A 54,173-nucleotide genomic window follows, 5' to 3' on the forward strand; every position below is an offset into this window, starting at 1 on the left:
CGCGAGAAGGACGACGAAATGCCGGGCGCTCGAGAAGAGCGCGATGGACCGCGCCGGAGCGCGCGGCGCAGCGGCGACGCCCCACGATCGTAGGAAGCGCGGTGAAAGCGGGCTCTAGGTCTGGTGCGCGACGCGGCTCTCGCGCTCGCCTTCGGCGAGGTAGGCGTTCACCTGCGCGGCGAGCCGTTCGACCTCGTCTTCGCAGCGGAACGTGGCCCGTTCACCGCTCCGGAATGCGAGCTCGAGCTTCTTCGTCGTGCCGCGGCGATGCCTCTCCACGAGCACGCCCGCCTGAACGAGCGACGCGAGCGCGCGGTGCGTAGAGAACCACGGCCGCCATAGGCCCCACCAGGTCGTCGCGAGCCCACTCTCACGATCGAGCACTACGCCAGAGCGAAACCCCACGCCGGCGAGGCCAGCGGACGGCACGGAGACCGCAAAGAGCACGAACCACACGCCCGCGACGCTCACTTCGCCGGTCGCGCGCCACGACAAGAGGAGCGTCAGCGCGAGGAGCACCGCGCCGAGCACGACAAAGGGCAGCGCGAGCAGCCAACCGAGCCAACCCGGTGAACGACGCAGCGCGATGGAAAGCGGCGCCGCCGGAGGAGCTGGCGGCGGCGACGGTGGCTGTTCGGGCGTGCGATACGGCCCCGCACCGTCATGGCTCGCTGGCCGCGCGCCGCGCCTCGTTCCGCGCGCGCGAGCGACGGAGCCGAGCCCCACCACGAACACGATGCCCGAGAAGGCCAAGCCTGAGAGACGCACGGGCGCTTGCCACACGACGGTCCGCGGCTCGAAGACCATCTCGCCGGGACTGCTTTGGTAGTACCAGCAGGGCAGCTTGGTTCCCGGCGCGACCTTGGGCCACCGCGTTGGCATGTTGCACGCTTCCCAGGGGAGCGTGTGCTCCTCCCCTCCTTCGGTGCGATGCGAGACGGTGCACAAGACACCGCCGACGAGCGGTGTGTCGAAGGCCTTCTGCACGGTGCACTCGGTTGCAGCGAGGCGGCTCGCACGCCACGCGAAGAAGAGCCAACCGCCAAAGACGAGGCTTCCGAGGAGACCGATCACCAAGATCCGCTTCGCGCGCTCGACGGCGACGGCCCGCGCGAGCAACTCCGTTGGTGCCATCGCGCGTCACGCTACGGACCTCGCGTCTGATTGTCGATGTTCGTCGACGCGCGCGCGGTTGAGCGCAGAAAGCCGGACAAGTGGCGCGCGACGCGCGCTCCGATGCGGGTCGGCGGATCCGGTGCTAGAGTCCGCGCCATGTCGCACACCTACCGCACCCGCGTCATCGCCGGTCGTCTGCTGCTCGACGAGCCCACCACCCTGCCCGACGGCGCGGAGGTCGAGCTCATCGCACGCGACATCCTGGAAGGCGCGACTGAGCGCGCAGCGGAGCGGGCCCGCCTCCAGGCGTTCTTGACCGAATCGATTCGCCTCCGAGACGCGCCGCCGCATCGCTCCGCAAACTGATGGCCCGCGGCGAGGTCGCGCTCGCGCGCTCCAGGTGCAGAGCGCCGCCTCGGCTTACCGCCGCGCGCTCTTTCGCTTGCGCCCTGCGTCCGACTCCTTCTTCGACGCGGTCTTTGTCACCGTCTTCGATGGAACCTTCTTCGTGGCCGCAGCCTTCTTGGCAACGCTACGCCCGAGCGCTCCTTTGGTGGGCGCACGCTTGACGGGCTTCGCCTTGGCCTTTGCCGCGCCCTTCTTCGCCGGTTGCACCGTCATGTTCCGCGCGAGCAGCGCCGCCTCGAGCATCGCGGTGAAGCTCTCGAAGGCGAGGTCGGCGCCCGACTCGCCGATGCACACGACGGGTGCGTCGTCGTCTTCCACGAGCGAGAGCTCGAGGCACAGGATTCCGCCGAGGGAGCGATCGATGCCAATGGGGTGGCCCGTGAACGTGGCGTCGATGCCGAGCATTCGAGCGCGCCACGCCTTCTGGTCGTCGAGGCTGAAGAGCGCCGCCGAGCCGAGACCTAGCCATCCGTCGTGCAGCGTCATGAACTGGCGAAACGCCTCCGGGAATTTCATCTTCGCACCACGCTCGAAGGCGGCGACGGCGCCCTTCGGCGGCGCGTCGGCGGGAAAGCCAAGGGCCTTGGGCTTCAAGAGGGCGAGAAGCGTGCGCCGAACCGAGGTGCTCATGGAGGTGAGGCTAGAGCGAATTTGATGACGAGACGACCTTGACGCTCTCGGCGCGCACTTTTGCGGGCGCGCCATCGCCGGGGCTCGACGCGGCACTGGCGCGCGCGAGACGCTCGAGCGCATCGGCAGCCGCCGCCGAACCGCCGGTCTTCTCGTAGCCCTCTCGCACGCGACGAGCGCCGTCGACGCACCGGCGAGCCCGCGCCACGGCCTCCGCCAAGCGCTCGGGCGTGAGGCGGCGCCGCGAGAGCGCCACGCCAGCGCCGGCCACCTCAACGCGGGCGGCGACCTCAAGCTGGTCGCGCGCCCAGGGCACCACGCACACCGGCACGCCGTGGAGCAGCGCCTTCTGCGTGATGCCCATCCCGCCGTGGCAAATGACGACGGCGGCGCGCTCGAGCAGCGGACCGTGCGGGAGGTAGCGCCGCACGATCGCACCTGGCCTCGCCGGCAGCTTCGCCGGGTCGACGCCGGCCGTCGTGACGACCAGGCGATCGGCCGGCGGGAGACCTTCGAGGGCCGCGGCGGCGATGGCTGCGTCGTCTTGATACTCCGAGGAGCACGTCACCAGCACGAGCGCGCGGTCCGGGACGTCGGACGGCAGGTCTCCGGCCGGCTCCCAATCTGCAGCGCCAACCATCACGACGCCCTTCGGCATGGGTCGCTCGTATTCGAAAGGCGTCGCCGTGAAGTAGACCGTGAGCGGTGCCCGATGGCGCGAGTTAGCGACGGTCGTCAGCGGAGGCAACCCCGCAGCGGCGCGCGACGCATTGATCATGGGCATGCGCGTCCTCGCCTCGAGGCGCGCCACCGCGTGGCGCAAGAGCCAATCGCGAGCCCGCGCGAGCGCCCCGCGCGCTGGCTTGAAGCCAAAGGGGAACACGGGCACCCCCGGCTGAGCGTCTTCCAGCAGAAACGGGCGCGACTCGGCCCATGGCAACCCGAGCGCCTCCGCCGCAGCCTTCGCCCCGAACGTCGTCGTGTCGACGAGCGCCACGTCGGGCGCGCACTCGCGAACGGCGCGACGGAAGTCCTCCACCTCGAGCTGGGCGCGCCGCCCCCACGCGTCGAACGTGCGCCGGAGCGCGTCTGGCGGCGAGGTGCCGCGGTAGTCTTCGAGGGCAATGGCCTCGATGCGCGGATCGATGGGGAGGCAGTGAACGCCGGCGGCGCGCACGCCCGCGACGGCAGGCTCGAGCGTTCGCACGTGGACCGTGGCGCCGCGCCGCGCGAGCTCTAAGAGTGGCCCCATCATGGGATTGAGGTGACCGCGTGCCGGTGACGTGTAGGCGAGAACGTTCATGACACCCCCTGGCGAACGCGCTCCACCAGCGCGCTCATGACGTGACGAGTCTTCTCCGAGCTCAAGCCGTAGCGACGCCGCAAGAGCGACCATAGGTAGACGTCCGTGACGGAAGCGAGCGCGGCGACGTGGAGCTCCCGGTCGGACCGATGGCGCCCCGCGAGGTCCGGCGCAAAGACCTCCTCGACCCAGCGGCGGTGCAGCGCCTTGCCGCCGTCGGTCACGCGGCGGGCCGCCGCGTGGCGCTCCTCCGCGGCGAGAAGCCGCATGACGCTGTCGCCAAGCTCCTCGTAGTGCGCAACGAGCCGGCGGAGCGCCCGCGGCACATCGCCCGGCGGAGCGGCCCGCTGCGCTGCGACGCGCGCCTGCCCGAAGGCGACGGCAGCGTCCGTGAGCCCGTCCTTCGAACCGAAGTGCCTGAGCAGCGTGCGCTTGCTCACGCCGGCCAGCTCGGCGACGCGCTCGAGGGAGGGAGCGAGCTCCCCTTCATCCCGAAAGAGTCGAACGGCGACCTCGAGGAGCGCCTCGCGGGTCTTCGCCGTTTCCTCCGCTCGGGCCACCTGCGCGTACGGGCGCCTCGATTTCATGTCACCTATGGTGCCACCAATATGGCGCGCGTCAAGGCTCGCGGCGCAGCGCGCTGAGCTCCCTTCCCCGCGCTGGCGAAGGCTGCGCTCGCATCAATATTCGCGGGCCCGGTCCACGGGAGTCGTCACCGCCTCGCCTCGCTCCAACCTCGCGACATTCTCAAGAACGACGCGAAAGGCGCGCTCGACGTAGTCCTGCATGGCGCCGGCGATGTGCGGCGTCACAAGGAGGTTGGGCGTGCTCCAAAGGGGGCTCTCTGACGGCAGCGGCTCCTCCGCAAAGACATCGAGGGCAGCGCCTCGCAGACGGTCTTCACGGAGGGCCTTCATCAGGGCTACCTCGTCGACGACGCCGCCCCGCGACACGTTGATGAGCACCGCATCGGGCCTGAGGCGCCGAAGGGCGCCTTCATCGAAGAGGCCGCGCGTCTCGCCGGTGAGTGGAATCGCGAGGACGAGGTAGTCAGCCCGTGGCAAGAGCGCACCGAGCGCCTCGATGCCGTAAACCTCGACCACACCGTCCGGGCGCGGAACGTCGTGGCGTGGCCTTCGCGCCACCCCAACGACCAACATGCCAAGGGCCGCAGCCGCGGCGGCGATGGGGCGCCCTACTTCACCGAGGCCGACGAGCACGAGGGTGCGCCCTCTCAGCGTGCCGGAAGGGAACGGCTCCCATCGCGCCGCCGCTTGCTGCGCGAGGAGCCGTGGCAGCTCACGTTCGAACGCCAAGAGCATGGCAAGCACGTGATCGCGCATGGCGTCCCTGTGAATGCCGCGCGCGTTGGCGATGACAACGTTGGAGGGGAGTCCGCGCGCCGGAAAGAAGCCGTCGATGCCCGCGCCGAGGAAGTGGACGAGGCGAAGACGCGTCGCGGCAGACCAATCGGGCCGCGGCGCGCGCCCGCAAACGAGGACATCAAGAGCCGGCAGACTCGAGGCTAGCAACGCTTCGTCACCGACGGCGCGGTCCTCGGCGCTGACGTTCGCCGCCACGAGGTCATCGAGGAAGACGAGCTCGCGCCCGGCGGCACCGGCGAGGCTACGCAGCGTTTCGCGCGCGGCTTGCGCGCTTTGGTGGGGTGGCACGAAGACGTGCAGTCGCTCCGCGCGCCATGCCATAGTTCGCGAATGTACCAGGCGCCGGCGGCGAGCGTCCTCGCGCGGAGAAGCTCCTTGGGCCTCGAGCTCCGACGCACCGGGGAGAGCGCGGTGGTCGTGCGGGTGACACGAGGCGGCACGGCGGCGGCGCTGGGCATCGCCGCGGGTGATCGCATCGTGGCCTTGGGCGGAGAGCCGGTACGGTCGTCGACCCATCTTGTGGCTCTCACGAGGGCTTGCGAGTTGGGTTCGCACCTGCACATCAGCGTCGTGCGCGGGGCGGAGCGCCTCGAGCTTGCCGGGCCGCTCCTGGCGGCGCCGGTGGAGCAGATCCTGGGGGCCGAGCTGCACCTCGGACACGTGACCGTCGGGGGTCATTGGCTCCGAACACTGCGGACCGCGCCCACCCTCGTGGCCAACACGCCCGTGGTGCTCATGCTGCCGGGGCTTGGCTCCGGGTCATGTGAGCTGTCCTCCGACGACAACGATCCCCAACGACACTTGCTCGCCGGGCTGACGCGGTTGGGTCTAGCGACCTTGCGCGTGGAGCGAAGCGGCACCGGCGACAGCGAAGGGCCACCGGCTCGGGAGCGCGGCTTCTTCGACGAGCTCGCCGGCTGGCGAGCCGCGCTCGATGGGCTGCGCGAAGAGGGCGTGCCCGTTTATCTCTTCGGACAGAGCGTCGGGGGGATGATGGCTCCGCTCTTGGCCGGCGAGAGCGACGGCGTGACGGGGGTCGTCGTGTGGGGCACCTCGGCGCAACGTTGGTGCGACTGCATCACGCAGGCGATGGTGCGGCAGCGCCGACTACGCGGAACGCCCGACGAAAGCGAAGTCGCTGCGTGGACTGAGCTCTACCGACGTGTCTTTCGTGAGGGGGCGACCCCTGCCGACGTCTTCGCCAGCGCGCCAGCGCTCGGCGGCCTCGAGGGACCGTCGTGCCACGGGGCGACGATGTTCGGACGCCACGTGTCGTTCTTTCAGGAGCTCGAGCGCCTCGACTTGCAGAGGCTGTGGTCGACCATCACGGCACCGCTGTTGGTGTTGCACGGAGCCCTTGATTGGGTGTGCACGCCCGACGAGGGGCGCGCGGTAGCACTCGCGGCGGGCAAGCATGGGAGGTTCGTTGAGCTGCCGCAGCTCGGCCACGATCTCTTGCGCCACGAGAACCTGCACCAGAGCTTCCATGAGCCCGCGAACGGCGTGTGGGACGGCGCAGTTGTGGCCGCGCTCAAGGCGTGGCGCGCGACACTCCCGTCACGGTGACTACTCGAGCTTCTCGAGCGCGAGGCTCCACTTGGCGCGGTCGAAGGGGAGCCCAGGGGCTTCGCCGTCGCGCGTCACGCGCTCATGCTGCCCAACGCGCGCGAGTTCGAGCACACGATGGTGGCAATAGGGATTGTTGCCTGGGCGTCCGAAGAGCGCGGCGGCCATCCAAGTGCAACCACCCTGGCAGGTGTCGCCGTAATAGCAAGTGGCGCAATAGCCCCAGCGCTCACTGGCCGTTCGATCGCGCATGTGGCGAAGGGCGCGTGCGCGCTCCCAGATGTCACGAAGCGAATGCTCTCGGACGTTTCCTCCAACCCACGAGTCCGTGGGGAGCGATGGGCAGCCCTTGATGTCGCCGTTCGACTCGATCCCTACCGTGAGGACTCCGGCGGCGCAGGAGCCCTGGTGTGCGTCCGGCTGAAAGTGCCGTAGCTCCCCCTCGTAGGGACCGAAATAGCCGATGTTGTTGCCGGGCATGAGCTTGATGCGCGCCGCGTCGCATCGCACCTTGAGCTCCGCGAGCAGCGGAAACAGCGTCAGCAGATCACGCGGTTGCAGGATCACCTCAGGCTCATCGGCGGCGCGGCCGACGGGAACCGTGAGCTGCACCTGCCACCCATGCGCGCCCACGTCGGTGAGCAGCGCGAGGATCTGCGGCAGCTCGTTCATGTTGAGGCGATTGATCTGCGTGTTGCCGGCAACCTGCATTCCGGCCGCGCGGCAGCGGCGAAGGGCCTCGGCGGCGGCAGCAAACGAGCCCCGGTGCGCGCGCAATCGGTCGTGAGTCGTGGGGGCGCCGTCAATGGAGACAGCGACGCTTTGGACGCCGGCGGCCGCCGCTCTGGCCGCGCGCTCCTCGGTCATTCCGCGACCGCCGGTCACGACGGTGCACTGCATCCCGAGGCGCCGAATCTCTCGCACCACGTCGACGAAGCCATCGTGGAGATAGACCTCGCCGCCGATGAGCGCGACCTCTTGAACGCCCAGGGCGGCGAGCTCTGTCGCGAGCTCGATGGCCTCGCGCGTGGTGAGCTCGTCGGGCCGCGCGAGCCCGGCGCGCGAGCCGCAGTGCCGGCACTGCAAGTCGCACTTCAGCGTTAGCTCCCAGACCGCGTAGATCGGCTTGCATGAAGCATCGACCGCGCGGGCTTCGCGGGCGAGCGGTTCGTGGGCGCCTTGGGCGCCCGACGCCGTCGATGGAAAGCCTGCGAGTGGCAGCCGGCGGCGCGGCCGCGGGGCATCCATGAGCGCCTGGCGCGCGTCGTCGCCAAGCGCGCGAGTCATGCGCGGAGGACGTCGCAGGCTTCGTCGGGAAAGACGCAACCGTAGGGCGGACAGATGACCCTGTTGCCCTGCGTAACGCATTGCCCGCCTCGGCGCTGCCACCGCTCTCCTCCGGAGGAGGAGGGGCGGCGGCGGCCGACTGACCGTGGCCGTGCTCGAGGCGGTGGCCGTCGCGATTGGACTAACGCTGCGGCTCCGTTCGTCGTCATCAGGGCCGCCGAACGTCATGCTCGAGTTGCCGTGCGGCGGCGGAGCCGACGTCTCTTGGCGCGGCGCCACGGAGGCCGTCGCGATGGGAAGGGCCTCCTGATTTGGCGTCTCGGCCGGTTGCGACGGTGCGCACGCGGCCGTGGAGCCAAGCGCGCAGGCGCTCGCGACGAGTGCGGCGGCGTAGCGTTGGCGCCGGGAGCTTGGGTCGAAGCGCTCGGTCGCTGGGACAGCCGAGGCCGCGACCGCGACCGCGGGGGCTAGGTCCGAGGCGCAGAAGGGGCAGCGTGGTTCGTGGGGAAACACGTGGCGACGGCAGACGGCGCAGAGGACGAGAGCCATTGCGGCATAATAGGCGACGCGTCCAAGGCGCGGACACGAAACGCACCGCGCGGAAAGCCACCTAGCGCCTCGCGCGAGCCAGCTCACGGGCGCCGCGCGGCGCCGACGGGCTGATCATTAGAAGCCGTAGTTCTGCTGATCGAGGTAGCGCTGGGCATTGCGAAGGAACTCTTCAAGGGCTTCGCGAGCCTCACGGGCCGCGTTGGGGTCGGAGTTACCGCCGCTCACGCAGGCGAGGGCGTTCTCGTCGAGGGCCGTCAGTTCCGCTGTCTCGAGGGTGTTGGTGAGGTTCATGGCGAGCTCCTTTGGGTTGTGGCGTTTCGCGCCGGTCACGTCCTCTCTTGAGCAGGCGCCATGCCATCCGTAAGTGCTGGATTCTTGGTCGCCGATAGGCCGTCCGCGTCCGAGTTGTACCGGCAACGCCGACTCGGCGCCGCGCGTCAGGCGGGCGCACGGCTGCCTTCCGCTTTGAGCGTCACGCCACCTCTTGAGGGTCGGCTACGCTGGCGCGATGCGAAGCCCGGTTCTGGCTCTCTCCCTGGCCTTACTGGCCGCTTGTGGCGGCGCTTCGTCCGCGGGGCCGAGCCCCGAACGAATCGCGAAGATGCCGAGTCGCCAGGTCTCGCCGCGAATCGAGGATCACGCCCTCTCGGATCAGCGAAGAGACGGCGTCCGTCAGGCCCGTTTCGTCAGGTCTGCGCAAGGCTGCGACGGCTTCGCCTCCTCCTCGGTAGAGCGCCCGGAGCACCGCGACCTCCCGCTCCGACACGCGCTTCGTTCTGCGCCGACCTTCGCGGGTTCGCCAAATGGCAACGGCAACCCTTCGCGACCGCGGCGAGGCACGCGTCGGCTCGGTGGAGCAACGGACGTCGAGGACATCGTATGCGTAGACCCGGAGCGTAAGCGCGTCCGCAAGCGTGGCACCGCCAGCTCCGTCGCCGTCGATCGCCGACCCGGCTTCGTCGGGTGACATGAACACGACCCGCTCGGCGAGCTCCAGATCGGCCAGCTCGTGAAGCCACGGCGGCAGGCCGAGCCACGCCGCGCGCCCCTCTAGCACCGTCACCAGGGCGGATGTCCCAAAGCGAATCTGAGGTGGCGGGTGGTCCTTCGCCACCTCGAGGACCAGCTCTCGCCAGGCTGCCTCGCCGGCAACCTGCACGACGATGGACTTCGTGATGGGAAAGAGGCTCGCCATGTTCTCGCCGACGTTGTGCAGATAGGAGCGTCGATAGATGGCGAGGCGCATGGCGTCACGCGAGCGGAGGTCGAGGCCGAGGCGCGCCGCGCTCTCGGAAACGGAGAGATCGCCCACGAGCATCGCGCGCAATGTCTCGAGCGTCGGCAGCAGAGCTGTGGTCAAGCGGCCTCCGGCGCCGCGCGACGCGACTCCAAGGCGAGGGCTGACTCGGCGCGCGCCCGGTCGACCTCGTCCAGCACCACATCGAGGGACGGGATTTCGCTGTCCCACTCGATGAGCGTTGGAATGGCGCGCTGGGCCTGCTGCAGCGTGAAGCGGTAGAGGTCCCAAACGGGCTGCGGCACCGGCCCGATGTGCGTATCGATGGTGACGTCCACGGCAACGGTGTGCCCGGCCACGTGGATCTGCCGGACGGCGTTCAGCGGCAGCGACCGCACGAACTCTTCCGGGTCGAAGCCGTGGTTTCGGCTGTTGACGTAGACGTTGTTCACATCGAGCAAGAGTCCCACGCCGGTGGCGTGCACCAGCTCGCTTAGGAACCGAGCATCGGTCATGGTGCGGCCTGGCAGCTCGACGTAGTAGGTCGGGTTCTCGAAGACGAGGGGCACCTCGGTCATGGCCTGGGCGGCGCGAACGCGTCCGATGACGTACTCGAGGGCCTCGTCGGACGAGGGCACCGGCAGGAGGTCGTTGACGTGCGCGTTCCCGAAGACGGCGCAGCAGATGTGATCACTCCAGAAGGGGGCGTCGAGCTCCCGGCACAAGCGACTCACGCTCGTAAAGAGTGACTCGCTCAGCGGGTCGGCCCCCGCCACCGACATGGTGACGCCATGGGGAACGATGGCCCAACGCTCCCGGCAGGCCCCGAGCTGCCGACGCAGGCGGCCGCCGACGTCGGTCCAGTTTTCCGCGATGACCTCGAGCCAATCGACCGAACGTTCCGTCTTTGGAAGCTCGGCGAGGAACTCGCTGCGAAGACCGACGCCAAATCCGCTCACCATTGGATGACCTCGTGCATGTGTGTCGTCGTTCCGCGACACTCGCGGCCCACACCGGCGTGCGGGCACGCGAATGTCGAGCGCCATCAGGCGGTACAACCGCTCGTATCGCCGTCGCTGCAGCCGCCCGTCGGGCCCTCGGGCGACGGAGAGGGTGAAGGGGAGTCGGGCGAGCACGCGATGCCAAGGGATTCGCCGCAGATGCCTGCGACGGCCACCGAGCAGCTCGCCTCGGCTGCGGCGACCGAACAGCTCGCATCGGCGGCGGCGGCGCAGCCGCTACAACCGGCGCAGCCGCCACAGCCGCCGCATCCCCCCTCACCGCCACCGTCCCCGTCGCCCCCCACCACCACCACGAGCTCGTCTTCGCTCAGAGCGGCGAGGCCCTCGATGTCGGCCGGCACCCTCGCAAACGGATTCTTCGCCATTGCACTCTCCTGGTTTCGTCGCCACCTGGCGTCGCCGGGGAGTTCGCAACGTGCGTTCCAACGCTTGCGTCAGATATCGCCGAAGAAAATTTGGGAATGCTTGAGCGACGCGTAGGTAACGTGTTGCTGCGAGCGGCCGCGAGCATGCGCGGTGACGCGGCAGACCTACGCCAGGATGCTGGCGTCGATCGCCCTGGTCGTCGACGTCCCCCCCTCACGGTCGCCCACGCCGCGCTGGGTCGGTTACGCTGACGCCATGCGAAGCCCGGTTCTTGCGCTCACCCTGGCACTGCTCGCGGCCTGCGGAGCCGCCTCATCTTCCGGACCGAGCCCCGAACGACTCGCGAAGATGCGGCCACCGCTCCGCGCATTCCACGAGACCCTCGTGCCCGCGTGGGAGGCGAAGGCGGGCGCTCTCCGCGTGGCAAAGGCATGCGACGTCGCCGCTGAGCTCGCGGAGAGGTCAAAGGGCGTGGGCGACTCCTCGCTCGCGTCGTACGCGAAGGCGTTGGTCGCCGAGTGCGAGGACCCGCAACGAGACGAGGTCGAGTCGTGGCTCACGCGTGTGCACCAACGGTTTGAGGAGCTCGCGCGGGAATAGGGATCAGCGGCGGCGAAGCAGCGCCTCGAGCAGCGGCTCCAAGATTTCTTGCCCGCGAAGGGCTGCGCGCCACCGCTCCGGGATCGCGGATGCTCCGTCGCGGGCGCCGACGATGCCGCCCACGACGCACGCCGTCGTGTCGGTGTCGTGGCCGAGCGCCACCGCGCGCTTCAAGGTGACCTCCACGGAACCACCTTCGTCGATCACCATTCGCGCGGAGCGCAGCGTGTCCACCACGTAGCCGGAGCCCGAGCCACGGGCCGCTTCGTCGGGGCGAATGTGCTCTTCGAGGGCCTCTTCCTCTGCGCTCCCGCGGCCGAGCATCGAGCGCATGACGCGCGTGGCGTGACGCCACGGGTCCTGTCGCTCTTCGAGGATCGCGCGGGACCACAAGCAATAGAGAGCGCAGCAAACCTTCGAACGAGCGTGCCCATGAGTCACGATCGATTGGTCGTAGGCGTCGCGAACGAGCTCTCGGTCCGAGCCGCGATGCCAGAGCGCGAGCGGCATGACGCGCATGAGCGAGCCGTTGCCGTTGTGCTTCTCGAGAGCGGGGCCGGATTCGCGCGGCGATGCGCCGCCCATGAGCGCGCGGAGCGCCGTGCTCGTTTGCACGCCGACGTCGAAGACGCGGCCATCCACCGCAAAGGCGCCCCGCTCATACCAGGCGAGGAGCCGCGCCGCGAAGTCGTCGAGGTCGAGGTGCCCCTTGTCGAGGAGCGAGGCCAAGAGGCAAAGCGCCTGCGCGCCGTCGTCGGACCAGGTGCCCGCAGGCACCGAGCGGTGCGCGCGGCGAAAGTTCGGCGGAGGCGTCATCTCGAGGGACGCCATGGGCGGCAGCTCCTCGGGAGCCGTAAACTCGTAGGGCACGCCGAGCGCGTCGCCCACGAGCAGGCCCAAGAGAGCGCCGCGGAGGCGCTCTTCGCGCGAGATGGGAGAAGACGAATGCGGCATCGATCAGATGTAGCAAGAGAAAGAGTCCTTGCAACTCTTTTAGAGTCACCTAGACTCTTTCTCGTGCGTGCGTCCCCTCCGGTGACAGACTTCGAGGACCGCTTGGCGGGCGTGCTGCTTGGCACGGCCGTCGGCGACGCCTTGGGTCTGCCGTCGGAAGGCATGTCGGCGCGCGCCGTCGCGCGCCGTTTCCCCGACTTCCGGCGGTACCGCTTTCTTGGCTCCGCTGGCGTCGTCTCCGACGACACGGAGCAGACCGCGCTCGTCGCGGAGAGTCTGCTCGACGCGAACGGCGACCCGGCGCGCTTCGTCGCGCGCTTCCGGAAGGAACTGCTCCGCTGGTTCTTGCGCCTCCCGTGGGGCATCGGTCTTGGCACCCTGAAGGCCTGCCTTCGCATCGCCGTGGGCCTTCAGCAATCAGGAGCCAATTCGGCCGGCAACGGCGCCGCGATGCGAGCGGCGATCGTTGGCGTCTTCTTTCATGGAGACACCGAGCGACGGCGCGCTTGGTCCGACGCCGTGGCCCGCGTGACCCATCGGGACACCAGGGCGGTCGAAGGAGCACGGTACGTCGCCGAATTGGCGTCGCTAGCGGCGGGGCATGACGGCGCGGCTGATCGCGAGGCTCGCGCGCACCGCCATCTCCTGCGTCCAAGACGAGTCCTTGCGGAGAGCCATCGAAGCGGCCTTGGCACTCCCTCCGGAGACGACCGCCGACGCGGCCGGCGCGAGCCTCGGCAATTCGGGCTTCGTCCTTCACACGCTCGCGCTGTCCACGTTCGCGTTCGTGCGCTTCGGCGACGATCCTGGCGCTGCCATGGCCCAGGTGATCCGCGCCGGTGGCGACACGGACTCTACCGCCGCCCTCGTGGGTGCCTGGGTGGGCGCGCTGCACGGCGAGGTCGGGCTCCCACCGAACCTGATTGCGGCGCTCTACGATCGGAGCAACGGACGTCGCGTCAGCTTCGCCGGGCCAAGCCACCTTCGTGCCCTGGCGAAGGCGCTCGCCGCGGACCGCCCCTCGACGGTCTACTTCTCGGGCTTTCGCTCTTGCCTTCGCAACGTGTTGCTCATGCCCGTCGTCACGGCCCACGCCCTCCGCGCGGCCCTCTCTCGCCTCCTCCCATGACCCGCCCCCGCAAGCGCCCCTCCCCTGCCCCTCCCCGCCACTCCACCGCTCGCTCCGCTGGGCCCGACGAAGCGGCGTTCCTCGCCCGCTACCGACCCGGGGACTTCCGCGCGGCCTTCGGTCACCGTCGACATCGTGGCCTTCAGCATCCTCGACGGCGAGCTGCGCGTGCTCTTGGTGCGCCGCGGAGAGCACCCGTTCAAGGGCGCTGGGCGTTGCCCGGCGGCTTCGTGCGCGTGGGCGACGGCCACAAGGATCAGGGCGAAGACCTCGCCGCTGCCGGCGCTCGCGAGCTCCAAGAAGAGACGAGCCTCCACCCGAACGACGTCTTCCTCGAACAGGTCGGCGCCTTCGGTCGCGCCGGTCGCGATCCGCGCATGCGCGTCATCACGGTGGCCTACACGGCGCTGATTCGGCCCGACCTGGTGCCGCTCGTGCACGCCGGTGGCGACGCCGCCGTGGCCGAGTGGCACGCCGTCGATCGGCTCGGCCATGGGCAGCTTGAGCTCGCCTTCGACCACGCGGAGATCATCGAACGCGCCACGGCCCATGTTGCGGCGCGCATCGACGGCTCGAGCATCGCGAGGAGCCTCGTGCCGAAGACGTTCACCATCCAGGAGCTGCGGCAAGTGCACGCTCTGCTCCTAGGCACGCACCTCGATCCAGGGAACTTCCGCCGCAAGTTTGAGCGCCTCCTCGAAGACGGCGTCGTCGTGCGCGCCGCCGGCAAGCGCCTCACGGCTTCGAAGCCAGCCCTGGTCTACCGTTTCACCGACGCAGGCGCCCCCTCTCCGAACGCTGCAAAGGACACGTTATGACGACCGCGAAGGCCTCCCTCTTCGACATCGCACCGGAAGACCGCGCGCGTTCACGGCCGCTCTCGCCCCTCGGTCTCGCCCGCCTGTCGCTCGAAGGTCTCTCCATCGGCGACGCCTTCGGGGAGCGCTTCTTCGGCTCGCCCGCTACCGCCCTGTCGCTCATCGAGCAGCGAGCCATGCCGCGCGAGCCGTGGCACTGGACCGACGACACGGCCATGGCCCTCTCGATCTACGAGGTGCTCCTCGATCGCGGCCTCATCGATCGCGGCGCGCTCGCTCGGCGCTTCGGAGAACGCTACCGCGCCGATCCGCGGCGCGGCTACGGCGGCGCGGCCCACGACATCCTGGCGAAGCTCGCCGACGGCGCACCTTGGAACGAGGTGGCGCGCGAACCGTTCGACGGGCAGGGCTCGATGGGCAACGGCGGCGCCATGCGCTCGGCGCTCGTCGGCGGATTCTTCTCGAAAGACCTGGGCGCCGTGGTCGAAAACGCGCGGGCTTCCGCCGAGCCCACGCATGCGCACCCGGAAGGCCAAGCCGGCGCCATCGCCGTCGCCTTGGCGGCGGCGCTCGCGGCGCGACGCGGCGACGGCGAGGCCTTTGCGGCGGCGCAGTTTTTCGCGCAGATCGCAGAACGCACGCCGGCGGGCGCAACGCGAGACGGCATCGAGCAGGCGCGTGGCGTCTCTCTCTCCGAATCGCCGGAATCGGCGGCGGCGCTCCTCGGCAGCGGCAGTCGCGTCATCTCCTCCGACACAGTGCCGTTCTCGCTTTGGTGCGCAGCGCGTCACATGGACGACTTCGAAGCCGCCCTTTGGTCAACCGTGAGCGGCCTCGGCGATCGCGACACCACCTGCGCCATCGTGGGCGGCATCGTCGCGCTCTCGGTAGGGTACAAAGGCATCCCCGAGGCGTTCTCAAAGGCCCGCGAGCCGCTCGACTCCAAGGCGACACACATCGAGCGGCACGCTCAGCGCGGCTGAGACCACGCCGCCTCGCCGCCGGAGCCCTTGAAGTGCAGGAAAAGAAAGAAGAGCAGGATCGGCATGCGTCACGAAAGGCAACGACCGATCCACGCTTGATTTTCCCGGTCCGCGGGTGAACCCGGCGCTCAAGACTCTGACTTTCACGTCGCGGCGGAAAGAGTCGCCCTGTGTAGGCGCGCGAGCGCAGCGCGCCTCGCGAGCGTCATGTCATTCGTAGACGAGCATCAGCGGCCCCGGCAGGAGCCACGAGAGGCCCTCGCGCAAGCGGTCGCGCCAGTTCTCCCAGTTGTGGCCGTCGCGCGATTCCGTGAAGCGCACCTGCATGCCCGTCTTGGACAAGAGCGGCACCAGTGACCGGTTCTCGTAGATGAGCTTCTCGTAGACGCCGCAGCTCGCGAAGACGCGTTCGCTGAGGGCCGTCGGCTCGGCGCGGTAGCGGTTCATGAACTCAACGACGCGATCAAACGTCGGCCCATGTTTCGCGCTTCGGCCGATGTCCGTGAAGGCGAACGACCCCGACTGGAGCAAGAGCCGACCCCAATAGCCCGGGTACCGGTACGCCGTGGAGAAGGCCGCGATCGCGCCGAAGCTCGCGCCGAGGAGGCACCGCGCGTCGGGCCGGTCACGAAGCGGGAAGCGCGACGCCAGATGCGGCACGAGCTCTTCGGTGATGAAGCGCGCGTGATTTTCGTCGTTGGCGTATTCGCGAAGGCGATCCGGTGAATCGGTCAACGCGACGATGACGTCGGGGATCTCGAGGCGGTGGATCAGGTTGTCCAAGACCGTCTTCATCGACGCGAAGCGCAGGTAGTCGCTCCCGTCGTGCACCACCAAGAGCGGATAGACGCGGCTCTTTCGAAATCGCGGCGGCACGTAGATCTGCCCTGAGCGCGTGCCGCCGAGCGCCTCGCTCTCGATCTCGAAGGGCTCGAGGGTCCCGGCGCGAGCCATGGGATCGAAGGTGGTCCAAACGGGCAGCTCGTAGCCCTCGCTCTGGAGGACCGAGTTGGCGCCAAAGGGATCGCGCGCGCGGTTCGGATTGAGCGGATCCAGGAACCAGTCGCGGTGGCCGCCCTTGTGGATCTCGAGCTTGTATTCGACGCGCGAACGCTCGGGGATCTCGACGGTGAGGTAGTAGAGGTCTGCCTCGGGGACGTGCGTGAGCGCCGTCTGCGACTCGAGGCCGTAGATCCAGTGCACCAGCTTGACGGCGTCGGCTTTGCCGAGCCACACGAAGGTGACCTGCGACCCTTCGACGAGGGGAAACTTGCGGCCCTTCACGAAGGCCTTCGCCTTGGCGCGGTCGGGCGCTTCCGCGAGGAACGCGTCGATGGCGAGCGGCGTCGTCACGCGGTCGGTCCTCCCGCTGCGTCGGCCACGAGCGTCTCGTGCCCTCCGTCTTCGCGAAGCGCAACGACGCCCTCGGCATGCACCGGGTGGCCGTCGTGCCACGTCACGTGTGAACGCGCCGGCAAGGCGAGGCATCGCGCCGGCGAGAAGCGACGCACCATTGCCGTGACGCGATGCTGCCGGTCGAGACGAAGCCGTTGCTCGGGCGCCGGCAACGCCACCACGCCCGACGCGAGGCCGAGACCGACGTCGAGCACCTCGCTGGCGCCGGGCCCCTGCGGCGGGTCGTCGTGGAAGAGCACGATGCGGTCGGTGATGGCCATGGCGCCGCCGGACCACGCGAAGAGCGTCTTGTCGCCGGCGAGTTCGGCGATGCCGAAGAGCGTGAGGCGATTGACGAGCGTCGCGACGTGACCGCCGGCGATGGCGATGGCCTCGCAGCCAGCCAAGAGCTCCCCGAGCTGCTCGCGTTGTCGCCGCACCGACGGACGGTTCTTGAGATCCCACTCGGCCTCGAAGGCGCGGTGCATCTCGGCGCAGCGCGCCAGGTGCCAGTCGTCGAGGGCGCGAACGGCAGCGATCGACGCCGTGGTCTCCTCCTCGAGGACGTGCGGCGGCGCGCGACGCTGACGAATCACATAATCGGCATCGAGCGCGTGTTCGAGCCTGATGCGGTAGAAGTCCTGGCGCTGCGACAAGCGCTGTTGGCGCTCGCGGTAAGCCGCCGACAGCTCCGGATCGCCCGTGAAGACCTCCTCGGCCCGGGCGTGTAAGCGCAGGTTGACCGTTCGTCCCGCGAGGTGCGCCGAGAGCTCTTCGTCTTCTGGCTCGCGCTCCTGCCAGCCGGCCGTCACCAGCGCGAACTTCCCCGTGATGCCGCGCGCTGCGACGGTCGTGCCGAGCGAGGGGTCGGTGCGTTGCGCCCCTAGAAGGACGACGGTGCGGGGGCGCGTGGACATCGGGAAAAAGCCAGCGCGACCGTACCAAAGGACCGCGCGCAAAAGAAGGCTCGCTCGCGCGGGACCGCGGATTGCGGCGACGGAAGCGAGCGCGAGCTACCATCGCGCCGTGGATGCCGCGCGACGGGTTCGCCTCAGCAAGTGGCTGTCGCTCGTGCTCCGCCACAAGCCGGAGAGCGTCGGAGTCGCGCTCGGGGACGGCGGATGGATTGCCGTGAAGGACCTTTTGGGCGCGCTCTCGGCCCGCGGCGAACGCGTCTCACGCGATGATCTTGCGGAGCTTGTGCGCACGAGCGACAAGCAACGTTTCGCCTTCGACGATACCGGTGAACGCATCCGCGCGAATCAGGGCCACTCCGTCGCCATCGACCTCGCGCTTCCGGAGGCGACGCCGCCGCCGCGGCTCTTTCACGGGACCCCGCGGCGATTCGTCGACGCGATCCGCAAGGAGGGTCTCATCAAGGGCGAACGTCACCACGTGCATCTCTCGCTCGACGAGGCCACGGCGAAAAACGTGGGCCAACGCCGCGGCGTCGCGGTGGTGCTCCACGTTCATGCCGACGCCATGGCGAAGGAAGGGCACGTGTTTTATCGCAGCGCCAACGGCGTTTGGCTCACGGAGCACGTGCCGTCGCGGTTCATCGTTTTTCCGTAGCGGCGCCGAGTCACGCGCGAGGTTGCTGGCCATCCCCAAGGAGCGCGACCTCCACAGCGGCCCACGTTCGCAGGTGGTGGACACAGGGCGGGATCACCGCGCGCGGGCCCTGGTAGCCAAAGAGGATGAGGTTCGGCACCACGCCGCGAAGGTGCTCGAGCACGTCAAGGCGATCGTCGATGAAGTGCGTCAGCTTCAGGTGCTTGGCGTGCGTCGCCTTGTCGCGGCGCTCGCGGCAGAAGAAGACATTCGCCATGGGGACGCCGGTCTCGGCCTCGAAGCGCCAGTGCGTGAGCCAGCGCCGGGTGAGGGCCTGGATGCGAGGGCCAGCCTTGGAGACGAGCCAAACGCGGCCTCGCGAGGCCTGGACGATGCGCCGGATGACGGCAAAGGCTCTGTCGTTGGGAGGCGTCAGCATGGCCCCCTCGTCGCTCGCGCTGAGGAAGGAGGTGTCGGCGCGCCCGCCTTCGTCGGACGCCGCCATGATGACGCGACCGATGTCGATGCCCACGTGGGCTTGTTCGAGGGGCACGGTGGAGCGCCAGGGCGCGGAAACCTGTGTGAGTTCGTTTTTCATGATGCCGTTCAGCTTGGCGTCCGCCGCTCATAACGGCCACTTGTCACTTTTTCTAGTTCATAGTCTTTTGTTATAGTCATCCGATGTTGCGTAGCGAGTGGCTCAGCTCCTTTGCCCGCTTCGCCGAGGACCTCAACTTCACGCGAGCGGCCAAGCGCCTCCACATCTCGCAGCCGGCGTTGCATGTGCAGATTCGGCGGCTCGCCGAGGCCGTGGGCGTACCGCTCTACGTCCGCGCGGGTCGGTCGCTCGCGTTGACGCGTGAGGGCGAGGCGCTCCTGGCCCATGCGCGCGAGGCGGCCGCGCGGGACAGCGACGTCCGCGCGCGCCTCTCCGGCGAGCGGTCGGGCCCCGTCGTGCTTTCCGCCGGCGAGGGCGCCTACCGCTACCTCCTCGGGCCTGCCCTCCGGGCCTACCTGCGCGGCGGCCACGCGCCACTCTCTCTGCTCACGCGCGATCGCGAGGGCACGGCACACGCGGTCGCCTCCGGTGAAGCCGATTTGGGCGTCGCGTCCTTCGACCGCGTTCCCGAGGGCCTCGTCGCGACACCGCTCGCAGCGGTGGGACCGATGCTCGTGATGCCGCGCGCGCATCGCTTGTCGAAGAAGCGCGTCGTACACCTCGCGGAGCTCGCCGACCTCGCTCTCATCGTGCCGCCGGCCGGTCGCCCCCATCGCACCGCGCTCGCCGCGGCGCTCGCGGCGGCAGGTGTGCCTTGGCGCGTCGCCGTGGAGGCCTCCGGTTGGGACCTGATGCTTCACTTCGCCGCCATGGGCCTCGGGCTCACCGTGGTGAACGACTTCTGCCAGCTCCCGCGCGGCCTCGTCGGTCGTCCTCTCGAGGGACTCTTGCCCGTTCGCTACGTGCTCCTGTCGCGGGCCGGTGCGCCGCGGCCAGCAGCCACGCTCCTCCGTCAGGCCATCACCCTCGCCATGCGTTGACGGCGCGCGCGGTGCTCAGCGCTTCGCGATGCGAAGGAGCGCGGCGCCCGACTCGGCGCTGCGCGGCAAAGGCTCGGCCATGTCCGCGAGCGTCAGGCCCATCAAAGCGCGCCGAACGGTCTCGTTGATGCGCCGCCAGTGACCGCGCACGGGGCAGCCGCGCGAGATGCTGCACGTGTGAGAGCTCTTGCCGCTGCACTCCGTGAGGCACACGGGCCCATCCATGAGCTCGACGATCTCCAAGAGCGAAATGCTCTTGGCCGGGCGACCAAGGCTGTAGCCGCCGAGCTTGCCGCGGTGCGAGGAGAGGAGGCCGCCCTTGGTCATCGTCTTGAGGACTTTGGCGACGGTGGCCGACGGGAGCGCCGTCGCCTCGGTCAGCTCGCTGGCCGACCACGATGGGCGGCGGTCCCGCGCCATGGTGGCGAGCAAGACGATGCCGTAGTCGGTGAGCTTGGCGATTCGGAGCAACGCCATTGCACACTACCGCAAGCACGCGCCGTGCGCACAAAAGGCGGAAGGGAGCCGCTCCGCGAAGAGCGACTCCCTCAGCCATTCCTTGGGGTGAGCCGGTCAGCCCCTACCGCTCAGTCGTTACGAACCGTGAGCGTCCACTGGTTGAAGTGGGCGCCGCCGCGCTGGCAAGCGGGGCAGAGCGAATCGACGTCAGCGCCTTCTGACTTGGCGCCCTGGTCGGCGAGCGTGAGGGCCACGAGGCCGGTCTTGGAGACCTTGGGGATCTCGCGAGAGACTTCCTGTTCGCCCTTCACTTCCCACCCGGAGCCGTCAGCCTTCTGCTCCGCCACGATGCACTTCATCTTGGTTTCGCTGGTGAAGGTGCAGGCCTTGGAGAGGTCGAAGGTGTATTGAGAGTCGACGATCTTGCCTTCGGCTTTCGCCCAACCTTGCGCGACTTCCTCGGTCTTCTTGAGGTCGAGGACGATGGCTTGCTTGGGGGCGCAAGAGGAGCGACGACCCGCGGCGGCCGCCTCGGCGTAGCCCTTCGTGCAGAACTTGTCGTACTCCTTGACCGGCAGCTTCTTCACGTCTTCCGGGAGCGAGGCGTTCATCGCCGGCGTGTGGAAGAGCACGAGGAGGTCGCTGGCCTCGGTGGCCGTGGCGCGGACGCTGATCTTGGTGCCCTTGCCGAAGCTGCGGGGCTCGTTGGTGCCGTCGCGATCCTTGCCGCGGCTGAAGGGGCTCGCGTCGAAGCGGCGGTGCGTACGCTCGGCGCCGTTGGCGACGGCGTAGTGCGGGTACGTGCTCGTGTCGGCGCCGCCCTCGGTGAACTCCTTGATGCGACCGCCGGTGCCGAGGCATGCGCTCGCTTGGTTGCCGTTCGCCGACGCGAGCAGCTCGCAGTTGAGCACCGTGCCGACGTAAACGAGGTCGACCTCGGCCTTGGGCGCCACCATGCCGGGCATCGCCAGCATGCGCGGATCGAAGGCCCACTGACGGTGGTCGGCCTCGTCGGCCCAGATGCGCGGACCGACGAAGCGGTTTGAGACCGTCGCGAGCTCGACCTGACGAAGCACCTGCATCGGCGTCTTGCCGCTCGGGTCAATGCGCTCTTCGGTGACTTGCGTCGCGATCTCCGCGTTGCGCTGGAGCCACGCCTGCGTGTCGGTGGCGGTGAGGCCGTAGGCGTCGGCCCAAGCCTTCACGCGAGCGGGTGTGGCAACCTTGCTGACGTCGATGTGTTGCTGAGCCTTCTCGGTGCGCTCAGCGTCGCTCCACGCGAGGCTCTGGAGGCCGCCCAAGACGCCTTCCTGCGTCTTCGGGTTGTTGGCGATGGCGCGGCGCGAGGGCTGGCCTTCCGGCGCGACGGCGGGGAGCGCCGCGTAGGTGTTGTCGATCCAGGCGTTGGTCAGGTCGCTCGTCGTGTACGGGTCGAAGACGAGCCGCTCACGACCGGCGTAGGCGGGCGAGAGACCTTGCGTCGACGCAGGCGCGAGGACGTCGGCCTTGAGCCCGGGCTCCTCGATTTCAGCGCGGCTATAGCCCTCGGCGCGGAGCATGTTCGGCTTGATGGGGAAGTTCACGCCAAGGTTGAGGTTCGTGAACGCGAGGCCTGAGCAGTAGACCTTCGCGATCTCCTCGCCGCGGAGCGCCGGCTCCTTGAACTTCTTGACGAGGTCGTCGTAGCTCTGGAGCGTCAGCGTGAAGAAGTCCGCGAAGGGTGAGCGGTCGTCGGTGATGAAGGCCCAGTTGCGCGAGTTGAGGCCGTAGGCCTTCGACTGCTCCGCGCTCATGCCCTTCGGCTTGAAGCGGAAGATGTGGAACGGCATCTGGCGGTCCGGCGCGTGGTTGAACTGGGGGCCGTAGCTGTTCGGGTTGTCGACGTGGTGGACGAACTCGCGGCCGTCAGCCTTCTTGTAGTCGTAGAACATCGCCACGTGGCTCGCGCGGCGATCCATCTGCCCCTTGGTGTCACGCGTCTCGGGGTGGAAGTAGACCTGAACGTCGCCGTTCTGCATCCAAGCTCGGATGTGCGCCTGATCGGTCGGGTCCGTGTCGCGCAACATCGGGATGATGTTGAGGCGAGCGCCCTTCACGGAGGCGATGCCACCCTTGACCTTGAGGCCCAGCGCCTCCTGCTCCGGCGTCGTGTCAGGCGAACCCTCCATCTTGAGGATCGGTGCCCACGAGTCGGCGGGCACGGGCGTGTGATCTTCGTTGTAGTGAAACACCTGATCGAAGACCGGCGGGATCTTCGCGCAGGACGCCTCGGGCTGCCCGTTCGCGTCGACCTTGCAGAGGCCTCCCTCCTCCGGTGCGAGACCGAAGAAGTACTTGGAGGTCGAGCCGTAGAGCTCCTTGACCTTCTTCAAGTTGACGACCCACTGACCTTGCTTGCTGGTCGTGAGCGCTCCCTCATCCTCGACTTGCTCTTCGTCGGTGGGCTCGGAGGAGCAGCCAGGCGCGAAGGCAGCGGTGAGACCGAGAACCCAAAGAGCAGCCACGTTGCGGAAGATGTTCATGTCGACCTCTGCGGAGTTGAGGAGGCTCCCATGTGGGAGCGTTGGACACGTTGAAGCAGGAGTCGGGCCAACGCGTTTCGGGCCTCCAACCGGTGAATTTGCGCCTTTGCGCGCGGGTGAGCCGCCGTCATGGACGGTGGCCGATCCGCCTCCGTCGCCCTCCGCCACGCGAGACCGGGTGACCCCAGACTCGCTTAAGCTGAGGCCCCGCTCATGGCTTCGTCGACGCTCTTTTCGGCACTGGCGCTCCTCGAGGTGGCGTACGTCGTGGCGCTCGGCGCTTGGATCCTCCTCGAGAAGCGGAGCCCTGTCGCCACGCTCGCGTGGCTGCTTGCGCTCGTGGCGCTGCCGGGCGTGGGTTTCGTCGTCTACTTCTTCTTGGGACCGCGGCGGCTTCGGAGGCGACGCTTGAAGCGTCTGCGTGCGTCGCAGGCCGCCCTCAAGCCCGATGCACGCCCCGCGCTTTCGCCCTCCGACGGCGTCGCTCGCGACGTCGTCCGCGTGGCGCAGCGAGCCGGCGGCGCGCGCCTGTCGGTCGCGGAGAGCGTGGCGATCTTCACCGACGGAGCGGCGACCTTCGACGCGATCGTGACGGCCATCGGGCAGGCCCGCGATCACGTCCACGTCCTCTATTACATCTTCGAGAATGACAGCACCGGCGCGCGCGTTCGCGACGCGCTCGTCGAGCGCGCCCGAGCGGGAGTCCACGTGCGCGTACTCGTCGACGGGGTTGGCTCCGTGGGCGCGACGCTGACGAAGCGCTTCATGAAGCCGCTCACCGACGCGGGAGCCAAGGTCGCCGTGTTCAATCGGCCGCGCCTCTTTGGTCTGGGCGGGCGCGTGCTCAACTTCCGAAACCATCGCAAGATCGTCATCGTGGATGGCAACGTTGGTTTCACCGGAGGCGTCAACGTTACCGACGACGAGAACGGTGCCGTGAACAAGCACCCGTGGCGCGACACGCACGTGCGCCTCACGGGCCCCTGCGTGACGTGGCTTCAGGTCGTGTTCCTGGAAGACTGGTGTTACGCGACGGGCGGCTCACCGAGCCACGACGCTCGCCCGGCCTTCTTTCCTCATGACGACGCGACGCTCGCCTCGACGGCGGGGCCGCTCGTGCAGATCCTCGAGTCGGGGCCCGACCGCGACCACCAGGTGATCCGAACCGCAACCTTTGCGGCCATCAACGGCGCCGCGTCCCGCATCCTCTTGACGTCGGCCTACTTCGTCCCCGACGAACCGATGTTGCTCGCCCTCAAGGCCGCCGCCATGCGAGGCGTCGACGTTCGCGTGCTAGTGCCCGCCGAGAGCGACTCGCGCGTCGCGGCGGCGGCGGCGCGCTCCTACTACGACGAGCTCCTTCGAGCCGGCGTCCTGCTCTACGAATACGGGCCGCCGATGCTCCACGCGAAGACCCTCGTGGTCGACGACGCCCTCGCCTTCGTGGGCACGGCGAACCTCGACAACCGGAGCTTCCGGCTCAACTTCGAGGTGACGGCGCTCATCCTCGATGCGGCGACGAACGAGGCGCTGAGCGCCGCCTTCCAGAACGATCTGAGCCATTCGCGCGCCATCACCAAGGACGCACGGGCTCGCCTTCGTTTGACCGAGCGACTGGCCGAAGCGTTGGCGCGGCTGCTCTCGCCGGTGCTCTGACGGTCAGCCGAGGAGGCCGCCGACGACGTCGCGGAGCTTCGCGCAGCACGACTCGTAGCGGAGGTCGGCCTTGCCGCCGCGCGCGACGTGAATGCGCACGTCGGTGGGGCCCTGCCCGTGCTCAGGGCACTTCGCCGTGGCGAGCTTGGTCCCGACCTCGTTGCCCATTTGCGCGAGCGCCTGCCCGACGGCCTTGTCTTGCACGGCGGCGGCGGCGACGGCCCGGCCTTGAACGTCGATGGTCACGCGAACGTCGAGCTTGTTTGCCATCTTTAAAGTATCGCCCGCTTGACGGCGCGAAATCCATGCTGTCACGATTGGCAAATGGTCCGCGGCGATCTCCGGTTTTCGAGGCGCGTCCTGGGCCTTGCGGTCGCCGCCACGGCGAGCCTGCCGGCCCTGTCGTGCAACACGTCGGGCCTGAAGAGCGTCTACATGGCCCCCGACGAAGGCGGGACCATCGACCGGCTCCAATTCATCGCGGGCACGGCCGTCTATTGCATCGCCGACGTGGCCATCGGCGATCCGAAGGCGACGCTCAAGATCAGCATGCAGCCGGTCATCTTGAACGGCGCGCCGACGCGCCTGCCGCCGCTCGTCATTGGCGAGCGAATCCCCGGCCGCTTCAGCGGCAAGGTCGCCACGGAGTTTCCGAAGATCTCGATTCAAGCGATCCCCGACCCGCGCGATCCGCAAGCGTTCACGACGACGCAGGCGACGCAGGCACCGGGGCGCTATCGCTGCATCGTGGAGCTCGACGATGAGCTCGACTTTACCGACTTCGAGATCCTGCCGGGCTCGGCGCCGACCAACGACGCCAACGCACCAGCGCCGGGCGAGTGCAAAAACGAGACGGTCGCCAAGTGCCCGCTCTCGGGTGGCGGCGCGGGCACGGTGCGTTGCTGCACGGCGCAAGGCGCCTGCGGCACGGGGCCGCAGGGCACGGGCTTCTGCTACCCGTCGCTGTAGCGGCGACTTTCAGCGCGGCTCGGCGGCGGCCTCGTCAGAGGCCCATGAGCTTCGCGACGTAGTAGCGCATCGTCTCGGTGGTGCCGCCGCCGATGCGCAAGAGCCGCTGGTCTCGCCACGCGCGAGCGATGGGGTACTCCTCGATGTAGCCCGCGCCGCCGTGGAACTGGAGGCACTGATCGGTGATCTCGCTGATCAGCTCCCCCACGAAGATCTTCGCCATGCTGATGAGCTTCACGGTCTCGAAGCTCAGCTCGATCTTCTTTTCGTAGCGCTCCTCGTTGTAGGCCTCGGTGGCGCGGTACGACAGCGCCCGGGCGGCCTCGAGGCGCGTCTGGAGGTCAACGAACTTGTGCTGCCAGTATTCGCGCTTGATGAGCGGCTTGCCGAAGGCCATGCGATCGCGGCCGTAGGCGATGGCTTCGTTCATGACGAGCTGCCCGCCGGCAACGGCGCTGGTGCAGGCGATGAGGCGCTCCGATTGGAAGTTCTGCATCAGGTACATGAAGCCCCGGTTCTCTTCGCCGAGGCGGTAGCGCGCCGGGATTCGGAGGTCTTCGAGGGCCAGCTCCGCCGTGTCGCTCGAGAGATTTCCGATCTTCTTGAGCTTCTTCGCCACGCTGAAGCCCTTGGTGGCCGTGGGCACCAAGAAAAACGTGCACCCATGGGCGCCGTGCTCCGGGTTGGTCTTTGCCAGCAGCGTGACGAAGTCGGCGCGGGTGCCGTTGGTGATGTACGTCTTGCTGCCGTTTAGGACGTAGTCGTCGCCGTCGCGCTTCGCGACGGTCTGGATGCCGGCGACGTCGCTGCCGGCGTTGGGCTCGCTGACGCCGAGGGCCGCGATGGAGTCGCCGCGCAAGGCGGGCTTCAAGAACTCTTCGATCTGCTCCTTGGTGCCGAGGTCGGCGATGACGGGCGTGGCCATGTCGCTCTGCACGAGCAGCGCCATCGTGACGCCGGCGAGGCGTCCGCGCGGCAGCTCTTCGCTCTTGGCCACGCTGAACCAATAGTCGCCGCCGGAGCCGCCCATCTCTTCCGGGTAGTGGGCGCCAAAGATGCCGAGATCGCCGGCGCGACGGAACAGCTCGCGCGGGAAGATGCCCTTTTCCTCCCAGTCGTCCCCGAAGGGCAAAATCTCCTTCACCGCGAACTGGCGGACGGTCTCGCGAAACTGTTCGTGCTCGGGGCGGAAGTGACTGGGCATGAGCCGGCTCCTTGTCGTGGCGTGAGACCCCGCGGCGCCGAGCGACGCGGTGCCGGAGATGTTTCGTGCACGAAACGTTAGCGGAAAAGAGCGCGCGGAGGGAGCAGAGTCTCGCGGGTGCACCGGAGTGAGCGTCTTGTTGGGCGCGATCGGTAGGAGGACGGGCAGCAGGGTCGCGTTGTTCACGGCGAGCGCGAGCTGGTGGCGCCCGATGAACAGCAGGTTCGAGGTCCAGTCGCCCATCCTCGTGTTGGACTCGGTGGCTCACGCTCGAAAGCAGCATGGGCACCGATGCGGCCGCGGAGTGTCGTGGTGCAACGAAGGAGGAACAGCGCTCGTTGCCCTAGGCGGTTGGGTCGGCGACGCCGAACAACTCGCGCAGCTTCGCAACGGAGCGAACAAGCCCCCTAGCTTCGCAAAGTGTCGAGTAACTCCGCAACGCTCCTCGGCGGGCTCTTGAGGGCACCGGCCTGCTCGCTTACGACCTGCGTAACGACGCCAGGCGCGGGTCGATGGTGTGCAAGACGAAGTCATCGGGATGCTGCGCCTCGACGTTGTATGGCGCGAGCGTGTCATCGGGAAAGTCCTTCAGGTTGAAGGTGACGATGGCCTGGGCACCGACACGGACAGCCGCTGCCAGAACGTGTCGGTCATCGGGATCGGGGAGCGAGATCCCTTCGATGAGCGCCTCGACCCCAGTAACGATGCAGTCGGGGGCCGCTTGCGCCATCAGCGCACGCGTTCGCTGGAGCGCCTCTGGCTTCAGCTCCGGTCGCTGCTCCAGGATGCTTCGAAAGCATTCGTCCAGGATGGCGCCAGACCAACGCGCTCGCACGATGCCCGTGTTGGCGAGGCGAACGAGGAGGTCACGCAACGGCGCGGGATACAGCACGCAAGCGTCGTAGAGAACGACGAACGCCATCGTTCGCTTAGTATCCCAATCCGTGCTTCTCGGCCTCGGCGGTTAGTTCATCGAGGACGGCCTTGCGCTGCACATCGTCCTTCTGCTTGAAGGCCAAGATGTCGGCCACCAAGACCCTGCGGTGCGTGCCCACAAGGCGAAACGGGATCTTGCCCTCGGCAAGCAAGCTCACGAGGTGAGGTCTCGAAACGTTTAGGAGGTCAGCAGCCTGCTGCGAGGTCAGCTCGGCGTGAACAGGAACGATCGTCACGGCGTTCCCATTCGCCATCTGGCCGAGGACCTCCAGGAAAAGCTCGAAGGCTTCTCGTGGAACCGTGACGGATACGGGAGATCCTTCACCGCCCGGTCGAACCTGCACCGTGCGAGAGGTCGTCCTCCTTCGAGGAAGTTCGGAGAGCGCCCGCAGTGCTACCCGCGCTTCCTCGCAAGCCTTCGGGGACGGGAATTTCACGGAGCCAGGCTGCATCGAAAAGAAGGCAGCGCACGGTCGAAACAAGCGCAACAACCGAAACAAACGAAAGCGCGGGCTGGAGGAACACCATGGCTGCTGTTCCCTATGTTCTCGCGCTTCGGCTCTTGCTCTCACACCCTCGACGCCGCCGCTGCTGTCGAGCGAAGCGACGATAAGATGACGGGTGCCGCCGAGTACAACGTCGCCGTGCCCGTGCAGCCTTGCGGCGCGAGCAGGGCCTTCAGCATCTCGATCACCTGCTGCTTCTCGTTCGTTCGCTGTGGCATCGACGCTTGCGCTGACGTGGAAGTACCGCATGGCGCGAGCCCGTAGCACCTGACGTTGCACACCTGAGGTGGAAGTAGAAGCCGGCGCTCGAGTTCCTGAACTCGGGGCGGCAGCTCGGACTTGCTCGACGGATGGAGAGCTAGCCCGGGCCGTCCGCGGCTCGTGAGCGCGTTTTGGAGAGTGTCCCGTGCGCAGTGTCTCGCGCACGGGGCGGCGTTTGCAGGACCGCGTCGTGACGGACGACGGCCTTCGCGTTATCCTCCCCGCGTGCATCGCGCTGCGGTCGTGGAGCTCGCGGAATCCCTGGAGCTCACCCCGAAGCTCGTGGAGGGACGGCTCGCCGCGCTTGGTCTCGACGACGACGCCCGCGCTCGACTGCGGGCCATCGCGCCGTTGGTGCTCGCCAACGCGTCGCGCTTCCTCGACTCGTTCTACGCGCGCCTGCTCGACCACGCTGCGACGCGCGGCTACTTCCGCACGCCAGAGGAGGTCGCTCGCCTCAAGACTCACCAGCTCGCTTACATCGAGGAGCTCTTCACCGCCGAGTACGACTGGGAGCACGCGCTACGCTGCCTCCACATCGGGCTCGCCCACCACCGCGGCCGCCTGACGCCGCAGTGGTTCGTCGCGAGCTTCGGGCACTTCGTGCTCGATCACGTCCCGCTCGTCTTCGCCGCCTCCGGCAGCGTTGAGGAGGCGGTCGAGACGGTCACGGCGATCGTGAAGTCGGTGCTCTTCGACGCGTCCCTCACCCTCGAGGGCTACGCGATGAGCGCCGTGAACGCGTCTCGCTCCTCTCTGGACCTGCCCGCCGAGGACGGCTCGCACAAGCCTGCGGCCGCCGTGGCGAGGGTGGGTGCGGAAGCGCGGGCGCCTGCCGTGACGCGGAGCCGCGTGGCCCTCGACGACGCTTCGGAGCGGAGTTTGTTTCTCGGAATCAACGCCGAGGTCCGCGCCGCGCTCCACGCGCTCGCGCCCGCCGTCGAGACGGCCATCCCCGAGGTCCTCAACGAGTTCTACGAGCTGTTCTCCGGGTGGGGCGAGACGAGAGACCTCGTGCCCGCGAACGTGGCGGAGCGCCTCAAGCGAGAGGTCGCGTCGTACTGGAGCGAGCTCGTGCGTAGCGAGTTCGACCGCCCCTACGCAGCGTCGCGGACGCTCGTCGGGATCGTGCACGAGCGCGTCGGTCTCCCTTCGCCGCTCTACCTCGTCGGCCTCGCGCGTCAGGTCTCGAGCCTCCTCCGTCGGGCCGCGACGAAGCAGGCGGACGTGGATGCGCTGCTCCGGGCCGTGTTCTTCGATGTGTCCTTCGTCCTCCAGGCCTATCTCGACGCGCGCGCCGCGGCGGTGCTCCGGAGCGAGGGCTTCGCCGTCGAGCTGCTCTCGGGCCTCTCGTCGGGCGTCGCCGTCGTCGACGCCAAGCTCCGCATCTCTGTGGTGAACCCCGCGCTGCTCACGATGTTCGGGCTCGACGCCCGGCTCGCGCGTCACGTGCACCTCCGCCAGGCGGTGCCCTTCCCGGAGGCAGCGTCCCTCGCGCGGCGCGCCTGGGACGAGCCGCTCGCCGCGCGCGTGTCGTGTGTGGCCAACCACGAGGGCCGCGTCTTCCGGATGACGGCGCTCCGCCTCGAGGGCACCGCGGAGAGCGTCGCGCTCGTCCTCGACGACATCACGGAGCTCGTCCACGCGCAGCGCGACGTCGACGCGGACGACCGTACGTACGCCGACGTGCTCGACGCCGTGCAGTCGTTCGTGTGGGAGCTCGACGAGGCGACCGAGGCCCTGACGACGGTCTCGCGCTCGGTCGTGAACGTCGCGGGGGTCCGCGACGTGGCGCTGCTCGGACGCCGCGGCGCGTTCCTCGAGCTCCTGCCGGAGCGCGAGCGCGCGGCCATCAAGAGCATTTGGCGCGCCGCGAAGGTGGGGCAACGCGCCGAGGTCGCGCACCGGCTCCAGCGTCCGAGCGGCGAGACCGTTTGGGTCCGCAGCACCTTCGCGCGCGGCACGACCTCCGAAGGACACGCGGTCGTCCGCGGGACCTCCGTGGACGTCACCGCCCTCCGCCGCGCCGAGCAACACCGCCTCGACGCCATCGGCAAGCTCGCCGGCGGGATTGCCCACGAGTACAACAACCAGCTCACGGTGGTGCTCTCGAGCCTCTCGCTGCTCGACGCGCCCGGCGGCGCCGCCGACCTCTCGCTCATCGAGGAGGCGCGCACCGCGACCGAGCGGTGCGCCGCGCTGACCAAGCGCCTGCTCTCCGTCGCCCAGCGACAGATGCTGCGGCCCAGGTCCCTCGTCCTGAACGACATGCTCGGGCGCGCGAAGCCTTCGCTCGCGAGGCAGGTGGGCGACCGCGTCGAGCTGGAGATGCACCTGGATCCGGATCTCTGGCCCTGCAACGTCGACGCCGAGGAGCTCGAGGTCGCGCTTTCAAACGTGCTCTCGAACGCGAGCGATTCGATGCCCGCGGGCGGCCGCGTCACCGTCGCGACCCGAAACCTGCGAGCCGACGAGGCGCTCGAGGGCGTCGCGCTCGGACACGACGACTTCGTCGAGATCGCGATCGAAGACGCGGGCCGCGGAATGGACGAGACGGTCCGGCGTCGCGCCTTCGAGCCCTTCTTCTCGACGGACCCGGGGAAGTCCGGTCTCGGGCTCGCGCTGGTGCACGGCTTCGTCGCGCAGAGCGGAGGCCACGTTCTTCTCGCCTCGGAGCGCGGGAAGGGAACCACGGTGCGCATGCTCTTTCCCCGCGCGAGTGCGCCGACGACCGGCGGACCGCGAGCCGAGGGTCGCCCCGTCGTCGTCGCCGTCGACGATCAGCCCGCCGTGCGCCGCGTCCTCAAGCGACTCTTCGAGGCGATGGGCTACGCCGTCGTCACCGCCGGGTCGTCGGAGGAGACGCTCGCGCTCCTCTCGCAGGTGCGTCCCGACGTGCTCGTAACCGACGTCGTTCTCGCCGCCGGAGACAGCGGGAGCACGCTCGCTCGCCTCGCGCGCGAGCGCGACCCGTCGCTGCCGATCGTGTTTATCAGCGGCTACCCTCGAGAGGAGCTCGACCTCGGCGCGCTAGGTGACGGAACATGGTTCGTCGCGAAGCCGTTCGCGAAGGACTCGCTCGAGTCCGCGCTCCGGCAGGCGCTCGGCTCGCGCCCCCGCGCCACGGCATAGGATCCGAGAGCGATCGCCGGGCTTGAACAGAGCGAGCTACGCGCAAACTTGGCGGAGTTGAGATCGAGCATCGACTCGGCATAGCCTCGGGCTATGGGTCAGAGCGCCGAGGTCAACGCGTGGTTCAAGCGCTACGAGAATCCGATGAAGCCGGTGGTCGAGCGGCTCCGCGCCATCGTCCTTGGTGCCGACCGACGCATCGAGGAGTGCATCAAGTGGCAGGCGCCGACGTTCACGTACCGCGGGAACATCGCGAGCTTCTTTCCCAAGAGCCGGCAGCACGCGAGCCTCATGTTCCACATGGGAGCGCGCATTCCGGGCGATCATCCGCGCCTCGAGGGGACCGGTGACACCAGTCGCGTCCTGAAGATCGGCAGCGTCACGGACGCGAACGCGGCGAAACGAGACCTCGAACGTCTCGTGCGCGCGTGGTGCGACTGGCGCGACTCGGTGGAGCGAGAGCCGCAGGCCAAGCGACAGAAGCCGGCGGCCAAGTCGCGGGCGAAGAACGCTGCCAAAACGGCGGTCCCTAGGAAGAAGGCCACAGCCGCGCCGCTTAGCAAAAAGGCCAAGGGCAGCGCGCGCAGGCCAACAGGTCGGCGCGCCGGTTAACCGACCCAGCGCCAAGCAGCGCGAGCCACAGGGTCGCGCGCCACGCCCGAGGCTCTCGCTAAGGCGACCTCCGAGCGAGCTCCGCCTCGAGCTCCGCGATACGTCGGTCGCGCGACTGAAGTGCCGCGGCCACGTCCTCGGCTTCGAGCCTCTGGGGGATGTGCTGGGGGCAGTTCGCGTCCCACGCCGAGACCTCGATGACGAATGCGCGCTCGACAACGGCGTCGTAGGCCGGCGACGAGAGCTTCGTCAGCAACGCGGCATCGCCTTCGACGACCCGGGCCTCTCCCCAGATCTTCACGCGGCTCTGGTGCGCGTAGTCGATCAGAAAGAGGTGCGCCTTCGGGTTGTCGACGAGGTTGCCCATCGAGATGTACTGGCGGTTCCCTCGATAGTCGGCGAAGGCGAGGGTGTGGGGGCCAAGGACGCGCAGGAAGCCGGGCGGACCGCCGCGATGCTGAATGTAGGGTTGACCGTCGGCGTTGACCGTCGCCAGAAAGAAGCTCCTCTGTTCGGCGATGAACGCCGCGAGCTCGTCGTCGATCTCCGTCGCCCAGCCCCTCCCCTGCTCCATGCGGGCATAGGCGCTGCGTGACCCGAGGCGCTTCTGGATCGCCTTGACGGCCGGGGTAAACGCGATGTCGCTGGGCGGCTGTTTGGCGGCGGGCATGGTGTCCTCCGGTAGAGACGAGCGCTGGTGACCGAGCGACCCAGGAAGCGGTCGCTCGGTCTCAGCAAGGTGCAGCAGGGCGGCTCACTTCTTCAGCCGCGGCCAATGCGCGTCGGCCTTGTCGCGGAAGCTCACCGGGTCGGCGTCGAACATCGCTTTGGCCTCGGGGCTCGAGAAGCGGAACGTTCGCCCACCGTGCACCGTCCGCGACGTCGCGTCGGAGGGCACGCGCTCTCCCATCGAGACCGCCACGGCGCAGAGGTCGCCGTACTCGGCCCGCGGGGTGATGGCCGGGAAGTCGACCGCTGTCCCGAGCGCCGAGTTGACGTAGTTGGTCAGCGTGTTGAGCGCGACGTGCGCGAGAATCTCGACGATCTGGCCGTCGTCGTAGCCTGCGGCCTTGACGAGCTCGACGTCGGCCGCGGCGACGTGGCCACGGGCGCGGACGACCTTGGTCGCGAACTGAAGCGCGGCTTCGGCCTTCGCATCGCCCGACTTTCCGGCGCGGTTGGCGTCGATTTCCGCGTCGTCGAGGTGCGCGACGTTCTTGGCCAAGTAGGAGTGCGCCGAGAGGCAATACGCGCAGCCGTTGGTCTCGGCGACCGCGACCGCGATCCGCTGACGGGTGCGCCCATCGAGCCGCCCCTTGCCGAGGGCAGCGCTCAGCCCGAGGTAGCCGTCGAGCGCGGCGGGACTGTTGCCGATGAGCCGAAACATGTTGGGGACGCTGCCAAGCTGCTTCTTCACGGCCTCGAGCAACGGCTGAGAGGCGGCGGGCGACGTTTCGATGGAGGCAGGCGTCGGGATGCGGGACATGGCGGTTCTCCTTGGCGGTCGAAAGCGGGGGTTCATCTCCGCTGCCCCACGAAGATGAGTCATCTCGGCTTCGTCAACAATGCGCGCATCTGTCATTACACTCGTGCTACTTCTGCAATAATTCGATGGACCGCTTGGACGCGATGAACGTGTTCGTCACCGTCGCGGATCTTCGCAGCTTCGCCGCCGCCGCGCGTCGCCTCCGGCTCTCGCCCTCGCGCGCGACGCGGCTCGTCGCCTCGCTCGAAGACCTTGTCGGCGCGCGCCTCTTACAGCGCACCACGCGTTCGGTGACGCTCACCGACGCCGGCTCGCGCTACCTCGAGAGGGCGCGACGCATCCTCGCCGACGTCGCCGAGGCGCAAGACGCGGCGCAGGCCGAGCGCACCGCGCCGACCGGCCGCTTCGTCGTGGCGGCGCCAAACGTCTTCGGGCGGCTCCATGTAGCCGCACTGCTGTGCGCGTTCCTCCAGAAGTACCCGGCCATCGTGGGAGAGCTGACGCTGTCGGATCGCAGCGTGAATCTGGTGGAAGACGGCGTCGACGCGGCCGTAAGGATTGGTGTCCTCGACGACTCGAGCCTCGTCGCAAGGACCGTCGGCGCAACGAGGCGCGTCATCGTGGGCGCTCCCAAATACCTCGCGAAGAAGAGGCTCCGCGCCGTGGGCGACGTTGCGCATCACGACGTCATCCAATTCACGGGGATCAACGCCTCGCCCGAGTGGCGCTTCTTTCATGAGAAGCGATTGAGCCGCGTCTCGTTCGCGCCGCGCTACGTGACCAACAGCGCGGACGCGGCCATCGGCCACGCAGAAAGCGGCGGAGGCCTCACCATGGTGCTCGCCTACCAAGTCACAGACGCCATTCGCGCGGGAAGGCTTCGCGTCGTCCTCCGCGAGTTCGAGCCTCCGCCGCTGCCCATCCACATTCTGTACCCAAGCACGAGGCTCCTCTCAGCCAAGGTGCGTGCGTTCATCGAGCTGGTGACCAAGACGTGCGACTGGTCCTTCGTCGAGCTGGAGGGCCCCCGCGGCACGCGCCAGTAGTCGTGCAGTCGTTGTCGCAGGTGCCACCGCGTGCGCGTCTTTGTCGTCGTTGCCGTTCAGGACGAATCGCCGGTTCGTGTCCGATCCGAGTCGAGACTCTCGAGCATCGGGCCCTCCGACGTCAGCCTGCGTCGCGCGGGAGCAGCAGCACCACGTCGGCGCCTAGCCACTCCATGAGCTCGTCGGCCATGTTCGGGTTTGCGCCGCGTCGGATCAAGGCCGCGCGCAGGTCGGCGGGCGGTGTGGACCGCGGCATGCTGCGCTCGTGGAGCGCGTCGGCGCCCCCCCTCTGCCACCGGCGCGGCAGATAGGAGAAGGCTCTCTTGGCGCCCTGCGTCAGGTAGTCGGTCAGCGAGTCGAAGACGACGAGCTCCTCGACGCTCCACACGATCTTGGCGGGCCTTCCTGCGGGGAGCACGTACCAGGCCGCTTGGCCCGTTCCTTCGCCGTCGCCGTCCACGAGGAGCATGTCCTCTTCGGGGACGACCGCGCCATCGAGCTCCATGTAGGCGCCGTCGTCGAACGCTTGCAAGGAGAGGTACAAAAACCCCGCGAGATCGTGGTCCTTGTCTCGCAGACGGTAGGAGAGATTGAACGCTCCGGCCTTCGCCGCGAAGGCGCGCGCATCCTCCGGGTATCGCTGGCTAACCGACTCCACCGGCTCGATTGTCAGCGGCGTCGTGAACTCGAGATCGTTGCGGCTCGAGAAAAGCTCCGCCCACGCTTTCAGCCTGTCGAACAACGAGCTTTGCATGAAGGGGACCTACGCGGCAGACCACGACGATCTCCGTTGCGGCACGGTTAAGTCCCCAAGGATCTTCCGAACGCGCCGTCGGGCTCCTGCTCCGGCTCGCCGAGTTGGGCGCCCACTCCCACAGCTCAGCCCCTGCGCGTAGCCAAACTGAGACTCTGTCACGAGGCGTTCGCCGCGCGCTCCTCCGACCTCGGTCTTCACCTGCTGATCGAAGCGAGCGAACGTAAACCCGGCGTCGAGGCGGCTCTGCTCTTGCCGGCATGGCAACGAGGAGCGAGGTCGCCGCCAGACCGAAGGCCCGCGCGAACGCGAGCCATTCGTCCCTTCCTTCGCGGGGACGTCACTTCTTCGTCGTGCACGCTGGTCCGGCGCCGCTCTCCGCGCCCGGATAGGTGCATTCGACGATCCCTCCCGGTCCGCTGACCTCGAGCTTGATCGTGCGGTCGGCGTGCTGGGTCGTCGCGTCACACGGCGGGTGCGGGTGCGCCCAGGTCATCTTGACGTTCGCGTTCGCGTCGTTGATCGGCGCGCTCGGCCCCTGGGGAGCCCACGTCGCGCAGTCCGGGCCGCTCCAGGTCGTGACGACGGACTGCCCCGTCGGGTTCGTGATCTGCGCCGAGTAGTCGGTCGTGAAGAGCTGCTGCGTGAAGATCGCCTGGATGGGCGCGACCGAGAAGCCGAGCTGAACGCCGCCGCCGTCGGGCGGGGTCGGACAGGGCTCGACCTTGATCGTGAACTTGTCCTTGATCGTCAGGATCCCGAGGTCGCTCCGGCCCCAGAACGAGCTGCGAAGGGAGGCGTTCGAGGTCATGGTGAGGTCAATCGTGAACGTCTTTCCCGCGTCCTGGGGTTGCGCGAGGTAGTCGAGCTCCCACTTTCCGTGGCTCTTCACCTTGAAGGTGGCTCCGGGCGGCAACGTCGCGGGGTCGGCTTCGATCGTGTAGTCGTTGCAAACGGGGCCGTCGCAACACGGCATTCCACTGCAATACCGGCCAGTGAACTCAAAGGCCGTCGTCCCCGCAGGATGCACGACCGTGCCGTAGAACGGCATCGTGAGACGATCGTTCGGGTTCATTGTGATCTCGCGCACGTACTCGGTGTTCCGGAACTGCTCGAGCGGCACTGACGCGATGAGCTCTTGCTTCTTGTCGATGGCTCCCTTGCCCACGGCGTCGAGCAAGAACTCGGTGAATCCGACGCAGCTGAAGCTGGAGTAGAGCGTGAGCGGTCCGCCGACCTCGAGGTAGGGCCGCCCGATCAACGCGCGCGCTCCCGTCGCCATGGCCAAGCGTTGCTGCGCATCGAGCCCGCCGCTTGGGCGCTTCGCGCCAAGGTAGAAGTGGGCGTCGCCGGTCTTGGTCCCCTGCTTCTTCACGGTGATCATCGTGTTGGTTTCGGGGTCGAGCTCCTGCGTCTCGACGTCCTCGAGGAAGTGCTTTCGCACGGCGGGCGCCGTCGCTTCCACGACTTCGTCGACGAAGCCAGGGCTGCAGGCAGCGCCGCGGCCGCCCGTGAAGAGCCCCACATGCCCGGGCTGCCAGTTCGGTCCGCCACCGATCGTGGTGAGGACGAAGAGCAGATCCCCTGGCAGCAGGTACTTCGCCGGGATGTCGGTCACGAGGTACATCGGGCTGTCGACGGCGATCGCGAGCAGGTAGAAAGTGAAGTGCGGGACCGCATACGCGAGCTCCCCGGACCTCACCGGCGGCTCCTCGGCGAGCTTGGCGAGCTGGAGCTTCGAGATCTCGCTGTTGTCGGTCTTTGCCTCGTGCAGCGTGCTGTGCACCTGCATCGTCACCTGCGCCGCCTCGAGGCGCTCCTGAGGAACCTTGGTGCGGAGCTTGGCGGGCACCGTGAAGCGGAGCCCTTCCGGCTCCAGGTAGTAGTAGCGAAGCTGCGTTCCGTCGGTCTTCTCGTAGCGCACGAGCGTGGCCTTGATGGCCGTGCTCGCGCCGAGGGCACCGGGAGGGATCTCGAGCGTCGTTCCGTCCTGGAGCTCCAGCGTTCCGCCCTCACTCCCCACGGACTTCTCCACGGGAGGAAAAGCGATCCGCGCCCCGGTCGGCGTTGGCGCGACCTGCGGGGCCGGCGTGTCGTCACCTCCACACGCGATGACCAGCAAGAGTGCGGCAAAGAGCGCCAAGGCCCGACGGACGTACGACCGCTTCAAGTTCCCCACCACCATGCGGCAGAGACTAGCCGCGATTCTGGCGCCACGACACTCAGCGGGCGCGGTGCTTCGCTTCACGCTCGCTCGAGCAAGACCTTCAGTCGCGCCAAGTCCTTTCGATTCGCTCGACGCATCGCGGACGCCATGAACGGGGCGGCGAGCCGCGAAAACCCGCTCGGCTCGCCGCGGTTTCGCAGCGTCATGCGCGTGCGTCCCTCACCGATCGGCTCCCAGGTGTAGGTAGTCTCCATGGGGAACGGCCCATCCGCCGTTCGCATCATCAGACGCCGGCCGGGAACGAAGTCGATGATCTCGTAGGTGTAGGCGAGGCGCCGGCCCAGGAAATGGGCGACGAACGCGATGCGCGAGCCGACAGCGAGCGGCGGTGAGCTCTTCCACTCCACCGCCTTGATGTTCACGTACCACTGGGGCGCGTTGGACGGGTCGCCGGCATACGAGGCAACAAGGTCGAGCGGGCGCTCGACCTCAACCTCGGTGAGAACATCAACCGCCATGCTCGTCGTCTCCTCTTCGCCGAGTCAGGCGGCGCTGGGCGGAATGACGAGCGGCTTGCCGGTTTCCAAGAGCGTCTTGAGCCCCGACAAGATCGGGTTCCAGCCGGTGCCCACGCTCTTGTAGGTGCTGGTCTCGCCGTCGAAGTCGTCGTGGGTGAGCGTGAGCTTGCAGACCTCGCCGCGCGGCTCGATCTCCCACGTGACGCGTGAGGCGCGATCGTCTCTCGACGCCGGGTTGTGCGCCTGAATGAACGTCGTGACGAGGCGCTTGTGCGGGACGACTTCGAGGACCTCGCCGTCGATGACGGTCTCACCCTTGCCGTTCACGTATTGAATCGGCGAACGCTTCTCAAACGAGCTCTTCACGCTGGTCCCGTAGAAGTACTTTGCCGTCAGGTCGGAGTTCGTGATCGCCTCCCACAACTTCTCGGGCGTCGTGCGGATGTAGATTTCGTAGACGTGCTTCGGGCTGTTGGGCTTGGTCATGTCGTCGCTTCCTTCCAGTTGGTTCTTGAGGCTCGCTAGCGCGCGGGTAAACGGCTGGGCGTACTTGCTCGTCCAGCGGTCGAAGATCCGCTGGATGGGAACGGGGTTCAAAAAGTGCAGCTTCTCGCGCCCCGCCTTGCGAGTGGTCACGAGTGAGGCGTCTTCGAGGACGCGGAGGTGCTTCATCACACCGAACCGCGTCATCTCCGGCAGATGCTCTTGAAGCTCGCCGAGCGTCTGCCCGTCGCGCTTGAACAGCTTGTCTAGAAGGCGTCGACGGCTCGCGTCCGCGAGCGCCTTGAAGACCTCGTCCATGCCCGCCTTATATGTGACCAAAAGGTCACCTGTCAAGCATCGAGACGGCACGGGATGTACGCCCCGCACGGCAGCAGCGGCGTCCCGGCTTCGTAGCGCTCGATCCAGGCGAGCACCTCGGGATCGCGGAGCGGCATCGCCAAGAGCTCCGCCTTCGTCTTCCACGCCGCGCTCAGCGTGTGGCGATCGGGCCTGCGCTTCGGCGGCGTGTTGATCGCGAGGTAGCCCACGAACACGAAGCGCATCCGGCTCACCTCGTGCTGGAAGGCGAGAACGCCGCGGAGCCCGATCATGACGCCGGCCTCCTCCGCCGTCTCTCGCACGCACGCGGCGAGGAGGTTCTCGCCGGGCTCAACGCGCCCGGCGGGCAGGTACCAGGTACCGTCTTTCTCCTCGACGACGAGATAGCGACCATCCTGCGGCACCACCACGAGTACGACGTGTCTCATGCCGTCATGGTGCCTCGCCGATTGGAGCAATCCACGCATCCTTTGCCTATAAATGATGCACGATACGCACCATGCTCTATCCGGGTGATCTGCTGCTCCACCTCGAGTCGTTTGCGACCCTCCTCGCGGAGGTCCGTCGCGGCCGACCAGGCGCGTTCGAGGCAAGCGCGCGCATCCTCGGGGTCGATCGCAGCGTCCTTCGCCGCCGCATGCGGACACTCGACGAGTGGATCGGCGCCCCGCTGCTCCTTGGCCGCGGGTCGGGCCTCCGCCCGAGCGCCGTCGGGGTTCGCCTCGCCGAGCGCTCCGACCGCCTCGTCAGTGGCGCAAAGCAGCTCCACGCCGAGGTCGTCGCCGTTCGCGAACGCATCGTCATCGGCTGCACGGGCACGATCACGACGGAACTCCTCCCGCGCGTCCTCGTCGAGCTCGAGCGCCGCCCGCGCCCCGTCCAGCTCGTCATCCGCCGCGCCGGCGGCGCGCTCTGCGAGTCCCTCGTCCGCGGCCGCGACGTCGATCTCGGCGTCGTCCGGGCGAACGAGCCGCCCGCATCGCTCGCGCACACCCACCTCACCGACGATCGCCTCTGGTTCGTCGTCCCGAAGGCGCACGCCCTCGCGAAGGCACCGCGCCTCACCCTCGCGCAAACGGCGAGCATCCCGCTCGTCCTCTACGGCGAGGGCTCCCGTACGCGCGCGCGTGTGATGGATCGTCTCGCGCCGCACGGCGCTTCGATCCGCGTCGAGGTCGAGGGCCGCGCCGCCGCGCTCGAGTACGTACGCGCGGGCATCGGCGCCACGTTCCTCTCGCTCCTTCCGGGCCACAAGCCAGACGCGCGCGGCGTCCACGCCACCGACGTCACAAGCCTCTTCGGCCGCTCCCGCTTCTGGATCATCGGACGGAAAGATCGGTGGACCGATCCGACCGTCCGCGCCGTCGTCGCTCAGCTCACGTCACGACGAGATCGTTGAACCAGGCTACTTTCCCGGCTTCTTCGCGGGGGCTTTCTTCGCGGGCGCCTTCTTCTTCGGCGCCGTCTTGGCGGGCGCTTTCTTCGCAGCCTTCGCCGGCGCTTTCTTCGCGGGCGCCTTCGCCGCCTTCTTGGCGACCTTCGCCTTCGGCGCGGCCTTCTTGGCGGCCTTGACGACGGGCTTCGCGGCCGCCTTCTTCGCGGGCTTCGCCGCGGGTGCGGGCGCCTTCTTGGGCGCAGCCTTCGTTGGGCCGGCGGCCTTGGTGGGCGCCGCCGTCTTCGCCGGAGCGGCAACCTTCGCGGGACGCGCCGGCGCGTGGACGCCGTTTTCGCGGTGACGCGGCACCGAGTCGCGCTGCGGCTTGCGATCCGCGAGGACCGTCCGGACCTTGCGATCGAGCTCCGCGAAGTCGAAGGGCTTGTCGATGTACTCGTCGGCGCCGTAGAGCGGGCTCGTGAGCTCGTTCAAGCGCTCACCGATGCCGGTGAGCATGATGACGCCGGTGTGCGCCAAGGAGACCTCTTCGCGGATCTTCTTGCAGACTTCCCAGCCGCTCATCTCCGGCATGCGGACGTCGAGGACGACGAGATCCGGGAGCTTCTCGCGGGCGAGCTTCCAGGCCTGTTCGCCGTCGGCGGCCTCGACCACGTCGAGACGCGGATCGAAGGAGCGCAGGTGACCCGCGACGATGTCGCGCATCTGGGGTTCGTCGTCGGCGACAAGCACGAGGGGAACGGAAGCCATGGTGACGGGCATTGTCCGCACCAGAGGGCGGATGCGTCAAGGCTTATGGCGCGCTTTGTCTGCGCGCCTCGTGGGCGAGTCGGGTTCGCTACTCGTCTCGGAACTTCGTATCGACGCGCGCCGCCGACTCGACGAGCTCGCGGTTCGAGTGCACGTACTTGACGAGCGTGGGCATGTTGCCCTTCGTCACCTTGAGCTTGCCCTGCATCATGGCCTTGATGGGGTCGAGCTCGCGACGGATGACCTGCTTCCACTTGGCGTAGTCGGCCTCGATGACGAAGGGCGCGTCTTGCGCATCTTTTGCGGGGAGGAGCTTCGTCATCCGGCAATCGCCCTGGTGGACGTCGAGCCACATGGCGAGGTCTTCTTCGATGCCCAAGGCGGCGTCGGCCTTGACGACCATGACCACGACGCCATGGGTCCAGTCCTTCGAGACGGCCTTGTAGTTCGCGTTGGCGTTGATGGCGTCTTTGTACGCGGCGACCCACTCGGGCGAGGGAAAGGGAATCGGCATGGGGTTCCTCTCGGAGGCGGAACGCACCATACCTCAACCGGCGGCGCGGATGAACGGTTGCGCGCTCTCCAAGCTCGGAGCGACGGGGTGCCCCGGGCCAACACGGGGGCCACGTAGGCGCACACGGATTGGCCGAGAGCGAGGTAGACTTGGAGCCTCGATGGTTCGAGCGTCGGCGAAACCCCACGTCCACGAGCGCGGCGTCGCGCGCCTCGACGGCGTCATCGAGTTTGTCCGCTTCTCGGCGCGGCCAATGCCTCTCGTGACGTTGCTCGACGAAGCCCCGCGACGCATCGCGGCGATCTTCAACGCCGACATTTGCTCGCTGTACCTGCTCGAGGGCGAAGGCACGCTGGTGATGCGCGGCAACGTCGGCTTCGACGGCAAGGGCCTCGGAAAGGTGCGACTCGCTGTGGGCGAAGGCATCACGGGGCTCGCCATCGAGTACCAGCGCCCGATCTCCGCCGACCGCGCCGAACAACATGCATCCTACAAGCACTTCGCGGACCTCGGCGAGGAGCGGTTTCCTGTGTTCCTCGCGATCCCCGTGGTCGGAAAGAGGGGCCCGCTCGGCGCCGTCGTGGTGCAGCGAAAGAAGACGCCCTTCACGGAGGCCGATGTCGAGCTCTTGATGGCGCTCGGCGCGCAGATCTCCGCCGGCGTTCGGACCGCCGAGCTTCTCGACGGCGCGCGCTCGTCGCACCCACCGAGGCGCGCCGGCGGCGGCACGCGCAAGGTCACGCTAACGGGCCGGCCCGAAGTCGGCGGCCGCGCCCTCGGCGCCATCGCTGCGCTCCGGAGGCCGGCGCACCGCCAGGGCGACTTGCCGAGCGAGGGCCCAAGTCAGGACGTTCGGCGGCTGCGCGGGGCCTTCGACGTCGCCGCGAAGTCCGTGGAGGCCTTGGCGCGGCGCGCCGAGTACCTCGGCAAGGGACGCGACGCGATGTTTCTCGGGACCTACGTCGAGATCTTGTCGGACATGCGCTTCCGCGAGCGGGCCCTCGAGCTCGCCGGCACCGGCATCGGCCTCGGCCAAGCGCTCAGCCGCGTCGCGCGCGAGGTGACGCGGACAGCCGCGACCATCAGCGATCCCTTCCTCGCGGAGCGGGCGCGCGACGTCGAAGATCTTTGCGACGCGCTGGTGATGCTCGCGGCGTCGGACAAGCGCGCCGAGATGCCATCGAAGGCGATTCTGATTGGCGACGGCCTCACGGTCTTCGACTTGCTCATCACCGCGCGCGCCCAGCCGGTGGGCATCGCCCTCAGCGAGCGCGCCCTCGCGGCGCAGGGTCCGCGCACCCACACGCTCCTCGAGCTGCTCGACATCCCTGCCATCATCGACGTCGAGGGGCTCTTCAAGTGGGCCTCCGACGGCGACATCGCGCTCTTGGATGGCGATCACGGCATCCTGGTCTTGAACCCCACGAAGAGCGAGGTGGCCGTCTTGCGGCAGGAAAAGCGCGACGAGCGCGCGGCCCACTGAACGGTCGTTCGTCGTCGGCGTTTGGCAACGCGGGCGCCATGAAGGGCCCCGTCGAGCGCTCGGCCAGCCTATTTTTGCCGCTCCGAGCGTACCGAGGTGCGACGGAGACTCGCCTTTAGGACGCGCACCGGCAATCTTCCTGATTCACCCAAGAGGCGCCGCGACCGACGTGTCGGACGCCCATGACGTTCGCGATGAGCCAGCCTGAAGAAGACCGCACCGCCGAGCACCGCGAGCTCCCTAACCTCGGCGACGAGAGCGGCGACCGCGACAGCATCACAGACGTGCACGGCACGGTGGCTCGCTTCGAGATGGCCTACTCGCCCGATCCGGGCACGCGGCACGCCTTCGGCCCTCCCCTGTCGGTGAAGCTGCCGTCGTTCCTTTATCTCGGGGTCGCCGTCGTGGCGGCGGTGCTCGTGGTCATCGCCTACACCTCATCGTCGGCCTCGACGCTCTTTCGCTACATCGTGGAGGGCGACAAGCACCGCATCCTGAGCGCGCCGGGCTTCGCGCTTATCCTCGTCGCCAGCTCCATCGGGAGCGTGGTGCGGACGCACATGCGCGGCGTCGTTGTGACGAGCGATGGCCTCGAGACTCGAACGCTCATCACGCTGGGCCTGCCCCGCGTTCGCAAGTGGGCGTGGCCGCAAGTCGACCGCATCCTCGTCGACGACGGCAACAACGTCTTGATTGAGCTCTGGGACGGTCGCTACGAGCGACTGCCCGATGTGGATCGGCGCCAACACCTCGCCGAGCTGATGCAGCAAGTCGCCGCGGCGCGGCGCATTCAGGTGACGCGGCTGAAGGATCTGGCGCGGTCTTAGGCGCTTCAAAAACTTGACTGGTCACCACAGTGCGGAACGGAGAAGGTGACCTCGGCGGAGATCGCTCCCGGCGGCTTCAGCTTCGGTCCGTCTAGCGAAAGCGTCCCGCTCACCACGTTCCCCAGCTTGCGCCCCGACGCCGTGAGCGTGGTGGGGACGCTAAAGAACGGCAGTCCGCCGCCAGCCTGAGGCAGTTCGTAGAACACATCCACGCTGGCCTTCTGGCCGGCGATGCCGTGGATATGGACATGCGCGAGCGACCCGAGAGGAGCGGAGTTCCCGGGGCTCTTGAAGACGCCGTGCGGGTGCAGCCACGTGGTCAACCAAACATTCAGGTCGCCGCCGCGAAACGTGTCGTTGAACGCAAAGCCGTCCACGAGTGTCAGCGTCGACGCATCGGGAAGCGTGATGGTACCGGAGACCGATGCGGCTGTATCGCAGCTTCCGGCGGGAGCAGGCGGTTCGGGCGACTTGCCGCCGTCTCGAGCCTTGACCGGCGAGGGCTGCGCTGGCGGCGCGCCGCTTGGGTTCCCGGCTGGGACATCCTGCGGCGCGCCGTCGTCGATCGCGGGGCGCGGTTCACCGGGCATCTCGCCTCCCCCACCAGACGAGCAGGCCACCGCGAACGCCAAGAGACCGAGGGCAGGGAGCGCAGGCTTCATCCTTCCGATGAGAGCAATCCCCGCACCAAGGCGACGAAGGAGGGACGAGGCGCCCGGCAACCACTCGATCTACATGGGCCTATCGTGCGGATGCGATTCTTCGCCGCGGGAAAGTCTCACACCATCCGGGATGTTGCTGTCGTCTAGGGTCCTCACGCTTGTCGACGCGACGCACTGACGGGAGCGTCTCTACTCCTCAGACCACGACGGCATCGCAGGCACGCCAGGGCGGCGCACTTCGAACCGGGGACGCGGCATGCTTTTGGCCCGGGTGAGGTTGCCGTCGTTAACGCGCGCGCCTCTACGCGCCGCCCGTCTCGTATTCCGCGCGCGCTTTCTCTCGCAGGCCCGCGTCGGAGAGCACCTCGAGGGCCGTTCGCGCGAGGGCCTTGGCGGCGACGAGCGCCGTAGCGATGCCGCGCTCGCTCTTCGCGGCGTCGGCGAACTCGCGCGTGTGACACAAGCAGGCGCCTTCGTCGACGATGGCGAGCCACGGATGGATGGAGGGCACGGCGTGCGAGACGTCGCCCATGTCGGTGCTCCCCGCGCCGACGCGCGCGTCGACCTCGCGCGGCGTTCGGCCGAGCGCTGACGCATGGGCACCAAAGGCGCGGGCCAGGGCGAGGTTGTTCTGCATGTCGGCGTAGCCACGTCGCTCGTCCACAGCGATGGTCACGTCGCTCGCCATGGCGGCGGCACGCGCGCATCGCTCGACGATGGCGCGAACGCGCGCGAGCTCCTTCGTGTCTTTCGCGCGGACGCTGAACTCGCACTCGGCGCGTTCGGCGATGATGTTCACGGCTTGCCCGCCGTCGATGACGTAGCCGTGGACGCGAACGCCGTCGCGAAAGTGAACGCGTTGACCGTCGATGAGGCGGAAGGTGTCCATGCACGCCGTGAGCGCGCTCTGCCCTTCGAAGGGCGCGATGGCCGCGTGGGCCGGCTTGCCGCCGAAGGTGAAGCGAATCCAAAGATTGGCGAGCGCCGGATGCGCCAAGACGTCGCGGTCGAAGGGATGAACCATCATGGCGGCGGACACGCCGTCGAAGACGCCGGCTTCGAGCAGCTTGATCTTGCCGCCGCCGCCCTCTTCCGCGGGCGTGCCCACCAACAGGATCTCACCCCCGAGCGCTTCTGCGCTGCCCGCGGCCGCGAGGAAGGCGCCAACGCCGGCCGTGGCGATGAGGTTGTGCCCGCAGGCGTGCCCGAGCTCGGGCAGCGCGTCGTATTCGGCGAGGATCGCCACCTTGGGCCCGCCACGTTTTCCCGCGCGCGCGAGGAGCGCCGTGGGCAGAGCGCCAACGCCGGCTTCCACCTCGTGACCACGCGCGCGCAAGAGCTCGCTGATCCACGCGGCGGCCTTGTGCTCTTCGAAACGAAGCTCGGGGTGCGCGTGAATGCGGAGGGCGAGCTCTTTGAGGTCAGCCGCGCGTGTTTCGACTTCAGCGTCCACAGACGCGATCACACTCGGAGAGAGAGCCATGGCGCCGATGCTACCTTCTGGCCGACGGAATTCACCGCGTGCTTTCGCCCGAAAGAGCCCTTCGCAGCGCCGCGAAGCGCGGCATAGTGTCGGACCGTGACTCGGGCAATTCTCTCGCGTCGTCGTGCCTTCGAAGGCCTCATTGCAGCAGGCCTCGTTGGACCGGCGGCGTGCACGCCCGCTCGCAGCCCCGCTCACAATCCCGTGCGTGCTCCGGTCCGATACGACGCGGCGAACCAGCGAAAGCACATCGTCGTCGTTGGCGCGGGCATGGGCGGTCTCGCGGCGGCAATTCGCCTAAACGAGCTCGGCTTTCGCGTGACCGTGCTCGAACGCTCGCCGATTCCGGGCGGCCGCGTGTCGTCGGTGCCCGTCGCCGGCTTTGCGGTCGAGGCCGAGGGCCGCCGGTACGACAAGCTTCAGGACGTTGGCGCGCAGTTCTTGAACGATCGCTACGGGACGCTCTTCTCGCTGCTCAAGCAAAGTGGCGCGTCGCTTTCGCCTTTGCCGCTATCGACCAGGAGCGCGACCTTGCGCGGCGGCAAGGCTCTCGTCGTCGACGGCGCCCGCCCCTTCACGCTCGTGGACAGCGGCCTCGTCGACTTCGCTTCCGCCGCGCGCGTCAAGGTCGCCTACGACCTCGCGGAGTACAGCGTGCGCGACCTGCCGCTCGACGACTTCGCCGCTTGGAGCGCCTTGGATCGCGGCACGGCGCGCCAGTGGCTGGATGAACACTACGGAGACGTCGGCGCGCGTTACCTCGGCGATCCGGCCATCGAGACGCTCTTCTTTCATCGCCCCGAGGAGACGTCGAAGGCCTTCTTCCTCTGGCTCATCGCGAACCATGCGGCCGCGAACCAATGGCTCACGTTGGCCGGCCACACGGCGTCGATCCCAGCGGCCTTCGCTCGCGCGCTCGTCGCGAGGAAGGTCGACGTGCGTTTCCTCGTGGTGGCCGTCTCCGTCGCCGAGGACGGACCGGCGGCGCGCGTGCGGGTGCAGCTCCGCGATGGGGGCGCGCTCGAGGCCGATGGCGCCATCGTCGCGACGCCGGGCCCCGTGTCGCGTCGCCTGCTCGCGAAGCCAACGGCAGCGCAAGCGGCGATCGTCGAGGGCGGTTACGCGTCGACGATCGTCGTCAACTTTCACTGCGAGCGGGCCTTCGCTCCGCTGCACCGTGAGGGTGCCATCGGCGGCATCAACGTTCCCGCGGTCGAACGACGCGGCGTCATCGCGGGGCTCTCCGTGGAATCAGGCAAGTACCCCGACGCGGCGCGCGAAGGCACGCTGCGCGGCCACGAGATCTACGGCCTGCACCTCACGGACGCCGGCGCCCGACGGCTCCTCACCGAGTCCGACGACGCCATCGCACGAACGGTGCGCCGCGAGCTCGACGGATACTTCCCGGGCATCCTCGCGACGGAGCTTGGCTGCGTGGTGAAGCGCTGGGAGCATGCCATTCCACTGTCGCCGCCGGGCCGCGCCATCGCCCTCGACGCGTTCTGGCGCGAGCAACACGACGGGCCGGGGCGCATCCTCTTGGCGGGAGACCAGACGACCTTCGCGACGCTCGACGCCGCGGCGCGCTCGGGCGTGGTCGCGGCCGAGGCCCTGGCGAGGCGCGCTTGAGAGGCGAACCACCTGACGCTCTCCTCGCGTCCCGCACTCGGGGTCGGTGCTACGGCCGAAGGTACGTGTAGCCCTGCTCCTGCAGCTCCATCAGCCGCACGACGCCGCCCTTGTTGGCGATGCTGCAGCCCTTCACCAGCTGCTCCTTCGGCAGGTTTTGCTTCGTCATCGTGTTTCCGCAGATGGTGAGAACGAGGCCGTCAGCGACGAGCTTGTCGATGAGCCCGCGGAGGTCGGCGTCCATGCCCTCGGCCATGAACGTCTTGACGGCGGGGCCGTGGGCCACAAGCTCCATCGCGCCGATGTCTTTCCAGCCAACACCCTCGGCGTGGTTCTTGATGTTCGTGAGGACGAACTTCGCCTTGTCGGCCCCCGCTTCCGAGAGGTGATAGACGACCTTGTGCTTCTTCGGTGCGTCGGGCGCATGCGTCACTTGGACGATGCCCGGCTCTTGCGGGGCCGATGCCGCGGCGCCGCCACACGCGGCGGTCATGAGCGAAACAACGAGAGCAGGCCAGAGCGACGGAGCGAGGTTCATTTGGGCATGGTCGCGAGGCCCGCGGGCCAGCACAAGGGTCATTGCGTGGTCGGGCTGGAGATGCCGCATTCGCCGCCGAAGAAGCCGGCGGACGGAATGCCCAAGCCCTGATTGAGGCGCGCCCAGTAGTTCACCTGCGCGATGGTCGTCGCCAGGACCACGATCTCGCGCTCCGTGAAGTTTGAGCGAAGCGCACCGGCGAGGTCGTCGTCGACGATGACCGGCGTTTCAGAGAGAGCGCGTGCGAAGCGCACGGCAGCGCGCTCGCGGGCCGACGCTTGGGGCAACTCTTGGCTCGCCAACAGCGCCCGCACCTCTGCGAGCGCGACCTTCGCGCCCTCGTGGTTGGCGGCGTTCATGTCGATGCAGAAGGGACACCCCGTCGCGACGGAAGCGGCGACTCGCACAAGTTTCAACGTGCGCGTCTCAAGATCGGAGGGGCCGTGAGCGGCCATGGCTTCGAAGAGCCCGCTCGCGATGGCGCCCTTCGGGTAGTGGCTGAGGACGCGCGCCGGCAACGGATCTTTTCCCGCGATGCGTCCCGCCAACCACAGCGCGGGGCGGAGGTACCAGGGAGACTTCGGCGGCGGGGCGATGAGCACGCTTAGAGATCGTCCAACGCAAGCACGTCATGCGGCTGCGACTGGATCCATTGAAGCGAGGCGGCGAGGTACTGTGCGAAGGACGTGGCGACGTAGGTCATCTCGTCGGGGTCGTGCGTGAACGCGATGATCTGCCCCGGGCGGCCGCGTTTGCTTGGCGACGCGTCGACAAGGAGCACGAGCGTTCCGCCGCCGAAGGACGCGAAAGGCAACCAGCCCGGCTGGTACCAGCCCGGAGCGATCCGCGGATCGCGCTCCTCGGGGTCTTCGTAGCCCTCGTATTGCGGAGCGCGCTTCGCAAAGCTGGCGCGCTCCTTGATGGCCTCGCTCACGCTCAAAAACTCGTAGCCCGTCATGAACCCGGGGCGCGAGAAGAGGTTGTGCTCGTAGCCGTCGCTGGTGCGCCACGCGGCGCCAAGCTCGCCTGGCACGAGGACTCCGTTCAGGGACGCGAGCTTCGCGAGCGCCGTGGCCTTCGCCGGCTTCCGCAACTCGAGCGATGCGCCATGGTTCGACGCGAGCGCGCGAATCCCGTCGAGGTAGTCCGCGAACGACATCGTCGCCGCGGTCTTCGCCTTCGGTTTTGTTCTCGCGTTCGTCTTCGGCTTCGCCGTTCGCGTCTTGGGTTGGACCACGCACGGCACTTTAGGTGACGGGGACACGACAGACCAGCGCAGAGCCCGGCGCCGCGACTCAGCCGGTGCCCGCGCGCGAGGCTTGGGATATAGAATTTCGCCATGGCGAAGCCTCCTCGAGAGCGCCTCCTCTTCGCGGCCCTTGCGTCGCTCCTCTGCGCCGGTTGTCCCGATGCGCCGCCGCTCGTGGAGGCCGCGGCGCCGAGCGCGCGCAACGCCCCGGTCCCCAGCGACGCCGGGTCAGCGACGGCAACGAGCGAGCCGGCGGCCGTCGACGCAGCCGCGGCTCACACGGCGCGCGTGCGCGTGACCGGCGAAGGCAAGGCGATGGGTACGCACCTCGCGTTCGCGGCCTACACGAACGACAGGCTCGACGAAGCGGGCGTGCGCCGCGCCTTCGATGCGGCCATCGCCGAGATGAAGCGTGTCGAAAACTTGATGACGACGTGGCGCGAAGACGCGCAGCTCGCGAAGGTCAACGCGGCCGCCGGCAAAGGGCCCGTCGCCGTCGACGCGGAGACGCGGCACGTCATCAACGTGGCGCTTCAAACGAGCGTCATGTCGCAGGGCACCTTCGACATCACCTTCGAGAGCCTGCACGGCCTCTGGAAGTTCGATCAAGATCTCGATCCGACGCCGCCCACGGCCGCCGCCATCAAGGCGCTCCTCCCCCGCGTGAACTACAAGTTCATCAAGGTCGACGACGACAAGGGCACGGTCTTCATCACGAAGGCCGGCACGAAGATGAGCCTCGGCGGCATCGCCAAGGGTTACGGCGTCGATCGCGCCGCGAAGGTGCTCAAGGAAGCCGGCCTCGACTCCTTCTATGTCCAAGCCGGAGGCGACCTCTACACCGCGGGGCGAAAGCCCGACGGCAGCGAGTGGTCGGCCGGCATCCGCGATCCGCGCGGCGAAGCCGGCTCGTATTTCGGCCGTCTCCTCGTGTCGGACCACGCCTTCAGCACCGCCGGCGACTACGAGCGCGCCTACGTCGTCGGCGGCAAGCGCTACCACCACATCATCGATCCGCGCACCGGCTACCCGGCCACGGCGTGCCGCAGCGTGACCATTTGGGCGAAGACGGCGCTCCAGGCCGACGCCATCGACGACGCCGTCTTCATCCTCGGACCCGAGCGCGGCATCGCGCTCGTAGAGACACTCGACGACGTCGGCGCCGTCGTGGTCGACGCGAAGAACAGCGTGTGGATCTCCAATCGGCTGAAGGGGAAGCTCACGATCGACCGCGTGCCGAGCGAGGGGCTGTAGGGCGAACGCGGTGCGGGTGATGGCGACGCCCGGCATGGCAGGCCGGGCATCACCGAAGCGCGATGCGACGCTCTCTCGACGCAGATCAGGTCGAACCGATGTCGATGAGGCTCATTCCTTCCGGTGCGCTCGCGTCGGGGACGACCATGTCGAAGCCGTGCCCGTTTCGGAACGTGTCGCCGATGCTCGCGTAGTCGTCGCCGTCGTCGTCGGAGCCGCCGCCGGATACCGACTCGAGGTCGAGCTCCGCGAGAGCCATGAGGGTCATCGAGTCGCTGGAGATGTTGTGCATGTGGAAGACCTCGTAAGGGCGGCGAACTTGCCGTCGGGGCAACATGAGCAAAGAGAGCGCCACCGGCGCGAGCGCGCTCGAGCCTGCGCTTCGCCGCGAAACTCCCGCGGCGGCGCCGCGGCTCCGGCGGTCGCCGCGGGGCGCCACGGTTCGGTCCGGCGGGATGCGTCCACGAAGGCCCGAGACAGCCAAGTTACCCCGTATTTACCGCGTGGCCGGCGCCCCCCGCGCGCCGCCCCCCCCGCCCCCCGCGCTCGGTCGACAACGGCGCGCTAGCGGGGCCGCGTGCAGCGGGCGAGCGGGCCGGACCTGGGTTGATTTCGGCTGGGCCCGGTGAGCGGCCTGAGCGGCCGGACCTGGGTTGATTTCCGCGAGCCTGCGGTGCGCCGCAAACGGGGCGGCGTAGGCCGCGAGCTCGTCCCAAGCGGGTCCAGGGAGCTGCCTGACGCGGAGCCCAACACTCGCGCGAGCGACGCGTGGGCAACGGGCCGCGTGCCCTTGAGCCAGGGTGCTCCCATCGCGCGCGCTCGCGGGCGGCGAGCGGCGCCTTCGGACGTCGGTGCCGGTGGGGCACGCGGTGTGCGGTAGGCGGTGCGACGTGCGCGGAGCGGCAGCTACGCTTGCGCGGCGCCGTGGCAGAGCGCACCCAAGGAAGCGAAGCGATAGGTTCCCTCTGGGAACACGGTGCGCCTGTCACCCGCGATCCATAGGTGTCGTGCGGCGCGGTGGGCGATGCGGAAGCCGCGGAGCGCCTGGAGCTCGTGGCTCCGCCGCTCGTCGTTGCGACATGCCAGATGGGGCCGAAGGTTGCGGCGAGGCTCGACCGTGCGGGGCCTGCTCGTCGGCGCGGCGCGAAGCACGGCCTTGCGTCCGAGCACGCGCCTACCCGTCTTTGCGCGGTGAGCCTTCGCCGCATCCTCTTGCGCACGGACCGCCGCGGCGACCTTGTCGGCCCATTCCGTGGCGGCGAGGTCCTCGAAGCCGTCAACGGGCTCGATTCGAAGGGTCACCTCTTTCGGCATCGGGCCGTGTTCGCGGAAGAAGCCGCGCGGGCGCTTGATCGTCCGCGTCGTGCCGCGAAGATGTTGGCCAAACGAAGAGGCGCCGGGCCAGTCGACGAGCCGCTCGACGAGGTGGTCGGCAACGGGATTGCTGAGAAGGTAGATGAGCTTGTCGAAGCGATCTTGGGCTTCGACAAGGTAGACGGCGTTGGGCTGCTCGGTGGCCCAGAGATTTTCCCAGCGACCCCAGCGCGCGTTGAGGGCCTTGGCCGTCATTTTGTGGAAGTGCGCGAAGAACTCGGGGTAGTTCCCGAGGTTGTCGCGGACGAGCAGGTGCTGGTGATTGCTCATCGCGATGAAGCCATGCAGCGTGATGTTGTACCGCTGGCAAGCTTCCGCGAGGCAGTACAGGTAGATCTGCTCGACGCGTTCATCGGGACGCAGCAGGTGCTGCCGCTGCGTGCAGCGACGACTCGTGAGGTACGTGCGACCGGGGACGACCTGACGGGGCTGCGTCATGACCGTCACATCGGCCGCGCGACGCTCCAAGTTGCTTCGACGGGGCGGAAAAGGAACTAAGGACGGGTTTTGCTCGCATGGGCCTCGATACGCTCGAAGCGTCCTTCCTCTTTCGACCAGACCGGGGCGCGGCAGGCGCCATTTACGTTCGCGGCTGGTGGATCGTCGGGCGCGATGAACTGCGTCCGAACGACAGGTGACGCGGCGATCGTAAGCAATTCGGCCACAACCGCCGGGCACGTCGTTTGCTTGCGGGGCCCGCATGAGCCGCACGCGTCTTCTGGCCGTAAGCAGTTCCATCCTCTTCTCAGGCCTCCTTGCCATCGGCTGCGCCGATAACCGACCCGAGACGGCCACCGGCGAGAGCGCGCTTTCGACGCCTCGTCCCTCGTCAGCGCTTCGCCGCGCCGTCGGCGAGATCGAGTCCGAGTGGGGCGACGAAAACATCATGAACGGGCAGGCGCGCATCGCCGCCGCCAAGCTCCGTGCGACGCGCCGCAATCAGGAAGCGCAACTGAAGGCCTATGCGGAGGCTGCCTTCGCCGCGCGCGCCGCCGCCGACGACTTCGTCCTGAGCGGCGCTGCTCGCACCTCGCTCGGGCCGGCCACGGCGGCAAGCCGCGCGGAGGTCGCGCGCATCATCGCGGTCGAAGGGTTCGTCTACGCGGACAACGAAGGAAACGTCGGCCCCATGCGAGAGCGCATCGAAGGTGTACTCGACAAGCTCGGCGCGCCCGAGAAGCTCGACCTCCTTCGCTACGAAGGCAAAGGTCGCGTGTCGCTCGATGACGAGGAAGGCGAATGGAAGGCGCACTTGTTCGCCTTCGTGAACCGCGACACTCGCGAGGTCGTCAGCTTCTACGTGCGTGAAGGCTGGACCTGAGGTGGCGTTCGTCGCGTTGGGTGCCGCGCCAGCGCGTGAAGCTCAGAGACAGTCGACGAGCGCGTCGTAGATCGAAGACGTTTTTCCGGGCAACGATGCGCGCAACGGCTCGGGGCCGCTGAGCGCGCTCAAGAGTGCCGCGCGCGGCGCGTGTACCGAGACGTCGCACGTTCGCGTCGTTGTGTTTGTGGAGAGCGCGCCTCGCGCGCTGACCTGCGTCGCGGCCAAGCCGAAGGTGGCCCGGCACGTCCGGACCCGCCCCGTGGTCGCGCGGGCTGCGCAGGAGAAATCAAGAAGCGCGATGTTGTTGTAGTCGCCTTCGCAGAACGTGTCGCCGCAGACGTCGTCGAAGGAACGAGCCAGCGCTCGCTCGACTTGGCTCCACTGCGAACCTTGGTCGGCGTCGACCTCCCAGAGCTGCTCGGCCAGGTCGCGGTAGACGGTCCCGGTGGAGGCGGGAGGCGGCTGCCCGACCACTCCCTCGAAACACTTCGTGAGGCCGTCGTAGAAGGAAGCACCATTCGCCAAAGGCGCGTTGAGGGCGTCGTCACCGGCTTGGGTGAGCGTGCTCAAGAGCTCGTTGGCCGTCCCGGCGACGGGAATGTGACAGGTGAAGACGCGTGGCTCGGTGGAGAGCGCGCCCGTTCGACCGTCGACGTAGCCGATGCTGCCGCCGAGGACCCAGACGCAATCCTTCACCTTCTTCATCTTCGACGTTGCTGAGCACGTGAGCTCGAGTGTCGAGAGGTTGGAGAAGTCGCCGCTGCAAATCGTATCTCCACAGATGCGGTCGAAGCCTTTGATG

56 protein-coding genes and 1 pseudogene (1 of these 57 only partly in view) are annotated in these 54,173 nt (G+C 68.2%); 20 read left to right on the top strand and 37 right to left on the bottom strand.

The genetic code is table 11. From position 1 onward, the window contains the following. Positions 1-114: 114 nt before the first annotated feature. On the bottom strand, positions 115-1,134 hold the full coding sequence (locus IPG50_09810) for a hypothetical protein (protein ID MBK6692485.1): 1,020 nt from the start codon (positions 1,132-1,134) through the stop codon (positions 115-117). 138 nt (positions 1,135-1,272) lie between these two features. Between IPG50_09810 and IPG50_09815 the strand changes: the two genes are divergently transcribed. Continuing rightward, on the top strand, positions 1,273-1,482 hold the full coding sequence (locus IPG50_09815; protein ID MBK6692486.1) for a hypothetical protein: 210 nt from the start codon (positions 1,273-1,275) through the stop codon (positions 1,480-1,482). 54 nt (positions 1,483-1,536) lie between these two features. Here the strand turns inward: IPG50_09815 and IPG50_09820 are convergent, their stop codons facing one another. The 4 genes from IPG50_09820 to IPG50_09835 all read right to left on the bottom strand — a co-directional run bounded on the left by IPG50_09820 (position 1,537) and on the right by IPG50_09835 (position 5,163). After that, on the bottom strand, positions 1,537-2,154 hold the full coding sequence (locus tag IPG50_09820; protein ID MBK6692487.1) for an SMI1/KNR4 family protein: 618 nt from the start codon (positions 2,152-2,154) through the stop codon (positions 1,537-1,539). 10 nt (positions 2,155-2,164) lie between these two features. Next, positions 2,165-3,457: a glycosyltransferase gene (locus tag IPG50_09825; protein ID MBK6692488.1), complete on the bottom strand. Its 1,293-nt coding sequence runs from the start codon at positions 3,455-3,457 to the stop codon at positions 2,165-2,167. Then, on the bottom strand, positions 3,454-4,044 hold the full coding sequence (locus IPG50_09830) for a TetR/AcrR family transcriptional regulator (GenBank protein MBK6692489.1): 591 nt from the start codon (positions 4,042-4,044) through the stop codon (positions 3,454-3,456). The genes IPG50_09825 and IPG50_09830 overlap by 4 nt, the downstream gene beginning before the upstream one ends. 93 nt (positions 4,045-4,137) lie before the next feature. After that, positions 4,138-5,163 (bottom strand): D-2-hydroxyacid dehydrogenase, encoded by a 1,026-nt coding sequence (locus tag IPG50_09835; protein MBK6692490.1) that lies wholly within the window; start codon positions 5,161-5,163, stop codon positions 4,138-4,140. A gap of 9 nt (positions 5,164-5,172) precedes the next feature. On the opposite strand from IPG50_09835, the gene IPG50_09840 reads away from it, so the two are divergent. Then, the gene (locus IPG50_09840; GenBank protein MBK6692491.1) at positions 5,173-6,408 is read left to right on the top strand and encodes an alpha/beta fold hydrolase; all 1,236 of its coding nucleotides are present in this window, start codon (positions 5,173-5,175) and stop codon (positions 6,406-6,408) included. On the opposite strand, the gene IPG50_09845 is transcribed toward IPG50_09840, so the two are convergent. Then, positions 6,409-7,695, bottom strand: coding sequence for a radical SAM protein (locus tag IPG50_09845; GenBank protein ID MBK6692492.1), 1,287 nt, complete (start codon positions 7,693-7,695; stop codon positions 6,409-6,411). Between the two features lie 145 nt (positions 7,696-7,840). On the opposite strand from IPG50_09845, the gene IPG50_09850 reads away from it, so the two are divergent. Continuing rightward, positions 7,841-8,005 (top strand): hypothetical protein, encoded by a 165-nt coding sequence (locus IPG50_09850; protein MBK6692493.1) that lies wholly within the window; start codon positions 7,841-7,843, stop codon positions 8,003-8,005. Positions 8,006-8,361: 356 nt separating this feature from the next. Here the strand turns inward: IPG50_09850 and IPG50_09855 are convergent, their stop codons facing one another. The 4 genes from IPG50_09855 to IPG50_09870 form a co-directional block, all read right to left on the bottom strand. Further along, positions 8,362-8,577: a hypothetical protein gene (locus IPG50_09855; GenBank protein MBK6692494.1), complete on the bottom strand. Its 216-nt coding sequence runs from the start codon at positions 8,575-8,577 to the stop codon at positions 8,362-8,364. A 211-nt stretch (positions 8,578-8,788) separates the two neighbouring features. Continuing rightward, positions 8,789-9,607 (bottom strand): putative DNA-binding domain-containing protein, encoded by an 819-nt coding sequence (locus tag IPG50_09860; GenBank protein ID MBK6692495.1) that lies wholly within the window; start codon positions 9,605-9,607, stop codon positions 8,789-8,791. After that, positions 9,604-10,446, bottom strand: a complete 843-nt coding sequence (locus tag IPG50_09865) for a DUF692 domain-containing protein (protein ID MBK6692496.1) — start codon at positions 10,444-10,446, stop codon at positions 9,604-9,606. The genes IPG50_09860 and IPG50_09865 overlap by 4 nt, the downstream gene beginning before the upstream one ends. 83 nt (positions 10,447-10,529) lie before the next feature. Further along, complete coding sequence (locus IPG50_09870) at positions 10,530-10,871, bottom strand: hypothetical protein (GenBank protein ID MBK6692497.1); 342 nt, start codon at positions 10,869-10,871, stop codon at positions 10,530-10,532. Between the two features lie 256 nt (positions 10,872-11,127). Here IPG50_09870 and IPG50_09875 point away from each other — a divergent pair, with 256 nt between their 5' ends. Further along, entirely contained in the window at positions 11,128-11,472 is a 345-nt protein-coding gene (locus IPG50_09875) for a hypothetical protein (protein MBK6692498.1), read from the top strand. Positions 11,473-11,475: 3 nt separating this feature from the next. Here the strand turns inward: IPG50_09875 and IPG50_09880 are convergent, their stop codons facing one another. Then, the gene (locus IPG50_09880; GenBank protein ID MBK6692499.1) at positions 11,476-12,426 is read right to left on the bottom strand and encodes an ADP-ribosylglycohydrolase family protein; all 951 of its coding nucleotides are present in this window, start codon (positions 12,424-12,426) and stop codon (positions 11,476-11,478) included. A 63-nt stretch (positions 12,427-12,489) separates the two neighbouring features. Between IPG50_09880 and IPG50_09885 the strand changes: the two genes are divergently transcribed. Together IPG50_09885 and IPG50_09890 are read left to right on the top strand one after the other, a co-directional pair. Next, on the top strand, positions 12,490-14,373 hold the full coding sequence (locus tag IPG50_09885; protein MBK6692500.1) for an ADP-ribosylglycohydrolase family protein: 1,884 nt from the start codon (positions 12,490-12,492) through the stop codon (positions 14,371-14,373). Further along, positions 14,370-15,356 carry an ADP-ribosylglycohydrolase family protein gene (locus tag IPG50_09890; protein MBK6692501.1) on the top strand — a complete coding sequence of 329 codons (987 nt, stop codon included), beginning with the start codon at positions 14,370-14,372 and terminating at the stop codon, positions 15,354-15,356. Before IPG50_09885 ends, IPG50_09890 begins: the two co-directional genes overlap by 4 nt. A 210-nt stretch (positions 15,357-15,566) precedes the next feature. Here IPG50_09890 and IPG50_09895 read toward each other — a convergent pair whose 3' ends face one another. Then, positions 15,567-16,709 (bottom strand): enterochelin esterase, encoded by a 1,143-nt coding sequence (locus tag IPG50_09895; protein ID MBK6692502.1) that lies wholly within the window; start codon positions 16,707-16,709, stop codon positions 15,567-15,569. Beyond that, on the bottom strand, positions 16,706-17,668 hold the full coding sequence (locus IPG50_09900; GenBank protein ID MBK6692503.1) for a hypothetical protein: 963 nt from the start codon (positions 17,666-17,668) through the stop codon (positions 16,706-16,708). Before IPG50_09900 ends, IPG50_09895 begins: the two co-directional genes overlap by 4 nt. Between IPG50_09900 and IPG50_09905 the strand changes: the two genes are divergently transcribed. Further along, positions 17,583-18,323, top strand: coding sequence for an RNA 2'-phosphotransferase (locus IPG50_09905; protein ID MBK6692504.1), 741 nt, complete (start codon positions 17,583-17,585; stop codon positions 18,321-18,323). The two genes, IPG50_09900 and IPG50_09905, sit on opposite strands and share 86 nt — an antisense overlap. Positions 18,324-18,333: 10 nt before the next feature. Here IPG50_09905 and IPG50_09910 read toward each other — a convergent pair whose 3' ends face one another. Next, the gene (locus tag IPG50_09910) at positions 18,334-18,900 is read right to left on the bottom strand and encodes a hypothetical protein (GenBank protein ID MBK6692505.1); all 567 of its coding nucleotides are present in this window, start codon (positions 18,898-18,900) and stop codon (positions 18,334-18,336) included. 83 nt (positions 18,901-18,983) lie between these two features. Between IPG50_09910 and IPG50_09915 the strand changes: the two genes are divergently transcribed. Then, positions 18,984-19,841, top strand: a complete 858-nt coding sequence (locus IPG50_09915) for a LysR family transcriptional regulator (GenBank protein MBK6692506.1) — start codon at positions 18,984-18,986, stop codon at positions 19,839-19,841. 15 nt (positions 19,842-19,856) lie between these two features. Here the strand turns inward: IPG50_09915 and IPG50_09920 are convergent, their stop codons facing one another. Then, complete coding sequence (locus IPG50_09920) at positions 19,857-20,318, bottom strand: SUF system Fe-S cluster assembly regulator (GenBank protein MBK6692507.1); 462 nt, start codon at positions 20,316-20,318, stop codon at positions 19,857-19,859. 110 nt (positions 20,319-20,428) lie between these two features. Further along, entirely contained in the window at positions 20,429-22,822 is a 2,394-nt protein-coding gene (locus IPG50_09925; protein MBK6692508.1) for a hypothetical protein, read from the bottom strand. Positions 22,823-23,035: 213 nt separating this feature from the next. On the opposite strand from IPG50_09925, the gene cls reads away from it, so the two are divergent. Next, the gene (cls, locus tag IPG50_09930) at positions 23,036-24,478 is read left to right on the top strand and encodes a cardiolipin synthase (GenBank protein ID MBK6692509.1); all 1,443 of its coding nucleotides are present in this window, start codon (positions 23,036-23,038) and stop codon (positions 24,476-24,478) included. Positions 24,479-24,481: 3 nt separating this feature from the next. On the opposite strand, the gene IPG50_09935 is transcribed toward cls, so the two are convergent. Next, positions 24,482-24,748, bottom strand: coding sequence for a hypothetical protein (locus tag IPG50_09935; protein MBK6692510.1), 267 nt, complete (start codon positions 24,746-24,748; stop codon positions 24,482-24,484). 54 nt (positions 24,749-24,802) lie between these two features. Between IPG50_09935 and IPG50_09940 the strand changes: the two genes are divergently transcribed. Next, positions 24,803-25,447 (top strand): hypothetical protein, encoded by a 645-nt coding sequence (locus IPG50_09940; protein MBK6692511.1) that lies wholly within the window; start codon positions 24,803-24,805, stop codon positions 25,445-25,447. Between the two features lie 34 nt (positions 25,448-25,481). Here IPG50_09940 and IPG50_09945 read toward each other — a convergent pair whose 3' ends face one another. The 3 genes and pseudogenes from IPG50_09945 to IPG50_09955 all read right to left on the bottom strand — a co-directional run bounded on the left by IPG50_09945 (position 25,482) and on the right by IPG50_09955 (position 27,823). Then, a complete protein-coding gene (locus IPG50_09945) occupies positions 25,482-26,651 on the bottom strand; it encodes an acyl-CoA dehydrogenase family protein (protein MBK6692512.1) in 1,170 nt (389 codons plus the stop codon). A 343-nt stretch (positions 26,652-26,994) separates the two neighbouring features. Continuing rightward, positions 26,995-27,573, bottom strand: a pseudogene (locus tag IPG50_09950) (PIN domain-containing protein). 7 nt (positions 27,574-27,580) lie between these two features. Beyond that, positions 27,581-27,823, bottom strand: coding sequence for a helix-turn-helix domain-containing protein (locus IPG50_09955; GenBank protein MBK6692513.1), 243 nt, complete (start codon positions 27,821-27,823; stop codon positions 27,581-27,583). A 306-nt stretch (positions 27,824-28,129) separates the two neighbouring features. On the opposite strand from IPG50_09955, the gene IPG50_09960 reads away from it, so the two are divergent. From IPG50_09960 to IPG50_09970, 3 genes are all read left to right on the top strand, one after another. Further along, entirely contained in the window at positions 28,130-28,357 is a 228-nt protein-coding gene (locus IPG50_09960) for a hypothetical protein (GenBank protein ID MBK6692514.1), read from the top strand. Positions 28,358-28,579: 222 nt separating this feature from the next. After that, the gene (locus IPG50_09965; GenBank protein MBK6692515.1) at positions 28,580-31,486 is read left to right on the top strand and encodes a response regulator; all 2,907 of its coding nucleotides are present in this window, start codon (positions 28,580-28,582) and stop codon (positions 31,484-31,486) included. A gap of 93 nt (positions 31,487-31,579) precedes the next feature. After that, on the top strand, positions 31,580-32,098 hold the full coding sequence (locus IPG50_09970; protein ID MBK6692516.1) for a DUF1801 domain-containing protein: 519 nt from the start codon (positions 31,580-31,582) through the stop codon (positions 32,096-32,098). A gap of 58 nt (positions 32,099-32,156) precedes the next feature. Here IPG50_09970 and IPG50_09975 read toward each other — a convergent pair whose 3' ends face one another. Beyond that, complete coding sequence (locus tag IPG50_09975) at positions 32,157-32,768, bottom strand: pyridoxamine 5'-phosphate oxidase family protein (GenBank protein MBK6692517.1); 612 nt, start codon at positions 32,766-32,768, stop codon at positions 32,157-32,159. Between the two features lie 84 nt (positions 32,769-32,852). After that, positions 32,853-33,584 (bottom strand): carboxymuconolactone decarboxylase family protein, encoded by a 732-nt coding sequence (locus IPG50_09980; GenBank protein MBK6692518.1) that lies wholly within the window; start codon positions 33,582-33,584, stop codon positions 32,853-32,855. Between the two features lie 125 nt (positions 33,585-33,709). On the opposite strand from IPG50_09980, the gene IPG50_09985 reads away from it, so the two are divergent. Then, entirely contained in the window at positions 33,710-34,630 is a 921-nt protein-coding gene (locus IPG50_09985; protein MBK6692519.1) for a LysR family transcriptional regulator, read from the top strand. Positions 34,631-34,751: 121 nt separating this feature from the next. Here the strand turns inward: IPG50_09985 and IPG50_09990 are convergent, their stop codons facing one another. The 5 genes from IPG50_09990 to IPG50_10010 all read right to left on the bottom strand — a co-directional run bounded on the left by IPG50_09990 (position 34,752) and on the right by IPG50_10010 (position 39,319). Next, positions 34,752-35,384, bottom strand: coding sequence for a hypothetical protein (locus tag IPG50_09990; protein ID MBK6692520.1), 633 nt, complete (start codon positions 35,382-35,384; stop codon positions 34,752-34,754). A 340-nt stretch (positions 35,385-35,724) separates the two neighbouring features. Next, complete coding sequence (locus IPG50_09995; protein MBK6692521.1) at positions 35,725-37,569, bottom strand: hypothetical protein; 1,845 nt, start codon at positions 37,567-37,569, stop codon at positions 35,725-35,727. 59 nt (positions 37,570-37,628) lie between these two features. Beyond that, positions 37,629-38,069: an SRPBCC family protein gene (locus tag IPG50_10000; protein ID MBK6692522.1), complete on the bottom strand. Its 441-nt coding sequence runs from the start codon at positions 38,067-38,069 to the stop codon at positions 37,629-37,631. A 24-nt stretch (positions 38,070-38,093) separates the two neighbouring features. Next, positions 38,094-38,870, bottom strand: a complete 777-nt coding sequence (locus IPG50_10005) for an SRPBCC domain-containing protein (GenBank protein ID MBK6692523.1) — start codon at positions 38,868-38,870, stop codon at positions 38,094-38,096. Positions 38,871-38,902: 32 nt separating this feature from the next. Further along, the gene (locus tag IPG50_10010) at positions 38,903-39,319 is read right to left on the bottom strand and encodes an NUDIX domain-containing protein (GenBank protein MBK6692524.1); all 417 of its coding nucleotides are present in this window, start codon (positions 39,317-39,319) and stop codon (positions 38,903-38,905) included. 71 nt (positions 39,320-39,390) lie between these two features. Here IPG50_10010 and IPG50_10015 point away from each other — a divergent pair, with 71 nt between their 5' ends. Next, a complete protein-coding gene (locus IPG50_10015) occupies positions 39,391-40,290 on the top strand; it encodes a hypothetical protein (GenBank protein ID MBK6692525.1) in 900 nt (299 codons plus the stop codon). Positions 40,291-40,296: 6 nt separating this feature from the next. On the opposite strand, the gene IPG50_10020 is transcribed toward IPG50_10015, so the two are convergent. Then, positions 40,297-41,034 carry a response regulator gene (locus IPG50_10020; GenBank protein MBK6692526.1) on the bottom strand — a complete coding sequence of 246 codons (738 nt, stop codon included), beginning with the start codon at positions 41,032-41,034 and terminating at the stop codon, positions 40,297-40,299. A gap of 88 nt (positions 41,035-41,122) precedes the next feature. Continuing rightward, positions 41,123-41,548: an SCP2 sterol-binding domain-containing protein gene (locus IPG50_10025; protein MBK6692527.1), complete on the bottom strand. Its 426-nt coding sequence runs from the start codon at positions 41,546-41,548 to the stop codon at positions 41,123-41,125. Between IPG50_10025 and IPG50_10030 the strand changes: the two genes are divergently transcribed. Together IPG50_10030 and IPG50_10035 are read left to right on the top strand one after the other, a co-directional pair. After that, positions 41,496-43,031 carry a GAF domain-containing protein gene (locus IPG50_10030; GenBank protein ID MBK6692528.1) on the top strand — a complete coding sequence of 512 codons (1,536 nt, stop codon included), beginning with the start codon at positions 41,496-41,498 and terminating at the stop codon, positions 43,029-43,031. The genes IPG50_10025 and IPG50_10030 overlap by 53 nt on opposite strands. 194 nt (positions 43,032-43,225) lie before the next feature. Next, positions 43,226-43,858 carry a hypothetical protein gene (locus tag IPG50_10035; protein ID MBK6692529.1) on the top strand — a complete coding sequence of 211 codons (633 nt, stop codon included), beginning with the start codon at positions 43,226-43,228 and terminating at the stop codon, positions 43,856-43,858. A gap of 5 nt (positions 43,859-43,863) precedes the next feature. On the opposite strand, the gene IPG50_10040 is transcribed toward IPG50_10035, so the two are convergent. Then, positions 43,864-44,520 carry a hypothetical protein gene (locus IPG50_10040; GenBank protein MBK6692530.1) on the bottom strand — a complete coding sequence of 219 codons (657 nt, stop codon included), beginning with the start codon at positions 44,518-44,520 and terminating at the stop codon, positions 43,864-43,866. 301 nt (positions 44,521-44,821) lie between these two features. Beyond that, entirely contained in the window at positions 44,822-46,003 is a 1,182-nt protein-coding gene (locus tag IPG50_10045; protein ID MBK6692531.1) for an amidohydrolase, read from the bottom strand. 96 nt (positions 46,004-46,099) lie between these two features. Between IPG50_10045 and IPG50_10050 the strand changes: the two genes are divergently transcribed. Further along, the gene (locus tag IPG50_10050; GenBank protein ID MBK6692532.1) at positions 46,100-47,632 is read left to right on the top strand and encodes an FAD-dependent oxidoreductase; all 1,533 of its coding nucleotides are present in this window, start codon (positions 46,100-46,102) and stop codon (positions 47,630-47,632) included. Positions 47,633-47,681: 49 nt separating this feature from the next. Here the strand turns inward: IPG50_10050 and IPG50_10055 are convergent, their stop codons facing one another. Genes IPG50_10055 through IPG50_10065 form a run of 3 tightly spaced genes read right to left on the bottom strand, consistent with a single transcriptional unit; the run spans position 47,682 to position 49,407 of the window. Beyond that, positions 47,682-48,170: a DsrE family protein gene (locus IPG50_10055; GenBank protein ID MBK6692533.1), complete on the bottom strand. Its 489-nt coding sequence runs from the start codon at positions 48,168-48,170 to the stop codon at positions 47,682-47,684. Positions 48,171-48,208: 38 nt separating this feature from the next. Further along, positions 48,209-48,772 (bottom strand): carboxymuconolactone decarboxylase family protein, encoded by a 564-nt coding sequence (locus IPG50_10060; protein ID MBK6692534.1) that lies wholly within the window; start codon positions 48,770-48,772, stop codon positions 48,209-48,211. A 2-nt stretch (positions 48,773-48,774) separates the two neighbouring features. Then, complete coding sequence (locus IPG50_10065; protein ID MBK6692535.1) at positions 48,775-49,407, bottom strand: SMI1/KNR4 family protein; 633 nt, start codon at positions 49,405-49,407, stop codon at positions 48,775-48,777. A gap of 102 nt (positions 49,408-49,509) precedes the next feature. Between IPG50_10065 and IPG50_10070 the strand changes: the two genes are divergently transcribed. Beyond that, positions 49,510-50,673, top strand: a complete 1,164-nt coding sequence (locus IPG50_10070) for an FAD:protein FMN transferase (protein MBK6692536.1) — start codon at positions 49,510-49,512, stop codon at positions 50,671-50,673. Positions 50,674-50,758: 85 nt separating this feature from the next. On the opposite strand, the gene IPG50_10075 is transcribed toward IPG50_10070, so the two are convergent. Both IPG50_10075 and IPG50_10080 read right to left on the bottom strand, forming a co-directional pair. Next, entirely contained in the window at positions 50,759-50,965 is a 207-nt protein-coding gene (locus IPG50_10075) for a hypothetical protein (protein ID MBK6692537.1), read from the bottom strand. Between the two features lie 614 nt (positions 50,966-51,579). After that, entirely contained in the window at positions 51,580-52,485 is a 906-nt protein-coding gene (locus IPG50_10080) for a hypothetical protein (protein MBK6692538.1), read from the bottom strand. 262 nt (positions 52,486-52,747) lie between these two features. Between IPG50_10080 and IPG50_10085 the strand changes: the two genes are divergently transcribed. Continuing rightward, positions 52,748-53,368 (top strand): hypothetical protein, encoded by a 621-nt coding sequence (locus tag IPG50_10085; GenBank protein ID MBK6692539.1) that lies wholly within the window; start codon positions 52,748-52,750, stop codon positions 53,366-53,368. A gap of 42 nt (positions 53,369-53,410) precedes the next feature. On the opposite strand, the gene IPG50_10090 is transcribed toward IPG50_10085, so the two are convergent. Further along, positions 53,411-54,173: the 3' portion of a hypothetical protein gene (locus IPG50_10090; protein ID MBK6692540.1), read on the bottom strand. The gene runs 194 nt beyond the window's last position; the window shows 763 of its 957 coding nt (coding positions 195-957); its start codon lies off the right edge, out of view — the gene reads right to left on this strand; it ends in the stop codon at positions 53,411-53,413.

The organism is Myxococcales bacterium (genome assembly GCA_016703425.1).
Lineage (GTDB): Bacteria > Myxococcota_A > Polyangia > Polyangiales > Polyangiaceae > JADJCA01.

What these genes read in the sequence shown, in the direction of transcription:
- IPG50_09810 (MBK6692485.1), bottom strand. Translation starts at nt 1,134, where the DNA reads ATGGCACCAACGGAGTTGCTCGCGCGGGCCGTCGCCGTCGAGCGCGCG.
- IPG50_09815 (MBK6692486.1), top strand. Translation starts at nt 1,273, where the DNA reads ATGTCGCACACCTACCGCACCCGCGTCATCGCCGGTCGTCTGCTGCTC.
- IPG50_09820 (MBK6692487.1), bottom strand. Translation starts at nt 2,154, where the DNA reads ATGAGCACCTCGGTTCGGCGCACGCTTCTCGCCCTCTTGAAGCCCAAG.
- IPG50_09825 (MBK6692488.1), bottom strand. Translation starts at nt 3,457, where the DNA reads ATGAACGTTCTCGCCTACACGTCACCGGCACGCGGTCACCTCAATCCC.
- IPG50_09830 (MBK6692489.1), bottom strand. Translation starts at nt 4,044, where the DNA reads ATGAAATCGAGGCGCCCGTACGCGCAGGTGGCCCGAGCGGAGGAAACG.
- IPG50_09835 (MBK6692490.1), bottom strand. Translation starts at nt 5,163, where the DNA reads ATGGCATGGCGCGCGGAGCGACTGCACGTCTTCGTGCCACCCCACCAA.
- IPG50_09840 (MBK6692491.1), top strand. Translation starts at nt 5,173, where the DNA reads ATGTACCAGGCGCCGGCGGCGAGCGTCCTCGCGCGGAGAAGCTCCTTG.
- IPG50_09845 (MBK6692492.1), bottom strand. Translation starts at nt 7,695, where the DNA reads ATGACTCGCGCGCTTGGCGACGACGCGCGCCAGGCGCTCATGGATGCC.
- IPG50_09865 (MBK6692496.1), bottom strand. Translation starts at nt 10,446, where the DNA reads ATGGTGAGCGGATTTGGCGTCGGTCTTCGCAGCGAGTTCCTCGCCGAG.
- IPG50_09870 (MBK6692497.1), bottom strand. Translation starts at nt 10,871, where the DNA reads ATGGCGAAGAATCCGTTTGCGAGGGTGCCGGCCGACATCGAGGGCCTC.
- IPG50_09875 (MBK6692498.1), top strand. Translation starts at nt 11,128, where the DNA reads ATGCGAAGCCCGGTTCTTGCGCTCACCCTGGCACTGCTCGCGGCCTGC.
- IPG50_09880 (MBK6692499.1), bottom strand. Translation starts at nt 12,426, where the DNA reads ATGCCGCATTCGTCTTCTCCCATCTCGCGCGAAGAGCGCCTCCGCGGC.
- IPG50_09890 (MBK6692501.1), top strand. Translation starts at nt 14,370, where the DNA reads ATGACGACCGCGAAGGCCTCCCTCTTCGACATCGCACCGGAAGACCGC.
- IPG50_09905 (MBK6692504.1), top strand. Translation starts at nt 17,583, where the DNA reads ATGCCGCGCGCTGCGACGGTCGTGCCGAGCGAGGGGTCGGTGCGTTGC.
- IPG50_09900 (MBK6692503.1), bottom strand. Translation starts at nt 17,668, where the DNA reads ATGTCCACGCGCCCCCGCACCGTCGTCCTTCTAGGGGCGCAACGCACC.
- IPG50_09910 (MBK6692505.1), bottom strand. Translation starts at nt 18,900, where the DNA reads ATGAAAAACGAACTCACACAGGTTTCCGCGCCCTGGCGCTCCACCGTG.
- IPG50_09915 (MBK6692506.1), top strand. Translation starts at nt 18,984, where the DNA reads ATGTTGCGTAGCGAGTGGCTCAGCTCCTTTGCCCGCTTCGCCGAGGAC.
- IPG50_09920 (MBK6692507.1), bottom strand. Translation starts at nt 20,318, where the DNA reads ATGGCGTTGCTCCGAATCGCCAAGCTCACCGACTACGGCATCGTCTTG.
- IPG50_09925 (MBK6692508.1), bottom strand. Translation starts at nt 22,822, where the DNA reads ATGAACATCTTCCGCAACGTGGCTGCTCTTTGGGTTCTCGGTCTCACC.
- cls (MBK6692509.1), top strand. Translation starts at nt 23,036, where the DNA reads ATGGCTTCGTCGACGCTCTTTTCGGCACTGGCGCTCCTCGAGGTGGCG.
- IPG50_09935 (MBK6692510.1), bottom strand. Translation starts at nt 24,748, where the DNA reads ATGGCAAACAAGCTCGACGTTCGCGTGACCATCGACGTTCAAGGCCGG.
- IPG50_09940 (MBK6692511.1), top strand. Translation starts at nt 24,803, where the DNA reads ATGGTCCGCGGCGATCTCCGGTTTTCGAGGCGCGTCCTGGGCCTTGCG.
- IPG50_09945 (MBK6692512.1), bottom strand. Translation starts at nt 26,651, where the DNA reads ATGCCCAGTCACTTCCGCCCCGAGCACGAACAGTTTCGCGAGACCGTC.
- IPG50_09960 (MBK6692514.1), top strand. Translation starts at nt 28,130, where the DNA reads ATGTTCTCGCGCTTCGGCTCTTGCTCTCACACCCTCGACGCCGCCGCT.
- IPG50_09970 (MBK6692516.1), top strand. Translation starts at nt 31,580, where the DNA reads ATGGGTCAGAGCGCCGAGGTCAACGCGTGGTTCAAGCGCTACGAGAAT.
- IPG50_09975 (MBK6692517.1), bottom strand. Translation starts at nt 32,768, where the DNA reads ATGCCCGCCGCCAAACAGCCGCCCAGCGACATCGCGTTTACCCCGGCC.
- IPG50_09980 (MBK6692518.1), bottom strand. Translation starts at nt 33,584, where the DNA reads ATGTCCCGCATCCCGACGCCTGCCTCCATCGAAACGTCGCCCGCCGCC.
- IPG50_09985 (MBK6692519.1), top strand. Translation starts at nt 33,710, where the DNA reads ATGGACCGCTTGGACGCGATGAACGTGTTCGTCACCGTCGCGGATCTT.
- IPG50_09990 (MBK6692520.1), bottom strand. Translation starts at nt 35,384, where the DNA reads ATGCAAAGCTCGTTGTTCGACAGGCTGAAAGCGTGGGCGGAGCTTTTC.
- IPG50_09995 (MBK6692521.1), bottom strand. Translation starts at nt 37,569, where the DNA reads ATGGTGGTGGGGAACTTGAAGCGGTCGTACGTCCGTCGGGCCTTGGCG.
- IPG50_10000 (MBK6692522.1), bottom strand. Translation starts at nt 38,069, where the DNA reads ATGGCGGTTGATGTTCTCACCGAGGTTGAGGTCGAGCGCCCGCTCGAC.
- IPG50_10005 (MBK6692523.1), bottom strand. Translation starts at nt 38,870, where the DNA reads ATGGACGAGGTCTTCAAGGCGCTCGCGGACGCGAGCCGTCGACGCCTT.
- IPG50_10010 (MBK6692524.1), bottom strand. Translation starts at nt 39,319, where the DNA reads ATGAGACACGTCGTACTCGTGGTGGTGCCGCAGGATGGTCGCTATCTC.
- IPG50_10015 (MBK6692525.1), top strand. Translation starts at nt 39,391, where the DNA reads ATGCTCTATCCGGGTGATCTGCTGCTCCACCTCGAGTCGTTTGCGACC.
- IPG50_10020 (MBK6692526.1), bottom strand. Translation starts at nt 41,034, where the DNA reads ATGGCTTCCGTTCCCCTCGTGCTTGTCGCCGACGACGAACCCCAGATG.
- IPG50_10030 (MBK6692528.1), top strand. Translation starts at nt 41,496, where the DNA reads ATGGCGTCTTTGTACGCGGCGACCCACTCGGGCGAGGGAAAGGGAATC.
- IPG50_10025 (MBK6692527.1), bottom strand. Translation starts at nt 41,548, where the DNA reads ATGCCGATTCCCTTTCCCTCGCCCGAGTGGGTCGCCGCGTACAAAGAC.
- IPG50_10035 (MBK6692529.1), top strand. Translation starts at nt 43,226, where the DNA reads ATGAGCCAGCCTGAAGAAGACCGCACCGCCGAGCACCGCGAGCTCCCT.
- IPG50_10040 (MBK6692530.1), bottom strand. Translation starts at nt 44,520, where the DNA reads ATGAAGCCTGCGCTCCCTGCCCTCGGTCTCTTGGCGTTCGCGGTGGCC.
- IPG50_10045 (MBK6692531.1), bottom strand. Translation starts at nt 46,003, where the DNA reads ATGGCTCTCTCTCCGAGTGTGATCGCGTCTGTGGACGCTGAAGTCGAA.
- IPG50_10055 (MBK6692533.1), bottom strand. Translation starts at nt 48,170, where the DNA reads ATGAACCTCGCTCCGTCGCTCTGGCCTGCTCTCGTTGTTTCGCTCATG.
- IPG50_10070 (MBK6692536.1), top strand. Translation starts at nt 49,510, where the DNA reads ATGGCGAAGCCTCCTCGAGAGCGCCTCCTCTTCGCGGCCCTTGCGTCG.
- IPG50_10075 (MBK6692537.1), bottom strand. Translation starts at nt 50,965, where the DNA reads ATGCACAACATCTCCAGCGACTCGATGACCCTCATGGCTCTCGCGGAG.
- IPG50_10080 (MBK6692538.1), bottom strand. Translation starts at nt 52,485, where the DNA reads ATGACGCAGCCCCGTCAGGTCGTCCCCGGTCGCACGTACCTCACGAGT.
- IPG50_10085 (MBK6692539.1), top strand. Translation starts at nt 52,748, where the DNA reads ATGAGCCGCACGCGTCTTCTGGCCGTAAGCAGTTCCATCCTCTTCTCA.